We start from the raw sequence: 57,671 nt of genomic DNA on the forward strand, positions 1-57,671 counted from the left end.
GGGAAAAAGATCTTCAACAAGCCGTATCCGCAACAGACTACTACCGAGGAATCGGCTACGATGTAATTGGAACTTTTATAGGAGATTCGGAACTTTTCCCGTTGTTGCAGCCTTATTTGGAAGAGAAGACGACAGTTCTTGCGGGTCAGTCCGGTGTTGGAAAATCGACTTTGCTGAATACGTTGATACCCGAGCTTTCTTTGAAGACCGGCGAGATTTCGGAAGCGCTTGGCAGGGGGCGGCATACAACTCGTCATGTAGAACTTTTAGAATTGGCGGGTGGCCTCGTTGCTGATACACCTGGGTTCAGCTCACTCGATTTCGATCATATCGAGAAAGAGGAATTACGGGATTATTTTGTTGAAATGGAAAATGTAGCAAATGAATGTAAATTCAGAGGCTGTTTGCATCTGAAGGAGCCAGGTTGTGCAGTAAAACAGAAAGTCGAGACGGGGGACATACTGCAGTCCCGTTACAATAATTATTTACAATTTCTTCAAGAGATTACTGACCGAAAGCCGAGGTATTGACAATGATTAAAATAGCACCTTCCATTTTGGCAGCTGATTTTTCAAAGTTGGCAGATGAAGTGATAGAAGTGGAAAAAGCGGGAGCGGAGCTGATCCATATCGACGTAATGGATGGCCATTTCGTTCCGAATATTACGATGGGACCGATTGTTGTGGAGGCATTACGTCCTGTAACGAATCTTCCATTGGATGTTCATCTCATGATTGAGAACCCCGATGCATATATTGAACAGTTCGCAAAAGCGGGAGCGGATTATATTACTGTTCATGTGGAAGCGTGCAGGCATTTGCATCGCACCATCCAACTCATCCGTTCATTCGGGGTGAAGCCGGGCGTCGTGTTAAATCCGCATACGCCTGTAGAGCATATCTTCCACATCCTTGAAGATATCGACATGGTCTTATTCATGACGGTCAATCCTGGATTCGGAGGGCAGAAGTTCATTCATACGGTACTTCCGAAAGTGAAGCAATTATCCGATCTGATTAAGGAAAAAGGACTGTCCATTGAAATTGAAATCGATGGAGGTGTCAATGAGGAGACGATCATTCCTTGCGTAGAGGCAGGCGCCACGGTATTAGTCGCTGGATCGGCCATTTACAACGAGGAGAACCGGACGGAAGCATTGCAGCGGATTAAAGCGGCAGGGGAAAGCGTGTTGAATTGATGGAAAAGGTCATCATTTGTGCCGGTGGGCCGGTCGGAGAATTGCCTGACTTAGCTGCTTACGAGTCAGATGAATCGATTTTTATCGGTGTGGATCGTGGGGCAATTCATTTATTGGATAAAGGAATTGTCCCTGTTGAGGCGGTTGGAGATTTTGATTCTGTGAGTGAAGCGGAGTTCAGTAGAATAAAAGAATCAGTGGAACGAGTCGACTCTTTCCAGTCTGAAAAAGACGAAACGGATACGGAACTGGCGATGGCACGTGCTATCGCTTATCATCCGAAGGAAGTCATTTTAACCGGCGTCACGGGTGGAAGATTAGATCATTTTGAATCGGCATTGCATTTATTGTACCGGATACAAAGTGAACATAAAGACGTTGCATTTCTCATCCGCAATGCTACTAATGAGCTTTCATTATTTTACCCGGGCGTCCATCGTGTTAAAAGAAATGCACAGCTTCCTTATGTATCATTTTTCCCCTTCGGCAGCATAGTGGAAGGTCTGACGTTGACCGGCTTCAAGTATGAGACGGTTAACGAAAGGATGGAATTGGGCATGACAAGATTCACAAGCAATGAACCAATTACAGAAGTTTGTACTATCTCATTCCGGCAAGGCATATGCTTAATGGTAAGAAGTTCAGATTCCTGAAAGGAGAAGGGAATTGCGAGTTTATACATTTACGATGCCGAAGTTTCTAAGTAGCTTTGTTCGAAAATGCATGGTGGTTTTCCAAAAAGAAGATAAGGCGAAAACTCAAGCTACTGCAAGCCAACGAAACAGAAAACGGAAAAAAGAAAAAACGTCAGGCTGAACTAATCGGCCTGGCGTTTTATTTCTTTTTGTCGTATTGTTGGAACGCGATAAAATCTATTGTCTAGCTTCAACGACCTGCCCCGCAGGTCTAGCCATATTGGCTGTGTGGCAAAAAGCGCCACTTCGCCAATCCGTCTTATGCCTGTCGGGCCAAAACGGCCGTTTCCGCAATTCGATTAAACGCGTTGCACTTTACCTGATTTAAGTGCTCTTGCAGATACCCAAACACGCTTTGGTTTACCGTTAACAAGAATACGGACTTTTTGAAGGTTAGCCCCCCAAGTACGTCTGTTAGCGTTCATTGCGTGTGAACGGGCATTTCCCGTACGAGCTTTGCGTCCAGTAATAACACATTCTTTAGCCATTTTTATGACCTCCTCGCTAATAATGATTAAGCGATTCACTATCTAATTCGCATACCATAATACTTTATCACAGGAAATAAAGGCATGCAACCTTTTTTCACGATGCTTTCAAGTGAAATTCCTTTACATCGGTTTCTACGCTTTTCTTCTGCTTTTCTATTGATATGGTGTATAGTACAATGGGGATAGTTATTATGGATGCAGGAGGGGAAGCTTTCATGTCAATCGAGATGAAGAACGATTACGGTACGATAGATATTACGAATGACGTCATTGCCCAAGTGGTGGGAGAGGCGGCAATCGAATGCTACGGAATTGTCGGCATGGCTTCACGTCATCAGATCCGGGATGGACTTACGGACATCCTTGGGAAAGAGAACTATGCAAAAGGAGTCATCGTCAGGAATATTGGAGATGAGACGCATATCGATATGTATGTCATTATCGGATATGGAACAAAAATCTCTGAGGTCGCATACCAAGTGCAATCCAAAGTCATCTATACATTGAAAAAGACATTATCGTTAACAGTGGATTCAGTGAATATATTTGTTCAAGGAGTTCGGGTGACGACCTGATAGAAGGAGGAAAACAGTTCAATGAATTTTATTGATGGTGTGAAATTTGCCGACATGGTGAGGATGGGTGCGCATCACCTTCATCAGAATGCAGACTATGTCGATTCACTTAACGTGTTTCCCGTGCCTGATGGGGACACAGGGACAAATATGAATTTATCCATGACATCCGGTGCCAAAGAGACCGAAGCGAATGTGTCTGCGCATTTGGGCAAGACCGCCCAAGCTTTGTCCAAAGGGCTATTGATGGGTGCACGAGGGAACTCCGGCGTTATCCTATCCCAATTGTTCCGCGGATTTGGCAAAGCGGTGGAAGAGGAAGCGAAGCTTGATAGCGTGAAGTTCGCGAATGCGTTGGAGTATGGGGTGCAGACGGCATACAAAGCGGTCATGAAACCTGTTGAAGGAACAATTCTAACTGTCGCCAAAGATGCAGCGAATAAAGGTGTAGAAGTGGCGAAATCGACTACGGATATTATTGAAGTGATGGAAGCAATCGTTGAAGAGTCGAAAGCTTCATTGAAACGGACCCCTGATCTTCTTCCTGTGCTGAAAGAAGTCGGTGTCGTTGATAGTGGTGGACAGGGCCTTGTCTATGTATATGAAGGCTTTTTGGCATGTCTGAAAGGCGAAGGGCTTCCTGAACGGACGAATATGGACCTGATGGAAGATCTAGTTAACGCTGAGCACCATCGAGGAGTTCAAGGATTCATGAATACCGAGGATATCGTATACGGATATTGTACGGAATTCATGGTGAAATTCGAAGATGAAAAAGTAAAGAAGCATCCTTTCGAGGAAAGCGATTTCCGTCAGGACCTCAGCAAATTCGGGGATTCTTTGCTAGTCATTTCAGATGAGGAAATTGCGAAAGTACATATCCATACCGAAGAACCGGGAGACGCGTTGAATTACGCGCAGCAATATGGTTCCCTCATCAACATTAAAATTGAAAATATGCGTCAACAGCATATCGATATCGTCGGTGAAAGCCATTCTGTGAAAAAAACGGAGGCTGCTTCACATCCTTATGCGATTGTGACGGTTGCAATGGGGGCAGGAATTGCAGACTTGCTGAAGAGCATCGGCGCATCTGCTGTCATTGAAGGCGGACAGACAATGAATCCGTCAACCGAAGACATCGTCAAGGCAATCAAAGATGTTGGCGCTGAGCGTGTCATCATTTTACCAAATAATAAAAACATCATCATGGCAGCAAAGCAGGCGGCGGAAGTGATCGGCATTGAAGCGGCCGTCGTCGAAACAAAATCCGTTCCTGAAGGATTGGCAGCAATTCTTGCATTCAATCCCGAAGCTGGAGTAGCGGAAAATGAACAAGTCATGTCAAGAGCTGCTGCCGGTGTGAAGACAGGACAAGTCACGTATTCAATCCGAGATACATCCATCGATGGCATCGACATTAAAAAAGATGATTTCATGGGACTTGCAGGCAGTAAAATCGTAATTTCCAACCCGTCTTTGGATGATGTGATGAAGACATTGCTTGAATCGCTCATCGATGAAGATGATGAAATTGTAACAATCATCTATGGAGAAGACGTAACGGAAGAAGAAGCAACTGCGATTGCAGATTACGTGGAATCCACATTCGATCATACTGAAGTGGAGTTGTATAACGGGAAACAACCTTTATATCCTTATATCCTTTCCGTGGAATAATACAAAAAACGACGGCATCCTACAATGATAGGGGTGCCGTTTTTCTATTTTGTCTTTATACGAAAATTACTGTAAAATGAGAGTAAGCGTTTGCTTTCTTTTTAAGAATGGGGGTATTTTGTATGAAATACAGATCGGTTTTTGAAATTATCGGTCCCGTCATGATCGGGCCTTCATCGTCACATACCGCAGGAGCTGCCCGTATCGGCAGGGTCGCTCGCGATTTATTCGGGCGTCAGCCGGAATGGGCGAGAATCCATCTCTATGGTTCTTTTGCAGAAACCTATAAAGGACATGGGACAGATGTTGCGATTATCGGGGGATTATTGGATTACGATACATTTGATGAAAGAATAAAAACAGCGTTTGAAGATGCTGCAGCACTAGGCATGACGTTCGAGTTTATTCCTGAAGAGGAAGAAGCAGATCATCCGAATACAGCAAAAATTGTTATCGGCGACAAACAAGGTGAAATGGAGCTCGTCGGCATTTCAATCGGTGGCGGAACGATGGAAGTCACGGAGTTGAATGGTTTTCCACTACGCTTGTCCGGACATTTTCCAGCGTTGCTCGTTGTACATGACGATCGTGCGGGTGTCATTGCGAATGTTTCTAACGCCATCGCTTCACAAGGGATGAATATTGCCCATATGGAAGTCGGCAGGAAAGAAAAAGGGAAAATGGCACTTATGGTCATCGAAGTCGATCAGATGTTTGATGAAACACTTCTAAATGAATTGAAAGCATTGCCGAATGTCACGCAAGTTTCGACATTGGCGAACTGAGGAGGGGAATAGATATGGAAGTACTATTCGGTACAGTGAAGGAATTAGTAGCTCTTGCAGAAGAGCAAAAAAAGCCAATTTCAGAAATTATGATTGAACAGGAAATGCTTATTACAAAACGTTCTCGTGAAGACATTGTCGCACAAATGGAGAACAACTTGACTGTCATGGAAAGTGCAGTCGAACAAGGGTTGCAAGGTGTAAAATCGACCTCAGGCTTGACGGGAGGAGACGCCGTTCTTCTTCAAAATTATATCAAGTCTGGGAAATCGCTGTCAGGCGATCTCTTATTAGATGCGGTCAGTAAAGCGGTTGCGACAAATGAAGTGAATGCGGCAATGGGGATGATTTGCGCCACTCCAACAGCAGGAGCTGCCGGAATTGTGCCCGGAACGCTTTTCGCTGTGAAAGATAAATTGAACCCGACGAGGGAACAAATGGTGAATTACTTATTCACGTCAGGTGCATTTGGATTTGTCGTAGCAAATAACGCCTCCATTTCGGGAGCGGCAGGAGGATGTCAGGCGGAGACGGGATCAGCTGCTTCGATGGCTGCCGCCGCGATTGTTGAAATGGCGGGAGGAACGCCTCAGCAAAGCGCAGAAGCTTTTTCAATCGTCATGAAAAACATGCTCGGTCTCGTCTGCGATCCAGTAGCAGGCCTTGTAGAAGTGCCGTGTGTGAAGCGGAATGCGATGGGAGCCGCGAAAGCGCTTGTCGGTGCAGATATGGCACTTGCAGGAGTCGTCAGCAGGATTCCAACGGATGAAGTGATTGAAGCGATGCATAGAATCGGACAGTCCATGCCTTCTGCACTAAGGGAAACCGCCAAAGGAGGCTTGGCTGCCACACCTACTGGAAAGGCGCTGGAAGCTGAGATTTTTGGAAAGGACAAGCCAGCACGTGACACTGTCAATTCTTGACCCGGTCACAAGCCTGAAAGGAGTAGGGAAGGCATCTGCTGAACAACTTCAAAAACTGGGCATTGAAACAATTGAAGAGTTGATTAATACTTTTCCATACCGCCATGAAGATTTCAGATTGAAAAATTTGGCTGAAACGCCGCATAATGAACGGGTCACTATTGAAGGAAGGGTCGAAAGTGAGCCTTCCGTTCTTTTTTTAGGGAGAAATAAGTCACGACTTCAAATCCGGCTACTAGCCGGTAATCATCTCGTCAAAGCGGTCTTCTTCAATCAGCATTACTTGAAAGATCGACTTGGAATCGGGATGACCGTGACGGTGACAGGTAAATGGGATCGTGGCAGGCAAGTGATCAATGTGAGCAATTTCAGTGAAGGGCCGAAAACAGATCATGCTGATTTTGAACCTGTCTATAGTTTGAAAAACGTTATGCACCAGAAGACGTTCCGAAAATATATGAGGCAGGCCCTGGATCTTTGCAGCAATGAAATCGAAGAAGTCCTCCCGCTTTCATTGCGGGAAGCCTATATGTTGCCGTCGGTTGGAGAAGCACTCGAAATGGTTCACTTTCCAAAATCGCCGAATGATGTAAAACAGGCACGAAGGCGTTTCATATACGAGGAATTATTGAAATTCCAGCTGAAAATGAACGGCATGAAGAAAATCCGCAAGGAAATGGAAAAAGGAATTCCGATTCACTATGATCTTGAGCGATTAAAGGAGTTCATTGCCTCACTGCCTTTTGAATTAACGAATGCGCAGAAAAAAGTAGTGAACGAGCTTTGTGCTGAATTGAAGAGTCCGACAAGAATGAACCGTCTCTTGCAAGGTGACGTAGGTTCCGGTAAGACGGTCGTAGCAGCAATCGCTCTGTTTGCAGCGATTACAGGAGGATTCCAAGGAGCGCTTATGGCGCCGACAGAAATTCTTGCTGAGCAGCATGCCGACTCCCTATCTTCTTGGCTTGAGCCGTTCGGGGTGAAAGTCGCTTTCCTATCAGGGTCCACGAAAGGCAAAGCGAGAAGGATCATCATTGAGAAATTGCAGAGCGGAGAAATCGATCTGCTGATCGGAACACATGCATTAATTCAACCGGATGTCGGTTTCGCAAATTTAGGTCTCGTCATTACGGATGAACAGCATCGGTTCGGCGTGGAACAACGCCGCGTATTACGGGAAAAAGGACTGAATCCTGACGTCCTTTTCATGACAGCCACTCCGATTCCAAGGACTTTGGCAATCACTGCATTCGGAGAAATGGATGTTTCCATCCTTGATGAAATGCCAGCAGGACGTAAGAAAGTCGAAACATACTGGTTAAAAGAAGATTCCCTATTGCCTGTGCTACGGAAAATGGAGAAGGAGCTGCAGGCTGGAAGACAGTCATATGTCATTTGTCCACTAATCGAGGAATCGGACAAGCTGGATGTGCAAAATGCGGTTGACGTCCATTCCCAGCTCACCCATCATTTTGTTGGGCGGTACACAGTCGGCCTTATGCATGGAAGACTTCATCCTGATGAGAAAGATGCCATCATGAGGGACTTCAGTGAAGGGAAAATCGATTGCCTTGTTTCGACGACCGTCGTCGAAGTGGGTGTGAATGTACCGAACGCAACATTCATGCTCATCTATGACGCCACCCGTTTTGGACTTGCCCAGCTCCATCAGTTAAGGGGCAGGGTCGGCAGGGGGGCGGACCAATCGTATTGCGTCCTTCTTGCCGATCCGAAAAACGAGGAAGGGAAAGAACGGATGCAGTCGATGACAGAGACGAATGACGGATTCCTCTTAGCGGAAAAAGACCTTGAGCTGAGAGGTGCAGGCGACTTCTTCGGCAAAAAGCAAAGCGGAATGCCCGAATTCAAAATGGCTGACCTTGTACACGATTATCGTGCGTTGGAAACGGCACGTCAAGATGCCGAGAAAATGCTTTTGTCGGACGATTTTTGGACCTCTCCAGACTATAAATTCCTAAGAGAAGACTTGGAACAATCCGGCGCACTTTCACATGAGCGAATGGATTAAGATTATCATTATCACCTTTATCATTAGCGGAGGCATTCAACTTCAGGCGAGCGTTTTCCAAAAGAAACGGATGTAGCCTGTTCGCAATGCAACGAGGCTGTCGCAGAAAGTCGAAAGATTGACTTTCTGTGACAGTTTTTTTGTAATTTTGATATTGCCGAACCAAAAAGCATGCAGCCCTCGTGGTGTGATATTATTCCTTATCTGCATACTTTAGTCGCAATAAGGGAAAGTATTTAAAGACAATACGTAAACGTGAACACGGCCATTTTTAAAAGCATATTAGGTTTTTACGATAGTCCCAAAAAATATAGAAGTGGTGATGATTAGGATGGGTGTACATCAATATTTTAAAAGCTTATCTGATTTGGAACAAATTATTCGTTGCCCAGGAAAGTTCAAATATCAGGAGCATTCCGTTGCCAGTCATTCATTTAAGGTGACAAAAATTGCTCAATTTCTTGGAACGGTTGAAGAGGAATCTGGTCAGAAAGTGGATTGGAGAGTCTTGTATGAAAAGGCATTGAACCATGATTACGCGGAACTTTTTACAGGAGATATTAAGACGCCTGTAAAATATGCTTCGAAAGAGTTGAAGCAACTATTCAGTGAAGTGGAGGAAGAAATGACAAGGAAGTTTGTAGAAAAGGAATTACCATCTGAGTTTCAAGCGATTTATTTGGAGCGATTTAAGGAAGGTAAAGATGAGACATTGGAGGGGCGCATTTTATCTGTTGCTGATAAAATCGATTTGCTTTATGAAGCATTTGGAGAGATCCAAAAGGATAATCCAGAGCCATTGTTTTTAGAGATATACGAAGAAGCACTAAGGACAATACTGCTATTTCAAGATATGAAGTGTGTAAAATACTTCCTAGAACACATTCTTACGGATATGCTCAGCGAACGATTTACTGAACATGATGAGTTAACGGGCATTGCCATGCGGATAATTGAAGAACATGGAGGTTAAGAGATTTATACAACAGTTCTACTTCGGACGACTTTTTCATTTTAGTCTATCGGCATCTTTTGCTGATAGGTTTTTTATTTCAAAGAAATATTGAATTTGCATAAGATGCGGATTTTAAGCATTGCCTAATTTTTGTAGAAATCCATCATGAACTATGATAATATACTGGTATTAGTACCAAGTGCTAATCCGGAAGGGTGAAACGATTGAGAGTGCCAAAAAGGGAGAGGCAGCGCCAGCTTGAAATGAGCCTCGAACAAAATCCTTTTCTGACAGATGAAGAATTGTCCAAGCAATTTAAAGTTAGCGTCCAGACGATTCGATTGGACCGACTGGAATGTGGAATTCCGGAATTGCGTGAACGATTGAAAACAGTTGCTGCACGAACGATGGATGCAGAAGTGAAATCGCTCCAGTCAGATGAAGTGATTGGTGATATCATTGATATTGAGTTGGATAAAAGGGCAGTTTCCATTTTTGACGTAAGCGATGATCATGTTTTCCAGAGGAATGGAATTGCTCGTGGCCACCATTTATTCGCACAGGCGAATTCATTGGCCGTTGCTGTTCTCGATGATGATCTTGCCTTGACGGTAACATCTACATTAAATTTCCTGAAGCCTGTCAAATCGGGCGATCGGGTTATTGCTCGTGCCACTGTGGATAAGAGTCGTTCAAATGACAAAAGAACATATGTCGAAGTCATCTCAACTGTCGAAAACGAGACGGTTTTTACTGGTGAATTCCAGATGTATCAGACTACGGACCACAGTAGGAGGGAAATATAATGATCATTGCATTAGATGGAATGGGCGGAGATCATGCACCAGGTGAAATTATTGAAGGCGCACTTCTGAGCCTATCGGAATTTGAAGATATACATATACATATTTATGGAAATGAAGAAAAGATGAAGCCCTATTTGAAAGGCCATGACCGCTTGAAAATGTTTCACTGCACGGAACAGATTGAAGCCGATGATGAGCCCGTTCGTGCGATCAGAAGGAAGAAAGATGCCTCCATGGTAAGGATGGCACAAGCTGTGAAAGATGGTACAGCAGACGCGTGTGTTTCTGCAGGCAACACAGGCGCGCTGATGTCAGCAGGCCTTTTCATCGTCGGACGGATTGATGGCATCGATCGCCCGGCGTTATCACCAACATTGCCGACAATCGATGGTCAAGGCTTCGTCTTCTTGGATGTCGGAGCAAATTCAGACGCAAAGCCTGCTCATTTGCAGCAATATGCAATCATGGGCAGTATTTATGCGGAAAAGGTTCGTGGTATTCAAAAGCCACGCGTTGGACTTTTGAATATCGGTACCGAAGAAGGAAAAGGGAATGAATTGACGAAAGCGGCTTACGATCTCTTATCGGAAGCACCTATTCATTTTGTCGGCAATGTCGAATCGAGGGATATTTTAAGCGGAGCGGCAGATGTCATTGTAACGGACGGGTTTACAGGGAATATGGTTTTAAAGACGATTGAAGGGACAGCTTCCGGATTCTTTTCGATGTTGAAAGAAGTATATGGGGCCTCTTTGAAGTCAAAACTATCGGCGGCAATGGTGAAAGATGGCCTTCGTGGTTTGAAAAAGAAAATGGATTATACAGAGTATGGAGGGGCGGGATTGTTTGGATTGAATTCTCCCGTCATCAAGGCACACGGCTCCTCTAATGCCAATGCGATATTAAATGCGATTAGACAAGCGAGGACAATGGTCGAATTCGATGTGTGCGGAACGATCAGGAAGACAGTTCGAAAGGTGGATGCGGAATGACAAAAGTGGCGTTTATATTCCCGGGACAAGGCTCGCAAACCGTTGGGATGGGTGTGGAATTATTTAATGGAGGCGGGGGATTTCTTGAACGGGCGGATGAAGTTTTGCAGTACGATTTAAGTCGTTTAATTACGGAAGGTCCTCAAGAGGAGCTGACATTGACATACAATGCACAGCCCGCACTTTTGACAGTCGGCGCCATGATCGCTTCAAGACTCGTCGAAGAAGGCATCACACCTGATTACACTGCCGGACATAGTCTTGGTGAGTATACGGCACTTGTTGCTTCGGGTGTCCTTTCTTTCGAGGACGGGGTGTCAGTCGTCCATAAGCGCGGCTTATTCATGAATGATGCAGTTCCTGCAGGAGAAGGAGCGATGGCGGCTATTCTTGGTCTGGATGGCGAAAAGCTTCAAGAGGTGACAGAATCTATTACAGCAAATGGAGATCCTGTTCAACCAGCCAATTTAAACTGTCCGGGACAAATTGTCATATCAGGCACGAAAGCAGGCGTCGAAAGAGCTTGCGTGGAGCTTAAGGAAGCAGGGGCGAAAAGAGCGATTCCCCTCGATGTGAGCGGGCCATTCCATTCATCCCTCATGAAGCCTGCAGCGGAACGTCTGAGAAAAGCATTGGATGAAGTGGAAATGAAAGACGCCTCGATACCTGTTGTAGCGAATGTAAATGCGGAAACAGTTTCCGACCGTGAGGATATCAAGCAGCTACTTGTCGAACAATTATATTCTCCGGTCCGTTGGGAAGATTCTGTCCGTGAGTTGATCAACCTGGGAGTAACACATTTCATCGAATGTGGCCCTGGAAAAGTGCTCAGTGGTCTTGTAAAGAAAATTGATAGATCTGTTACTGTGCTTTCTGTCTATGACGAAGAGACGTTACAAACGGTCATCGATGCAGCGAAAGGGTGGGAATAATATGGGTAGATTTGATGGGAAAACGGCGATTGTCACAGGTGCTTCAAGAGGAATCGGTCGCGAGATTGCGATACTGCTAGGTAAAGAAGGCGCCCGCGTAGCAGTCAACTATAGCGGCAGCAAAGAAAAGGCGGAAGAAGTCGTTGAATTGATCAAGCAATCCGGCGGCGATGCTTTTGCCATTCAAGCGAATGTTTCAGATGCCGAACAAGTGAAACAGATGATCGACGAGACGTTGAAAACGTTCGGTTCAATTGATATGCTCGTAAATAACGCTGGGATAACGCGTGATAATCTATTGATGCGCATGAAGGAAGACGAATGGGATGATGTTATTAACATCAATTTAAAAGGAGTCTTCCTCTGTACGAAAGCTGTCACGCGACAAATGATGAAACAGCGTGCTGGGAAGATTGTCAACCTTGCATCGATCGTCGGCGTCATCGGTAATCCGGGGCAAGCGAATTATGTCGCTGCAAAAGCCGGAGTGATCGGCTTGACGAAGACAACCGCAAGAGAACTTGCTTCAAGGAATATTACCGTGAACGCAGTCGCTCCAGGCTTCATCACAACCGACATGACCGATGCCCTTCCCGAAGATGTGAAAGAGCAAATGTTGGGTTCCATTCCTTTAGGCAAATTAGGATCAGCAGAAGACGTAGCAGGTGCAGTTGCATTCCTATTGTCAAACGATGCAAATTATATAACAGGACAAACAATTCATGTTGATGGTGGCATGGTAATGTAATTTTTTCTGCAACACTAGTGTCCAGCTTCGGGTGGCAGCTGCTCGGGTCATAAGCCAGTCATGCTGTGCGGCAAAGAGCGCCGCTTCGCATGCCTATCTTATGCCTGTCGCAACTAACCGCCACCCTACGCTTTTCTTTGAGAGGAGGTGACTATGTTGTCAGTACTTGAACGTGTAACGAAAGTGGTTGTCGACCGTCTTGGCGTCGATGAAAGCGAAGTGAAACCTGAAGCTTCTTTCAAAGATGATCTCGGCGCAGACTCTTTGGATGTCGTTGAGCTAGTTATGGAATTGGAAGATGAATTCGATATGGAAATTTCCGATGACGATGCCGAAAAGATCGGAACTGTTGGAGATGCAGTAAAATATATCGAAGAAAAAGTGAACTGATTTTAGTAGGTATCCGAAAAAATGTGCGCATTCTACATGCCGCACTTCCAATGAGATGCTTTCATCCTTTCTTACGAAACGAAAGGATTGAAAGTATCTCTTTTCGGTTTTGCATGTACGGCAGGAACAATGTAAAATTAAATGGACTACGAACTGAAAGGCAGAATCTTGATGACTAATAAACGGAACGTAAAAAGTAAATATCCAACAGTTCCACTTCCAAGCGAAGTACGGAAAAAATTTGAAGACTTGCAACGGCATCTCAACATCCATTTCAAAGATGAATCACTTCTTTATAATGCATTTACGCATTCGTCTTATGTCAATGAACACCGTCGTAAAAACTTCACGGATAACGAAAGGCTCGAATTTCTAGGAGATGCCGTATTGGAACTCGGCGTTTCACGCTTCCTTTATGCGACTGAACCAAACATGAGCGAAGGGGAGTTGACAAAATTGCGGGCGGCCATCGTATGTGAACCTTCTCTCGTCAAGTTCTCGAATGAACTTCATTTCGGTGAATTCATTTTGCTCGGCAAAGGGGAAGAGCAGACTGGTGGCAGATTACGGCCTGCATTGCTTGCGGATGTATTTGAAGCGTATATCGGCGCATTGTTTTTGGACCAAGGAATGGAACCGGTTACCCAATTTCTTGAAAAGGTTGTATTCCCGAAAATCGGGGACGGTGCTTTTTCGCATGTGATGGATTATAAAAGCCGCTTGCAGGAAATCGTTCAACAGACGAACAGCGGCAGTTTGAACTATGAAATTGTCGAAGAAAAAGGTCCTGCGCATGCGAAAAAGTTTGTCACCGTCGTTAGATTGGAAAATCGTGAACTCGGTACCGGAATTGGTAGATCGAAAAAAGAAGCCGAGCAGGAAGCGGCCCGTCAAGCCATCCAAGTATTAAGAGGAAATGAGGCCGAAGGAGAGAACTGATTGTGTTTCTGAAAAGAGTTGAAATTATCGGGTTCAAATCATTTGCCGAACGGATCGGCATTGATTTCGTTCCGGGCGTGACAGCCATTGTAGGTCCGAATGGCAGTGGAAAAAGCAATATTACCGATGCGATCCGTTGGGTGCTCGGTGAACAATCGGCCAAATCCCTCCGTGGTGCGAAGATGGAAGATGTCATTTTTGCAGGCAGTGATTCCCGAAAGCCGTTGAATTACGCGGAAGTGACGTTGATTCTAGATAACACGAATGGGCTGTTCCCGCTTGATTATACGGAAATTAGCGTTAGCCGCCGGGTTTTCCGTTCGGGGGAGAGCAATTATTTATTGAACGGCCAACAATGCCGGTTGAAGGATATTAATGACGTTTTCATGGATTCGGGGTTAGGGAAAGAAGCTTTTTCAATCATTTCCCAAGGGCGTGTCGACGAAATCCTGAACAGCAGGCCGGAAGATAGAAGAAGTATTTTTGATGAAGCTGCAGGTGTGTTGAAATATAAAACACGCAAACGGAAAGCGGAGCATAAGCTTTTCGAAACGGAGGACAACTTAGATCGCGTCCTCGATATTCTTAAAGAATTGGACACGAGGATCGGCCCGCTTGAAAAGAACGCAGAGACCGCTAAAAGACATCAGCTGCTGTCTTCGGAAATAAGGGAAGCCGATGTCCGACTTCTGAATTACGATGGTTCGAAACTGCGTGATGAGATTATCGCGAAAACTGGACTGATCGAGGAAAAACGATTGCAACGTGAACAATTGGTGTCGGAGATTGGCCAAGCTGAACAGCAATCCAATGCGTATAAGATGCGTTTGGCGCATACTGACCAAACGATTGAAACGCTCCAAAAGCAATTGGTGGAAATTAGCGCTGAAGCGGAGAAATGGGAAGGCCGCCGTCTCTTGTCGCTTGAAAAACAAAAGAATACAGAGCAGCAACTCAATAGGATTCAGCAAGAATTGGCGGATGCTCAAAAGGATAAAGAAGAGCTAGTCGTCAAACTGGCAGCTATGAAAGAGAAATTGGCCATCACACGATCTTCTTTGGAAAAAATCAATTCTGAAATGAATGAAATTGCTCAAATCCTGAAAAGGTCGGTTAAAGAGACCGAAGAGGAAATTGATGAATTGAAGTCATCCTATATCGAAATGCTGAACGAAGAAGCGACGATCCGAAATGATTTGAAACATATTGAGGAACGGATGCAAGGGGAAAAAACTTCCACAGTCCGTATTTCGGAACAAACTTCCGTTTTGAAAAGCAAGCTTAAAGGTTTGCAAGAAAAAAGGTCGATCCAAACTACTGAGCTGGCTTCCTTGCAGGAAAAAAAGGATAAAGCGGATGCGGCTTTTCAGCGATCTGAAAAGCTTTACCGTGAAGCTGAAGAGGAACTGTCTATCCAGCAGCAATTCATGAATAATGCGATGAACAAACAGTCGGAGATGCAAGGGAGGCTGCGTGCACTTCAAAGTTTGGAGGCGGAGTTTTCCGGGTTTTATTCCGGTGTCAGAGCTGTCCTCATTGCGGCGAAAGAAGGGAAATTGCGTGGTGTGGATGGGGCTGTAGCAGAACTCATCACCGTAGAAGACCCACATATAAAGGCGATTGAAACGGCTTTGGGCGGCGCGATGCAGCATATGGTCACATCGACAGAGGCGGAGGCACGGAATGCAATCGGTTATTTGAAGCAGAAGAATGCGGGCCGTGCGACTTTTTTGCCGCGAGACGTCATAAGGTCTAGGAAACTTCCAATCGGGCCACTGCGTACAGTTGAACAACATCCAGAATTCATCGGAACTGCCGATCAGCTTGTAAAGACAGATTCCGCCTATTCAACCATCATCGAAAATCTTCTTGGAATGACTATCGTCGCGAAAACATTGGCTGGAGCTTCCGCCATTGCCAAATTGCTAGGATATAAATTCAAGATCGTCACACTCGACGGTGATATCGTGAATGCAGGCGGTTCTCTTACCGGGGGGGGAGCGAAAGGGCAGTCGACCGTGTTTTCAAGAAAAGCGGAATTGGAGACGCTGAATGCTCAACTCTCAAAAATGACTGCTTCGATCAAAACGGCAACAAGCAAAATTGGCGATTCGAAAATGTCAGTTGCCCAACATATGCATGATACAGAAAAATATCGGCAATTGATGGATTCCTTAAGGCAGGAAATGGTTTCTGCGGACTCTGTCTTACGGGAACTCGACATGGAAATTAGGGCGATTGAATCGGAAATCTCATTAGCAGAAAGAGGGATCGCCGGCGCGGAAAACGTTGGCGCAGAACTGCAAAACAAGAAAAAGGATTTACTTGAACGACACGAGTTAATTAAATCATCGCTCGACTCCACTCAAAAAGAAGTTGAAACGCTTGAACGATTGGCAGCGAATCGACGGAACGAGGAAGCGGCATTGATGGCTCAAAATAGTGAACTTCGAGAGCAGGCAGCCAGCCTTCGTGAACAAAAAGGACATCAACAGTCCTTGATTACGGAAATGGAGCAATCGCTTCACCAGCTGGCGCAGAAAATAGCTACTTTGGAAGTCGATCGGGATCTTTATGCTGAGCATGAAATGGGTATCGACCTAACACCGGAAGAAATCGCGACCCATATAGATCGATCTGCGAATGAAAAGTCCACGATAGAACAGTCCTTATCTTTTGAACGGGGCAATAGGAATCAAATTGCAACAGCGCTGGAAAAACAGGAAGATCTATTGAAGGGTCTTCGTTCAGATGAAGGGAAAGCCGTCTCTTCATTGAATGAAATAAATGTTGCAGTTTCACGTCTTGAAGTGAAATATGAAGCTATCACAAATCGCTTATTGGATGAATATGGCCTCTATCCTGATTTTGAAGCGGAAGATGACTTTGATGTGGACACAACAAGGAATCGGGTCGACCAACTGAAAAATGAAATCGAGTCGCTCGGTTCCGTCAATCCGAGCGCAATCCAGGAATTCAAAGAAGTGTCCGAGCGTCATGCATTTTTGACCGAACAGCGGAACGATCTGCTTGAAGCGAAAAGCACACTCAACGAAGCGATGTCTGAAATGGACCGGGAAATGGAAATGCGATTCGGTACGACTTTCAATGCGGTAAGAAATCGGTTCCATGTCGTCTTCAAAGAAATGTTCGGTGGCGGAGATGCAGATTTGATTCTCACCGATCCTACTAACCTACTGGAAACAGGAGTTGAAATCGTCGCGAGGCCACCTGGCAAAAAGCTGCAGAACCTGAGTCTGTTATCCGGCGGGGAAAGGGCGCTCACAGCGATTACCTTGCTGTTTTCGATCATTGAAGTGCGTCCTGTCCCATTCTGCATTTTGGATGAGGTTGAAGCTGCGCTCGACGAAGCGAATGTCATCCGGTACAGTAAGTATTTGAAGAAGTTCTCGAACAACACCCAATTCATTGTCATCACCCACCGGAAAGGGACGATGGAAGGGGCGGATGTCCTGTATGGAATTACCATGCAGGAATCGGGAGTCTCGAAGTTGATTTCCGTGAAGCTTTCCGAAGTTCCCGCCGAAGTGTTAGGGTAAAGATGGACAGTAATAGAAAAAGGAGAGAGTCTGATTGGCTTTTTTTAAAAAACTGAAAGAGAAAATTACGGGTACAAATGAATCGGTAACCGAAAAATTCAAGGATGGTCTTTCGAAGACCCGAAATTCATTCACTTCAAAAGTGAATGACCTCGTAGCACGTTTCCGTGAAGTCGACGAGGAGTTTTTCGAAGAGCTCGAGGAACTGTTATTGCAAGCGGATGTCGGCGTCGAAACAGTGATGGAACTAGTCGATCAATTACGATGGGAAGTCCAAAGGAAAAACATCAAAAACACCGAAGGCATCCAATCGGTCATCTCCGAGAAACTGGTGGAAATCTATAAAGATGGCGAAGAATTAGACACCGAATTGAATATGCAGGATGACTTGACTGTGATTTTGATGGTTGGAGTCAATGGAGTAGGAAAAACGACGACAATCGGAAAGCTTGCGGCGCGTCTTAAAGAGGAAGGGAAGACCGTCATGCTCGCGGCAGGGGACACGTTCCGGGCGGGAGCAATCGATCAATTAGTCGTTTGGGGCGAACGCGTTGGTGTCGAAGTGATCAGGCAATCGGAAGGATCCGATCCGGCTGCTGTCATGTATGACGCCATTCGTGCTGCAAAAAGCCGTAAAGTCGACGTATTGATTTGCGATACCGCGGGCAGATTGCAAAACAAAGTGAACTTGATGAATGAACTTGAAAAAGTGCATCGTGTAATCGGCAAGGAAATCGAGGGAGCGCCACATGAAGTTCTTCTCGCACTTGATGCGACGACCGGTCAAAATGCATTGATCCAGGCGCAGACATTCAAAGAAGCGACGAATGTAACTGGAATCGTACTTACGAAGCTAGATGGGACCGCAAAAGGAGGAATTGTTCTAGCGATCCGCAATAAGCTCAACATCCCGGTCAAATTTGTCGGTTTGGGCGAAGGGATGGACGACCTCCAACCATTCGATCCTGAAAAATACGTCTACGGACTTTTCGCGGAAGGATTGGAGAAAGAAGCTGAGGAATAAACTCCTCAGCTGCCTCATCAAGTAAATTTACTTGACAGTTCATTCCTTGCATACTAAGATTGACAGAGGGGGCGAAGCGCTATGCTTGAAAAAACGACACGCGTCAACTTCCTCTATGATTTCTATCAGACGCTGTTGACCGAAAAACAACGGGTGTACATGCAACTTTATTATCTCGATGACCTCTCTCTCGGCGAAATAGCCGAAGAATATGGAGTGTCGAGACAGGCTGTCTATGACAATGTCCGAAGAACGGAAGCTATGCTGGAAGATTATGAAGAAAAACTGAATCTTTTCTCCAAATTCCGGAAACGGATGGAGATTATTGATAAGCTTGAACAGCTTGTGCTCGGAAATGATGAAGCATCTGAAGAAATGCGGATGCTGATGAATGCACTGAAAGATCATGAATAGGGGATTTAACACTGGGCGTTACGAGACTATGGAGTTTTCGATCCATCTCACGTTACAAAACGATAATAGATATTTCTCTCATGAAAAACTCTATCACTTCTTGGTATTAAAGGTAAAGTATGACTAAATTAAATTGATAAAGCTAAGAAGTTGATTAAGGAGTTGTTAGAGAATGATTCTATCGAGGAAAGTTAGACTCCGGCCGACTAAGGATCAAGAACAACAGCTATGGAAGTCTGCGGGGACTGCAAGATGGGCGTATAATTGGGTTTTAAACAGACAACAAGAAAACTACAAACAAGGTGTGAAGTTTATTTCCGACCGTGATTTACGGAAAGAGCTAACTCAACTAAAGAAAACCGAAGAATTGAAATGGCTGAATGATGTATCAAACAATATTACTAAACAAGCTATTAAGGATGCTTGTCTCGCTTTCCGGCGGTTTTTTAAAGGGCAAGCAAAGTTCCCGAAATTCAAAAGTAAAAGAAAGTCAAAAGCATCTTTTTACAACGATACTGACAAATTGAAAATAAAAAACGAACTTGTTTTGTTTGAAAAAGTAGGTTGGGTAAAAGTAAGTGAACAGCTTCCTATGGGCGTTAAGTACACCAATCCGAGAATTAGTTTTGACAATAAATATTGGTATATTTCCGTAGGGATTGAAGAAAGAATTGAACAACCTCAATTAACAGATGAAGTTGTAGGGATTGACTTAGGTATTAAAGAATTAGCGGTTTGTTCCAATGGCCAAGTATTCAAAAACATCAACAGAATGGAAGAGATAAGAAAGACCGAGAAACGCTTGCGTAGGTTGCAACGAAGCGTATCCCGCAAATACGAAATGAATAGGGAGGGAAGCCGTTTCGTCAAAACAAGCAACATTATAAAATCCGAAAAGCAAATACAACTCCTACACAGACGATTAACAAATATCCGAAACAATCATATTCACCAAACGACGAACGCTATCGTGAAAACCAAGCCAAGCAAAGTTGTCATGGAAGATTTGAATGTTCAGGGTATGATGAAGAATCGTCATCTTTCAAGAGCTATAGCTAATCAAAAGTTCCATGAATTCACTCGTCAAATGAAATACAAGTGCGAAAAATATGGGATTGGATTCATGCAAGCTGATCGTTTTTACCCTTCATCTAAAACGTGTTCATCATGTGGAACAATAAAGAAAGACATAAAACTTTCTGACCGTGTTTATTCATGTGAATGTGGATTGATTTTAGATAGGGATGTAAATGCATCATTGAATTTAGCGAGCTATGGAAAATTAACAGCTTAGTCCCTTTAAGGGTACTGTTAATGTGTAGGGTTCGTTGTACCCGAATTTACGCTTGTGGACTGTTAGACCAAACGAAAGTAGCTTCGGCAAAATCGGACAGGATGAAGCAAGAAATAAACATGACTTTATTGGATTTTATAAGGTTTTGGCAACGGGTCTATGCATGGCATTTGAAGGTTTAGCCCAGCGCCTGCAAGGGACGCTTCAGAAAATAAAGGGCAAAGGCAAGATCAGTGAGGCAGACGTCAAGGAAATGATGCGAGACGTGAGATTTGCACTTATCGAAGCCGACGTCAACTTGAAAGTCGTAAAGGAGTTCGTCAAGACAGTCAGTGAGCGGGCTGTTGGCCAAGACGTCATGAAGAGTCTGACACCCGGCCAGCAAGTCGTAAAAATCGTCAAAGATGAACTGACGGAATTGATGGGCGGGGAGCAGAATCCGATCCAATTTGCAAGAAAAGCACCGACAGTCATTATGATGGTCGGCTTGCAAGGGGCCGGGAAAACGACGACGTCGGGTAAGCTTGCGACAGTGCTTCGCAAACGCCATAATAAAAAGCCGCTTCTTGTTGCGGCGGATGTTTATCGTCCAGCTGCAATCCAGCAATTGGAGACGCTTGGGAAACAATTAACGATGCCCGTCTTTTCATTGGGTACCGATGTCTCCCCGGTTGAAATTGCGCGGCAAGCACTTGCGGAAGCTGAAAAAGAACACCATGACGTGGTCATCATCGATACGGCCGGACGTTTGCATGTCGATGAAAACCTGATGCAGGAATTGAAGGATATCCGTGAACTGAGCAAACCCGACGAAGTATTCCTCGTCGTCGATGCGATGACGGGGCAGGATGCCGTCAATGTAGCAAAATCATTTGACGAAGCAATCGGCATCACGGGAGTCGTCTTGACTAAACTAGACGGAGACACTCGTGGCGGTGCTGCATTATCCATCCGCTCCGTTACCCAGAAACCGATTAAATTTGTCGGTATGGGTGAAAAGATGGACGCTTTGGAACCTTTCCATCCAGAACGTATGGCCTCCCGGATTTTAGGGATGGGCGACGTCATGTCTTTAATCGAAAAGGCGCAGGAAAATGTCGACGAGGAGAAAGCGAAGGAGCTTGAACAGAAGTTCCGCACGCAAACATTCACGCTCGACGACTTTTTGGATCAGCTTCAGCAAGTGAAGAAGATGGGTCCTTTGGATGAAATTTTGAAGATGATGCCTGGAATGAATAAAATCAAAGGGCTTGAAAACGCCCAAGTCGATGAAAGCCAGATGGGGCGTGTCGAAGCGGTCATCCGCTCGATGACAATTGCAGAACGCACAACACCTGAAATCATCAATGCGAACAGACGTAAGCGGATTGCGAAAGGATCGGGGACTTCCATCCAAGAAGTGAACCGTCTATTGAAGCAATTCGAAGATATGAAGAAGATGGTCAAGCAAATGACCAACATGCAGCAAAAGGGTAAAAAGAAAATGAAAATGCCCGGTTTCGACTCTTTATTCAGATGAAAACGGGGAATTCTAGCGGAATTTTAAGGTGTTAAGAAAAAACACTTTACAAACATGAAAAACCTTGATAATATACTATCTTGTGTGAAACTATTCGGAGGTGCAAGAAAAAATGTCAGTAAAAATTCGTCTTAAACGTATGGGAGCAAAGAAAACTCCTTTCTATCGTATTGTTGTAGCAGATTCACGTTCACCACGTGACGGTCGTCAAATCGAAACAGTAGGTACGTACAACCCACTTACAAAACCTGCTGAAGTAAAAATCGACGAAGAATTGGCTCTTAAATGGCTTCAAAACGGTGCTAAACCTTCTGATACAGTACGTAACCTGTTCTCAGAACAAGGCATCATGGAGAAATTCCACAACGCTAAATACGGTAAATAATCAGGTAATCAGGAGGGGTGGACATGAAGCAGCTGATTGAAACGATTGTCAAACCTTTGGTCGATCATCCCGGAGACGTTCAGGTCGACAAAGATGAGCAACATCATCGTGTCACTTATAAACTTTCCGTAAATCCCGAGGACATGGGGAAAGTGATCGGAAAGCAGGGGCGTGTCGCAAAAGCGATACGAACTATTGTTTATTCAGCAGCAGGAAGTCACCACGGTAAGAAAGTTTACCTTGATATTGTTGATTGACATTCGTCATGAACAACAGGTTTCTCAAATGAGCTCAATGCTTGCCTAGGAGACCAACACAAAAAAGGAGGGAGCTCAGGTTCCTTCCTTTTTTGTCTACTTAAAGAAGTAAATTCATGTCCCGAATGAAAAGGAAGGTGTATTGTATGCAATGGTTCAACGTTGGAAAAATTGTCAACACACATGGAATACACGGTGAAGTGCGTGTTATCTCACGCACGGATTTCCCCGATGAAAGATATGCAGTCGGAAATGAACTCTCTCTATTCATGCCAAATGAAAAAAAGCCGATTAAGTTGATTGTAGCAAGTCATCGTCGCCATAAGAACTTCGACCTTCTTACCTTTGAAGGGCATATCAATATCAATGATGTCGAAAAGTACAGGGACGGCATATTGAAAGTTTCTGAAAAGCAGCTCGGCGATTTAGATGAAGGCGAATTCTACTATCATGAAATCATCGGTTGCACCGTCAATACAAATACGGGCGAGGAAATAGGAGAAGTGACGGAAATAATCGAAACAGGGGCCAATGATGTTTGGACTGTGACGCCGAAATCCGGAAAACCGCATTATATCCCTTATATCGATGATGTTGTTAAAGAAATCGATATCGAGAAGAAACAAATTATCATCGAGCCGATGGAAGGGCTTCTTTCATGATGAAGATAGATGTCCTCTCGCTGTTTCCTGAAATGTTCGAAGGGGTTCTCCACTCTTCTATCATGAAGAAAGCACAGGAAAACGAAGCGGTTTCATTCAACGTGACCGATTTCCGGGAATTTTCCGGCAATAAGCACCATAAAGTGGATGACTATCCATACGGTGGCGGAGCAGGGATGGTTTTGAAACCGGAACCGCTCTTTGCAGCAGTCGAATCGCTCGCCCTCGAAGAGTCAAAGAAGCCCCGCGTCATCCTCATGTGTCCACAAGGCGCAAGATTCGACCAGCAAAAGGCTGAGGAGCTTGTAAAGGAGGAACATCTTGTCTTCCTTTGCGGACATTATGAAGGCTATGACGAGCGTATACGCGAGCATCTTATCACAGATGAAATATCACTCGGGGACTTCGTTCTGACAGGTGGGGAGATCGCATCCATGGCAATCATCGACAGCGTCGTCAGGCTACTGCCAAATGTCTTGGGAAATACAGATTCACCAGTCCATGATTCATTCTCAACAGGGCTCCTCGAGCATCCCCAATACACGAGACCCGCTGATTTCAGAGGCATGAAAGTTCCCGACGTGCTCCTATCAGGAAACCACGCCGAAATCGAAAAATGGCGCCAAGAACAATCACTAAGACGCACATTCGAACGCAGAAGAGACCTATTAGATAGCGCTCCATTGACTGAACATCAAAAGAAAGTATTTAAGCGTCTTATTGAAGAAGAACCTGATTGTTAGGCAACCCCGTTGATTGTAGCGAAAGCCGGCGACTCCTGCGGGAACAGTGTCAGCTGAAAGCCCCGCAGGAACGTAGTGACGAGGAGATTGAAGCCGTGCCCGCGGAAAGCGTCCGGCTGAAGCCGAAATCAACTTTTTTGTCTTGCACATAACGTCCCATTATGATAATATCTACTATGTACTTCTATGAGAAGTGCATACTGACTGGTGTTCCGCTGCAAAGGCAAAAAGTGCAAGAGCATCTGTGGATAAGGAGAGAATAACATGCAAAACATTATTGCAGAAGTAACAAAAGACCAACTTCGTACAGATCATCCTAATTTCCGTCCTGGGGACACTGTCCGCTTGCACGTGAAAATTGTTGAGGGCACGCGCGAGCGTATCCAATTGTTCGAAGGTGTCGTTATCAAGCGTCGTGGTGGCGGAATCAGTGAAACATTCACAGTCCGTAAAATCTCCAACGGTGTAGGTGTTGAACGTACATTCCCTGTACACACACCGAAAATCGCTAAACTTGAAGTTACTCGTCGCGGTAAAGTACGTCGTGCGAAATTGTACTACCTTCGCAGCCTTCGCGGAAAAGCAGCACGTATCAAAGAAATCCGATAAAATTCAAACAGCGGGGATTGCATCTCCGCTGTTTCCTATTCAACAGAAGGAGACCAGAAAAAATGGTCTCCTTTCTTTTTCATCTAACTGTGGATGCCGGAAGGATGCCTTCATTTCTGCAAAAACCACAGAAATACTCTTTTCGAGTGCACTGCGCTTTTGTTCTTTGCCTCAATAATGAATAGACTGTACAATAAGGATAGTGACTTGGCGGGAGGCTTTGTGATGAATGAAGAGAAAAAGAAAAATGAAACTTGGGAATGGATCAAAGCGCTTTTAATAGCGTTTGGATTGGCGGCAATCATTCGGATATTTTTATTCACACCGATTGTGGTGGACGGCATTTCAATGATGCCTACACTTGAACACGGCGATAAAATGATTGTCAATAAAATCGGTTATACACTCGGGAAACCGGACCGTTTCGATATTGTTGTCTTCCATGCACCTGAAAAGAAGGATTACATCAAGAGGGTCATTGGACTTCCAGGTGATAAAGTGGAATATAAGGACGACGTTCTATACATTAACGATCAACCTTATGACGAACCATATCTTGATCAATATAAAGCTGAGATTACTGAAGGAACGTTGACCGAGGACTTTACGCTAGAAGAAAAAATAGGAATGCAGACCGTTCCTGAAGGTCATGTGTTTGTAATGGGTGACAATCGTCGAAAAAGTAAAGATTCAAGACATATCGGTGCTGTACCGATTGAAGAAATGATAGGAAGCACAAAATTCATATTCTGGCCAATCAAAGATTTTGGCACGGTGAACTAAGAAAGGGATGAAGTCATGACCATTCAATGGTTTCCGGGCCATATGGCCAAAGCAAGACGAGAAGTGACTGAACAATTGAAGCTTGTCGACATCGTATTCGAGTTGATAGACGCCCGCTTGCCCCTTTCATCGAGAAACCCGATGATTGATGAAGTCATCCAGCAAAAACCGAGATTGCTCATTTTAAATAAGATGGATCTCGCGGATGAGAAAGAGACGGAGCGTTGGATTAAACACTTCGAGTCGGAAGGTATTCGGGCGGTCGCCATAAATTCCTTTGAAGGGAAAGGGTTGCAGACTGTCACAAAGGCGGCAAAGGAAATATTAGCTCCGAAAATCGAGCGTTTGAAAAAGAGAGGCATTCGGCCGGGGGCAATCCGCGCTATGATTGTCGGAATCCCCAATGTAGGAAAATCGACATTGATCAACCGTTTGGCGAGGAAGAATATTGCGAAGACTGGCAATAAGCCGGGTGTCACGAAGGCGCAGCAATGGATCAAATTCGAGAAAGAACTGGAATTGCTCGATACGCCGGGAATCCTTTGGCCGAAATTTGAAGACCAAGCTGTGGGGTATAAGCTTGCATTGACTGGAGCGATCAAGGACACCATCGTGAATATGGAAAGCCTTGCAGTCTATGGGCTCCGCTTTCTGGAGGAACATTATCCGGATCGGCTCGAAAAGCGTTACGGCATCCCTACTGTAGGTGAAGATATACAAAAGGTTTTCGATTGCATAGGTGAGTCCAGAAAGGCATATACGCAAGGCGGTGAAATCGATTACGACAAGGTAGCTGAATTGATTATCCAAGACATCCGCAGTGAGCTGCTTGGCAAGCTGACTTTCGATTTCACGTCTGACCTATCCAAACAGGCCGATGACGTTACGGAATAAAACCGTGGCGATCGGCCTTTTCTTATGGAAACAATCACAATCCGAAATATTGACCGATATAAAAAGAAAACCGTTATTCGGATATATACATAATAGAAGGTGAAATAATGAAAACGATCAAAGAAATTTCTGAACAACTGCAACAAACATCCAATCCTGAACCATGGATGAGAACTCTTGAAGATGACCATCGTGCAGGCGTCAAAAAAGAATTGCAAAAATGGTATCGGAATTACGAAAAGAAACGGCAACTTGAACAAATGCTACAAGAAAAAATCAATTTCGACAACAGATATAGAACAGACGGAGGGGCACTTGTGGCAGGAGTCGACGAAGCTGGAAGAGGTCCGTTAGCAGGCCCTGTCGTCTGTGCCGCCGTCATACTGCCCGATGAAGCGCCGCAATTACTCGGGCTCAATGATTCAAAAAAGCTGCCCGTACAAGAAAGAAATCGATTATCCACTATTATTAAAGAAGTGGCTATCAGCTATTCAGTACATATTCAATCAGCAGAAAGAATCGATGAAATGAACATTTATGCCGCGACCCGAGAATCAATGGAAAAAGCAGTGAGCACTTTGGCGGCGTGCCCGGATATCGTCTTGGCGGACGCCATGAAGCTTCAAGTCGGCTGCAAATCGGAGTCAATCATCAAAGGGGATGCCCAAAGTCTCGCAATAGCCGCTGCGTCCATCCTGGCCAAAACGACGAGGGATCAATTGATGAACCGGCTTCATGAAGAGTTCCCGATGTACAACTTCAAGAAGAACGCCGGATACGGCACGGAGGAGCACGTGGAGGCCCTCCATCTCCACGGACCGTGTGCACACCATAGAAAGACGTTTGAGCCTGTCAAATCGATCTTAGAAGGAAGGTGATCCTGAATGAACAATCCATCAATTTCCCGCTTGAGTAACCAGTCCGTATCGTCTGTATCACAACAGCCATTGATTATGAGGGAAGGCCAAATGTTCCATGGACAGATAAAACAGCTTTTCCCTGGACAGATGGCCGAAGTACAAATCGGCGGCCAAAAATTGATGGCTAAACTGGAAGTCCCGATGAAAGCGGGCGACGCCTATTATTTCCAAGTGAAATCGGTCACTCCGGAACTGCAAATCAAAGTCGTTTCTGGTCCATTGCAAGCAACCGAAGGACAAGCAAGGCAAATGTCGAATTTGATGGACTCGATGCAACTTCCAAAATCCCCGGAAATGGTTGCTGTCCTGAATCATTTTTTGAAAGAGAGACTTCCTGTTTCCAAAGAAATCTTGCTGAATGCGGTTGATCTATTGAAAACTGTACAACCATCTTTGCGCCACGAAGCGCTTGTCGCTATACAGAAGTTGGTGGAATTAAAACTTCCATTAAATGAGATTAATTTCAATTCCCTTTTAGGGGTGGAGAAAAAGGATGGCCTACACGCAGTCTTGCATGCATTAAGGAATGCATTGGTCACGGATACAGGCATACAAACGCAGACAAAGGAAAGAATCCTTGCAGCGTTAGGTGACGCGGGCCGAATAACAGCTACTGCTGCAGAAAGGGCATTGTTTAGCGGGGCGATGCTAAAGTTGCTAGATGAAACCGTTCCTAGGGAGGAACGATTCCAAATATTACAGCTGCTGAAAAGTTCAGGAGTGATGGCATCCAATACTACGCTTGCCAATTTACAATCTGTCCTTCATTCCGCCTTAATTGACAGTGCAGCAGGCAACACGAATCAAACAATGCTTTCGGGCGGTCAACCAATGGAGTCCCGTACTATCCATTCACCAGGACAGATACAAACGCCGTCTTCGCTGCTTGTCGAAGCATGGAAATCCGTTTTGAAAGCAGATTTCTCCCTATCTTCAAGTGGTGTGGATGCCTTGCTTGGACAGTTTAAAGAAATGGTGAAAAATACAGCTGTCCTGCAACAGCCTTTCCGGTCGCAACTGACTGGCCTTGTAGAGGATTTGGCCAGCAAACCTCCCGTCGAAATGAGAAACTCTCCAATCGGCGAGCAAGTAAGTAAAATGTTGCTCCGGATGACTCTGGATGAAAACCGTGCACTGCCGTTTAATGCAAACGTTCCATCTACTCACATGAAAGCCTTGCTTCAGGAAAACGTTGCCGTCAAGCTGCCTGATCTTTTTCGTGCAATGGAGCAATCACCGCTGCCGTTCACGAAGGAACTGGTGCAAGGGGCGCAAGCTGCGGTTGAACAAGCAGTTGACGGCAAGGTGATGAGGGATGTGATGCAAAGACTTTTCAAATCACTTGGGTTCAATTACGAAGCTGGGCTGCTAAACGGAAATCAGGATATTGCAAAGAAGATGGATATGTTGAAACCTCAATTGGTTGCGCTGTTGCATGACAGTGCAGTATCTCCAGCTTTGCGCGATGCGGCGGAGACAATGATCGCGAGGATGAATGGTTCAATTTTACAGTCTAGCGACTCGGGTATGAACCAGCAAATTGTTATGCAGCTACCCCTGGAATTCCTCGGAAAACGGATTGATGCAACAATCCAATGGAGCGGAAGGAAGAAAGAGGATGGCAAAATCGATGCGGATTTCGCCAGAATCCTATTTTACTTGGAATTGGAATCGATCGACAAGACAGTTGTCGATATGCAAGTTCAAAATCGGGTAGTCGCGATAACTGTTTTCAACGAAAATCATCAATTGAGGGAAATTGGCGCTCTCTTGCAAATGAAATTGAGGGAAGGACTCGAATCGGTGGATTATAGACTATCGGGGGTCACTTTTAAACCTTTCGAAGAAGAAGGAAAAAGGGAAGCGAAGAGGCAGAATGAGATGATGTCGGAACAAGGTGGAGTTGACTTCCGGATATGACCGAACAAAAACATACCCGCAAAGAAGCGATTGCGCTTTCATATGATCCGAATGCAGAAAATGCTCCAAAGGTTGTCGCAAAAGGAAAAGGGGAAATTGCGGAAAATATTTTGACCAAGGCCAAAGAACATCAAGTTCCGATACAGGAAGATCCAACACTAGTCGAATTGTTGGGGCAGCTCGAAGTGGATGAAACGATTCCGGAACAGCTATATCAAGCGGTGGCAGAGGTGTTTGCATACATCTACCAAGTGGACCGAGAGCATGGTTCACGGGAGAATAATAGTGGAAAATGACAGGGACTATCTAAAAACATCTAAAAATGCTTATATGGCAACAACAATTGTGGACATTATTTGACATGTTTACTACAATAGATACGGCAGTAAATTATGAGCTACAAGTTCGAATGGAGGATGTAAGATGAATATCCATGAATATCAAGGAAAGCAGCTGCTCAGAGATTATGGCGTTGCTGTTTCAAATGGTCGGGTAGCTTTCTCACCTGATGAAGCTGTAAAAGCGGCAAAAGAACTCGGAACTGACGTTATCGTTGTCAAGGCGCAGATCCATGCCGGCGGGCGTGGAAAGGCTGGCGGTGTTAAAATCGCTAAAAATCTTGACGAGGTGCGCGAGTATGCAAAAGAGCTTCTTGGCAAAACCCTTGTAACCCATCAAACAGGCCCTGAAGGAAAAGAAGTGAAACGACTTCTTGTCGAAGAAGGATCAGATATCAAAAAGGAATATTATTTAGGACTTGTTGTCGACCGTGCTACAGATCGAGTAACTCTTATGGGGTCTGAAGAAGGCGGAATGGACATTGAGGAAGTCGCTGAAGAGACTCCGGAAAAGATCTTTAAAGAAATCATTGATCCGATCGTTGGTCTTACAGGGTTCCAAGCGCGCCGTATGGCTTTCAACATGAACATCCCTACACACCTTGTGAACAAAGCTGCAAAATTCATGCTAGGACTCTATCAAGTATTTGTCGAAAAAGATGCATCAATCGTTGAAATCAATCCGCTTGTCGTTACAGGCGATGACAATGTATTGGCATTGGACGCGAAATTCAATTTTGATGACAACGCATTATTCCGTCATAAAGATATTGTCGAATTGCGCGATTTCGATGAAGAAGATCCAAAAGAAATAGAAGCTTCCAAGTACGACCTTAGCTACATATCCCTTGATGGCAATATCGGCTGCATGGTTAACGGTGCCGGTCTTGCAATGGCAACGATGGATACAATCAATTACTACGGCGGATCACCGGCTAACTTCCTTGACGTTGGGGGCGGCGCTACCGCTGAAAAAGTTACAGAAGCATTCAAAATCATTCTGTCCGACGAACACGTCAAAGGAATCTTTGTCAATATTTTCGGAGGCATCATGAAATGCGACGTTATCGCAGAAGGTGTCATTGTGGCTGCGAAAGAAGTTGGTCTTGAAGTGCCGCTTGTTGTGCGTTTGGAAGGTACAAACGTAGACAAAGGTAAAGCGCTATTGAACGAATCAGGATTAAACATCATCGCTGCTGATACAATGGCGGACGGTGCACAAAAGATTGTTGAACTCGTAGGCTAAGAAAGGCAGGGACAAACGATGGCAATTTATATTAATAAAGATACAAAAGTGATTGTACAAGGTATTACAGGCTCAACAGCACTTTTCCATACGAAGCAAATGCTTGAGTATGGTACGAAAATCGTCGGCGGTGTAACACCAGGTAAAGGTGGAACAGAAGTTGAAGGTGTACCTGTCTTCAATACGGTTGAAGAAGCTGTAAAAGCTACAGGTGCGAATGTTTCAGTAATTTACGTTCCGGCTCCATTTGCAGCAGATGCAATCTTGGAAGCAGTCGATGCTGAATTGGATATGGCCATCTGTATTACAGAACATATCCCAGTTCTTGACATGGTAAAAGTGAAACGTTACATGGAAGGTAAGAAAACTCGCCTTGTCGGACCGAACTGTCCAGGTGTCATTACATCTGATGAGTGTAAAATCGGCATCATGCCTGGCTACATTCACACAAAAGGCCATGTAGGCGTCGTATCACGTTCAGGAACATTGACATATGAAGCTGTTCACCAGCTTTCACAAGCGGGCATTGGCCAGACGACAGCTGTCGGTATCGGTGGAGACCCTGTAAACGGCACAAACTTCATCGACGTACTAAAAGAGTTCAACGAAGACCCGGAAACGTACGCGGTCGTCATGATCGGTGAAATTGGCGGTACAGCTGAAGAAGAAGCTGCCGAGTGGGTGAAAGCGAACATGACGAAACCTGTCGTCGGCTTCATCGGTGGTCAAACTGCACCTCCAGGAAAACGAATGGGCCACGCTGGTGCAATCATTTCTGGCGGTAAAGGTACAGCTGCAGAAAAAATCAAGGCGATGAACGCTGCTGGAATCGAAGTGGCTGACACGCCATCTGTTATCGGTGAAACACTTATCAAAGTTCTAAAAGATCAAGGTCTTTACGAAAAATGTAAAACCCATTGATGAACTGTACGGCATGCAGGGTAAACTGCATGCTGTACTTTTGCACTAAAAGCGGAATGCGCTTGTTTAGTAGTAGTTCGCAGTCTAGGGCGCGACATCCTGTCGCAACGACTGCATGACCAGCTTCCTGCTGGCCTCAGGCATAGGGCGTAGATGTGAAGTGGCGGTCTTTGCCACGTAGCATCTTTGACTTATTACCCGAGCATCTAGCGCACGAAGCTAGATACATATCGGGAATTGAAGGAGGAATCGCGTGAAACTGACCGACGTCGACCGAAGGCTCATTGCCTTGCATTATGTCTATCCTGTCCCTTTTAACAAAATAGCTGAAATTTTGCAGATGGACCCCAATCTTCAACTTCTGTACCATTATCGCACCGACGATTTGGCGAGACTGCTCCAAATCCCCAAAGCAAAAGCAGTCCGGCTGAATGAACAGTTGAAACGGCATGAACAAACTCCTTTTCCCCTTCTTTATCATCGAGAGAAAATCATCCCTATTCCAATTACGAATCCAGCCTATCCAAAGCCGTTGAAGTGGCTGATTGACCCACCGGCAGTTCTCTATGTGAAAGGCGATCTAACAATATTGGACACTTCTTTGAAAGTGGCAATCATCGGTTCCCGAAAAGCGACCGACTACTCAAGGAAAGCGCTTTCATACATTGTTCCTCCGCTCGTCGATAGTGGCGCGGTCATCGTTTCCGGTCTCGCAAAAGGGGCGGATACGATGGCGCACGAGTCCGCGATTCACTATGGCGGAAAAACGGTAGCGGTACTTGGACATGGACTATTCCACTTGTATCCCAAAGAAAACAAATTGCTTGCAGAACAAATGGCTGAACATCATTTACTGCTGACTGAATATCCTCCGTATATGCGACCTGCCAAATGGACATTTCCGATGAGAAATAGAATTATTAGCGGTCTGTCGGAGTCTATTATCATCACTGAATCGGAGGAGAAGAGTGGCACGATGAGCACAGTCGATCACGCGCTTGAGCATGGAAAGGTGATTTGCGCGGTCCCAGGTCCGATTACGTCCACTTTATCGCTCGGGCCGAATAAATTGATTGAGCAAGGTGCAAAGCCTATCTGGAGCGGCTTTCAAGCGCTTGAAAACCGCTCATTTCTATAAAGGGAAAACATGCCTTTTATTGAAAAGGTTGATTTTAAATCAAATCTGTTATACATTTTGCAACAGATATTCTTTTACATCCGGATTCATCGGGAAACTGAATGGGCAAGACTAAAAGACAGCCCTGCGGAAATGTAAAGGAGAACCTCTATGAGGAGGAACATGAAAATGGCAGATTACTTAGTAATTGTTGAATCGCCCGCAAAGGCGAAAACAATTGAACGTTATTTAGGGAAGAAGTATAAGGTTCGGGCTTCCATCGGGCACTTGCGGGATTTGCCCCGCAGTCAGATGGGCGTCGATACAGAAAATAATTATGAACCAAAATACATCACAATACGCGGAAAAGGCCCTATATTGCAAGAGTTGAAAAAAGACGCTAAAAAAGCGAAGAAAATTTTTCTCGCGGCTGACCCCGACAGAGAAGGGGAAGCGATTGCATGGCATTTGGCACACCAATTGGGTGTGGATATCAATTCGGATTGCCGCGTCGTTTTCAATGAAATTACAAAAGATGCGATAAAGGAATCTTTTAAAAACCCGCGGCCTATCGATATGAATCGTGTGGATGCCCAACAGGCAAGAAGGATATTGGATAGACTTGTAGGCTATAATATTAGCCCGATCCTTTGGAAGAAAGTGAAGAAGGGATTATCCGCCGGGCGTGTACAATCTGTCGCTTTGAGATTGATCATCGACAGGGAAAATGAAATTAAGGCATTCATCCCTGAAGAATATTGGAGCATCAGCGGAAAGTTCATCAAGGCAGGAAAATCATTTGAGGCATCCTTCTATGGGGATGCATCGAAGAAAATGAAGCTTGAAAATAAAAAGCAGGTCGATGAAGTCCTTTCTAAAATGTCTGGCGATGAATTTGAAATCGTCAATGTCGTTAAAAAGGAGAGGAAAAGGAACCCGGCTCCTCCATTTACAACGTCTTCCCTGCAACAGGAAGCGGCACGAAAATTGAATTTCAGAGCAAGGAAAACAATGATGCTTGCCCAGCAGTTGTACGAAGGAATCAATACCGGCAAAGAAGGTATCGTTGGTCTTATTACGTATATGAGAACCGATTCCACGCGAATTTCAGAAACTGCAAAAGGCGAAGCGGTCTCTTTCGTCGAAACGATGTACGGCAAGGAGTTCGTCGCCACTTCCAAGGCGAAGGCAAAGGAATCGGCCAACACGCAAGATGCGCATGAAGCAGTAAGGCCGACTTCGGTCATGAGGCCGCCTGAAGCGATGAAAGCGTTTTTATCGCGCGACCAGCACAGGCTCTATAAATTGATATGGGAACGATTCGTTGCAAGTCAGATGGCTCCTGCTGTACTTGACACGGTCACTGCGGATCTGATGAATGGCGATGTTAAATTCAGGGCAACCGGTTCTGAAGTGAAATTCCCGGGCTTTATGAAAGTTTATATCGAAGGGGAAGACGATCGGGAAGAAGAGAAGGATGGCATTCTGCCGCCGCTTGAGAAAGGCGAAAGCGTGAAAGGGAGCGACATCGATCCGAAGCAGCACTTCACACAGCCGCCGCCGAGGTATTCGGAAGCACGGCTCGTAAAGACGCTTGAGGAGCTTGGAATCGGCCGGCCGTCGACTTATGCGCCGACACTCGATACAATCCAAAAACGGGGCTACGTCACATTGGATGCCAAACGGTTCGTTCCGACGGAGCTTGGAGAAATTGTTCATTCAGCGGTGAACCAATATTTTCCTGACATTATAAACATTGAGTTCACAGCCGAAATGGAAAAGAACCTTGACGATGTCGAAGATGGGGAGATTGCATGGAAACAGGTCATCGATGAGTTTTATAGAGAATTTGAAAAGCATGTCCAAGTTGCTGATGAAGAAATGGAGAAAATTGAAATCAAAGACGAGCCGGCTGGGGAGGATTGCGAGAAATGTGGTTCTCCAATGGTATTTAAAATGGGCCGATACGGAAAGTTCATGGCTTGCTCGAATTTCCCTGATTGCAGAAACACGAAAGCGATCATCAAGCCGATCGGAGTCACATGTCCATCATGTAAAGAAGGGCAAGTCGTCGAGAGAAAAAGCAAAACGAAAAGGATTTTCTTCGGCTGCGACAGATATCCTGAATGCGAATATGTATCTTGGGATAAACCGATTGCAAGGCCTTGTCCGAAATGTCAAAGCACTTTAGTTGAAAAAAGATTGAAAAAAGGTGTTCAGATTCAATGTACCGAATGTGACTATAAAGAGGACGCACAAGAATAAGAAGCGGGCACATTTGAAGGAATTTGAATTCCGAACGTCCATTAGACGAATTCAAATTAGCAGTAAAGGTGTGAATCGCAAGCTGCACATGACGGAGAAATCCTGCATCGTGCAGCTTTTTAATGTATGCATACCATAAAAATTGAACAAACTGTGTCCAAAAACACAGTAGATGTCAGACAACCTAAGACGATATTGTTGCCGGAACAATACAGTTTACGTTATAGTGAATCGTGGATGACTTTTGAATTTCCGAATTAGTCCTCCTTTTCGATTAACGGCAAAAAAACAAGTGGGTCAAAAAAAGAAAAAATAACCACTATTCAAACATGTTCCAATTTTGTTATAATTGTTAGAGTGATTCATATGGGGGTGAAGCACTTGCAACGAAATGGTCCAGAGGCTGTTCTTGACGAATACATATCTTATATCCGCCTTGAAAAGAACTATTCATCCCGGACGGTTTCGGAATATAGCAATGATATTCACGAGTTCCTCTCTTTTTTATCCCAAGAAGGAATTGCTGATCTGAATGATGTCGACTATCCTGAAGCAAGATTGTATATAACAACATTGTACGACAAAGGATTGGCAAGGAAGACAATTTCAAGAAAGATTTCATCGATTCGTTCTTTTTATAAGTTTGGCAATGCTCGATTCGGGATAAATGATAATGCATTCCGTTTATTGCACCATCCAAAGAAGGAAGAACGGCTTCCGGCTTTTTTTTATGAAAAGGAATTGGAATCGCTCTTTGAAGTATGTAGTAGCGGGGACCCAAAATCAATGCGCAATCGCGCGCTTCTTGAACTGCTTTACGCCACTGGAATCCGGGTAAGTGAGCTGACATCCATTACATTGGCCGATATCGATAATTCGCTCGGCATCGTCAAAGTGATGGGGAAGGGCAGGAAAGAGCGTTACGTCCCATTCGGAAGCTTCGCCCAGGATGCACTTGAATCCTATATGGAAAAAAGTCGTCCTATACTAATGAAGAAGAAAAGTCATCAATCATTGTTTGTCAATTTGCGCGGTGACAGAATCACGGACAGAGGCGTACGACATGTGCTGAATGCAATGATGGAAGAGGCGTCCATTCACGGAAAGATTTATCCGCATATGATCCGCCATTCCTTTGCGACTCATCTACTGTCAAATGGCGCAGATATGAGAACTGTTCAGGAATTGCTGGGTCATAGTCATCTATCTTCGACGCAAGTTTATACGCATATCACGAAAGAGCATCTGCGGAAAACGTATATGAAAACACATCCGCGGGCTTAGGAGGATGAGCTGATGGAATTTCATTCTACAACGATCTTTGCCATCCGGCACAAAGGTGTTTGTGCAATGTCGGGTGACGGGCAAGTGACAATGGGAGAATCCGTTGTTATGAAACATACCGCTAAAAAAGTAAGAAGGCTGTTTGGCGGTAAAATAATTGCAGGATTTGCAGGATCTGTCGCTGATGCTTTTACCCTCTTCGAATTATTCGAAGGCAAGCTTGGTGAATTCAATGGCAATTTGGAACGCGCCTCCGTTGAACTGGCGAAAGAATGGCGGGGCGACCGGATATTGAGGAAGTTGGAGGCGATGCTGCTCGTCGCCGACAAAGAAAGGCTTCTACTCGTTTCGGGGACCGGAGAAGTGATTGAACCCGATGATGGCGTACTTGCGATCGGATCGGGAGGGAATTATGCACTTGCGGCTGGACGCGCGCTGAAGAAGTATAGCGGGGATACACTTGACGCTGAGCAGATTGCGAAGGCTGCGCTTGAGACGGCTGCAGAAATATGTGTCTACACAAACGACCGGATAATTGTGGAGGTACTCGAATGAATAAAAAACAGGAATTGACCCCTCGGGAGCTGACTGCTTACCTGGATCGATACATTGTTGGACAGGATGCTGCAAAAAAGGCGGTATCCGTCGCCATCCGGAACAGGTACAGAAGAAGCCTTTTGTCTGATGAAGAAAAAAGGGAGATCATCCCTAAAAACATTTTAATGATCGGACCGACAGGCGTCGGAAAGACGGAAATCGCGCGAAGGATTGCGAGGCTCGTCAATGCCCCTTTCGTTAAAGTGGAAGCGACGAAGTTCACGGAAGTCGGATATGTCGGTAGAGATGTCGAATCGATGGTAAGGGATTTAACAGAGTCGGCGGTCCGCATCGTACGGGAGGAAATGCGGGAAGCTGTTAAAGGTCAGGCAGAGAAGCTTGCAGAAGAACGTCTTGTCGAATTGCTCGTTCCTGAAAAAAAGCGCAAAGCCAATATGCAGAATCCGTTTGAAATGCTTTTTGGACAGAAGGCTGATGAGGATGATAAAAGTCCTGAGGAAGTAGATGACATTAGCCGGAAACGGTCGGAAATCGCCCGTCGTCTCGCAGCCGGTGAGATGGAGGATGAATCGATTACTGTCGAAGTATCCTCCCAACAGCCTTCCATGTTTGACGCCCTGCAAGGTTCGGGAATGGAACAAATGGGTGCGAGCATGCAGGATGCATTATCTTCTTTAATGCCGAAAAAAATGACGAAACGTAAAATGAAGGTAAAAGATGCAAGAAAGATTCTTCAAGCCGAAGAAGCGGACAAATTAATCGATCATGATGAAATTGCTAGAAAATCGGTTGAGCTGACTGAGCAGTCCGGCATCATTTTCATCGACGAAATGGATAAGATCGCAAGTAGAGGCAATAGCGGCGGGTCATCTGCAGACGTTTCGCGGGAAGGTGTTCAAAGAGACATACTGCCCATTGTGGAAGGCTCGACAGTGACAACGAAGTATGGCCCTGTGAAAACGGATTTCATCCTTTTTATTGCGGCGGGTGCTTTCCATATGTCAAAGCCGTCAGATATCATTCCGGAGCTGCAAGGCCGTTTTCCGATAAGAGTGGAACTTGAAAAGCTTACGAAGGAAGATTTCGTACGGATCTTGAAGGAACCTGACTTTTCATTGATCAAGCAATACGAAAAGTTGTTGGCGACAGAAAACGTTGAAATCGACTTTTCGGAAGAAGCTGTCGAGAGAGTTGCTGAAATTGCTTTCGATGTGAACGATAACACCGAAAACATTGGGGCAAGGCGTCTGCATACGATTTTAGAGAAATTGCTTGAAGAGTTATCGTATGAAGCTGCCGAGATTGGGCCATCATCTATTACGATAACAGTCGCATATGTCGATGAAAAGTTGAAAAACATCGTAAAAAACAAAGATTTGTCACATTTCATCTTATAATGAGACGTTTTAGTTTATTTAATGATTGAAAAGCTTTAGAATATTCGTAAATACAAAAGGAACTATTAGGAGGAAATTATTATGTCTTTATTAACAAAAACAAGAAACATCAACGCAATGTTGCAAGAAACAGCTGGAAAGCCTGTAAACTTCAAAGAAATGGCTGAAAAATTAAGTGTAGTCATTGAATGTAATGCATTCATCGTCAGCAGAAAAGGTAAGTTGCTCGGTTTGGAAATTCATCATCAAATCGACAATGAGCGTATGAAGCAAATGTTCCAAGAACGTAAATTCCCTGAAGAGTATACGCAAAAGCTTTTCGAAGTGAATGAAACATCTTCAAACATCGATGTGTACAGCGATTATTCTGTATTCCCTGAAGAGGAACGTGAATTATTCAAAGATGGTTTGACAACTGTTGTACCGATTATCGGCGGTGGCGAGCGTCTGGGGACACTTGTTCTTGCGCGCTTGGCAGAAAAATTCACTGAAGACGACCTAATTCTTGCTGAATACGGTGCAACTGTAGTCGGCATGGAAATCCTTCGTGAGAAATCCGAAGAAATCGAAATGGAAGCGCGTAGCAAAGCAGTAGTTCAAATGGCTATCAACTCATTGTCCTACAGTGAACACGAAGCGATTGAACATATCTTTAAAGAGCTTGATGGCAATGAAGGCCTTCTTGTCGCTTCCAAAATTGCTGACCGTGTTGGAATTACACGTTCAGTTATCGTCAATGCTTTGCGTAAGCTTGAAAGTGCGGGTGTCATCGAGTCCCGTTCACTTGGTATGAAAGGCACATACATTAAAGTATTGAACAGCAAGTTCCTCGAAGAACTTGAAAACCAAAAAAACTAACCAATATGGCACTTCGGCTGAGCAACTGCCGGAGTGTTATTTTTATGTAAGAAATTTTAGGTGGGATAAATAGGGAGTAATACTAAATCGCTAGATTGTGAAAATAGTCCTAAGAACTATAAACTCGAGGTTTTTAATGTTTTAAAAGGGTTGTTTTGACCTAATCTATTTTGATTAATATGATGGACAAAGTTCGCCAAAATCCGCTACAATAGGATATGTGTTTTATATGAAAGTTTTATAGAAAAGCTTATTTCCATAGATAAACTATTAAAAAACCAGAGGTGAAATAGACTATGAACATTTATGGATCAACGATTTCACTGTTGGAGCAAGGTTTGAATTTCTCTTCTGCAAAGGGAAAAGTTATTTCGCAAAATATAGCAAATATCGACACGCCGAATTATAAGTCGAAGCATGTCGACTTCAAGCAAATGATGCATGAAGCCCAAAGTAAACCGATCAGTGCGTATCGGACAAATGAACTGCATATTGATTTTTCTTCAAAAGTATCAAAACCGGGTATAGCCAAATATGCCGATTTTAATTACAGGCAAGACGGCAATGGCGTGGATATGGACAAAGAGCAGGCCGACCTTGCGGCAAACCAGATTTACTATAATGCATTGGTCGACCGTCTCAGCAGTAAATTCAACTCACTTCAAAATGTCATTAAAGGAGGTCGTTAAGCATGTCTATATTCCATAGTCTTAATACCTCAGCCTCAGCTCTAACAGCCCAGAGACTTAGAATGGACGTCATTTCTTCTAATATGGCTAACATTGAGACAACCCGTGGGAAGATGGTGGATGGTGAGTGGCAGCCGTATCGCAGGAAAATGGTCAGTTTCCAACCGATGGAAGGAAGGTTCTCTTCGATGCTGCAAGCGGCGATGGGTAGCCAAGATAGAGGTGCTTCCGGTTATGGAGTGACAATTTCCCGCATACAGGAAGATACAGAAACACCGTTCAAGCTTGTCTACGAGCCAACCCATCCCGATGCCAATGAAGAAGGGTATGTCCAAATGCCGAACGTGGATCCGTTAAGGGAAATGATCGACCTCATGTCCGCCACAAGATCTTATGAAGCGAATGTCACAGTGTTGAATGCCAACAAATCGATGCTAATGAAAGCACTTGAAATAGGAAAATGATGATCGGAAAGGAAGGTAACGACTAATGCCGATAAATTCTATACAAGGCGCAGGCAATGTACCAGGTTTCATGAAAATAAACCAAGGTATTCAGCCAACGCCATACGAAGCGCAAAAAAACTTCGGGGCGTATTTAAAAGACGCCATTCAAGAAGTGAATGTCAAACAGATCGAATCGGATAAAATGACCCAGAAACTTATTCTTGGAGAAGATGTTGATTTACATAACGTCATGATCTCCGCACAAAAAGCATCTATCGCATTGAGTGCAACGATGGAAGTGCGGAATAAGGTCATCGAGGCTTATCAGGAAATTATTAGAATGCCAGTGTAAAAGCGAAGGTGACCATTTCGCCTCAACAAGCAGGGCAATGATATGCTCGCAACGCTTCGCTTTTGCTCGCAAACGCCGTTCTTCGTAACGGCAGGGCGAAGATGTGCTCGCAACGCTTCGCTTTTGCTCGCAAACGCCGTTCTTCGTAACGGCAGGGCGAAGATGTGCTCGCAACGCTTCGCTTTTACTCGCAAACGCCGTTCTTCGTAACGGCAGGGCGAAGATGTGCTCGCAACGCTTCGCTTTTGCTCGCAAACGCCGTTCTTCTAACGGCAGGGCGAAGATGTGCTCGTAACGCTTCGCTTTTACTCGCAAACGCCGTTCTTCGTAACGGCGTTGACTATGTAAGCAGACCGGGGGATCAGAATGAAAGAAAGATTGACGAAAATTGGGACTGACTTGAAACAGTTCTGGTCGAGTCGCACGAAACGACAAAAAACAACATATATTGGATCCGCGGCTGCTGTCATTATTTTTGCTGCATTTTTAACGTACTTCTTATCGAGGACGGAATTTGTCCCTTTATATAGTGACGTTTCGCGTGCAGAAATAGGACGTATCAAGGAGGAGCTGGATGCGCAAGGCGTTCCTAGCCAAATTGCACCTGGAGGTACGTCCATACTCGTTCCAAAAGAACGGGTTGATGACCTTCTTGTCTCCCTTGCTGCGGTAGGGTATCCGAATACGGGAACAATCGATTATTCGTTCTTCTCTCAGAACGCTGGTTTTGGCACAACGGATAATGAATTCAATATGATCAAGCTCGCTTCAATGCAAACCGAGTTGGCGAATTTAATCAAAGGTATCCAAGGTGTGCAGGATGCGAATGTAATGATTACATTGCCGACACAAAGCGTCTTTTTAAACGAAGCTGTTCAAAATGCAAGTGCTGCAATCATGCTGAAGACGGAACCTGGGCATCAGTTTACGGATTCTCAAATTACTGCCTTATATAATTTAGTGTCTAAAAGTTTACCGAATTTATCTACAGACGATATTGTCATCATGAATCAGTACTCCGAATACTTCGACCTGAAATCACCTGATCAATCAATTGGCATGAATGTTGTCAATCAAATGGATTTGAAAAAGACGATTGAACGCGATCTCCAGCGAAAAGTGCAAATGATGCTTGGCACAATGTTGGGACAGGACAAAGTTGTTGTCTCCGTAACGACAGACATCGATTTCAAACAGGAGAACAGACAAGAAAACCTAGTGGATCGAGTAGATGAGGATCTGGATAGCTTGGCAATCAGTGTACAAAGGATCACAGAATCTTTTTCCGGGAACGGCGCAGTTGCAGGGGGCGTGCCTGAAGGCGAAGATCCAACAGACAACCGGACGAATTTTGTAGAAGGGAATAACGCAAACGGGGATTATGAACGATTGGAAGAGACAATCAACAATGAAGTGAACCGGATTCGAAAGGATATTGTTGAAAGTCCATATAAAATTCGTGATATCGGAATTCAAGTGATGGTTGAACCGCCGGATGTGAATGACATCTCCTCGTTATCGGAGGATGTTAAAGGTGATATCCGGACGATATTAGAAACGATTATTAGCACTTCAATCGATAAAACCTACTTACCAGCGGATGTCAGTGAGGAGTATTGGCAAAACAAGATTGCAATATCCACTCAAATATTCAATGGGAAAGTGGAAATGGATCCTCAACCCTCAAAAGGTGTAATCCCATGGTGGGTATATGCGATTGGAGCAGCTTTACTACCTGTCATAGTCATCCTGATCGTCGCCTATTTCCGCAAACGCAGGCAAGAAAGCGAATTGGAAGAAGCGATGATACTCGAAGAACAGCGTGAAGCATTGCAAGTAGAAGATATTAATATGGAACATAACGAAACGGAAGCGACCCTTCGCAAAAAGCAACTTGAAAAGATGGCGAAGGATAAGCCTGAAGAATTTGCCAAGCTGCTAAGAACATGGATTGCCGAGGAATGACGGAGGGATGAACTGTGGTAAAGAAAGATAAAGGAATGACGGGTAAGCAAAAGGCGGCACTCCTGCTCATATCACTCGGTCCGGAAGTTTCGGCAGCCGTTTATAAGCATCTGACGGAAGAGGAGATTGAACGGTTGACGCTTGAAATTTCAGGTGTGAAGAAAGTCGATTCCGCCGTCAAAGAAGAAATCATCGAGGAGTTCCATAACATTGCACTTGCCCAAGATTATATATCTCAAGGTGGTATCGGTTATGCGAAAACCGTATTGGAAAAAGCATTGGGGAAAGAACATGCTCAAGCCATCATCAATCGGTTGACTTCATCTTTACAGGTGCGTCCGTTCGATTTTGCAAGAAGGGCGGATCCCGGTCAAATCTTGAATTTCATTCAAAATGAGCATCCGCAGACAATTGCATTGATATTGTCGTATCTTGAAGCGGAGCAGGCGGGGATGATCCTTTCATCTCTTCCACAAGAAATGCAAGCGGATATCGCAAAAAGGATAGCGACGATGGACTCCACTTCCCCCGAAGTCATCAGTGAAATCGAAGCCGTATTGGAAAGGAAGCTATCTTCCACCGTTACGCAAGATTTCTCAGAGACTGGCGGAGTCGATGCGGTTGTCCAAGTGTTGAATGGGGTTGACAGAGCTACTGAAAAAACCATTTTGGATGCGCTTGAAATCCAAGATCCCGAGCTTGCGGAGGAAATCCGTAAAAGAATGTTCGTTTTCGAAGACATTGTCACATTGGACAATCGTTCCATTCAGCGAATTGTGCGTGAGTGTGAAAACGAGGATCTCATCTTGTCGATGAAAGTGTCCAGTGAAGAAGTGAGGGAGATCCTCTTTAAAAACATGTCTCAGAGGATGGCCGAATCATTCCAAGAAGAAATGGAAGTAATGGGTCCTGTGAGACTGCGGGATGTTGAAGAGGCACAGGCCAGAATCGTATCCATCATCAGACGATTGGAAGATTCAGGTGAGATCATCATAGCCCGTGGTGGAGGGGATGACATCATTGTCTAACATTTTTCGTTCTTCCCGTACGATTTCTGAGGAAGGAAACGTGAAGGAAATCGCAATCAGGAATTTGAATATGCCGACGATTGATGATTCAGCGGAAGTGCTTTCTAAGGAAGTCCTCTTTGTTGAACGGGACCGGATGTTGAAAGACGCAAGAACACAAATCGAAATGGAACGGGGTGCTGTAGAGCAAATGAGGCAAACCGCCCAAGAAGATATCGCCGCCATGCAAGCTGCATGGGAGCAGGAGAAGACGGCGTTGCAGCAACAGGCTTATGATGAAGGTTTCCAAGTTGGATACGAAGAAGGACGAAGCAAGTCGATATCTGATATGAGTGAGTCCGTGAAAATTGCAAATGAAGTCACTATCCAATCGAAGGAAAACGCACTGAAATATTTGGATGAACAAGAACGAAACATATTGGAAATCGCGATGAGAACGGCGGAACGTATTCTCGGGAAGACGCTTGAAGAGAATGAGGAAGCTTTCCTATCAATCGTGAAAAGAGGATTGAAGGAAGCGCGGGAAATGAAGGAAATCAAACTCTATATTTCAGTCTCCCAATTTGAATTAGTCTCATCGAACCGTGCAGAACTCGCCTCCATATTTCCACCGGATGTTCCATTCCTGATCTTTGCAAATGATGATTTCGACACGAATGAATGTATTATTGAAACGAATCAGGGCCGGATAGTTGTCAGTGTCGATGAACAATTGAACGAGCTCAAAGAGAAACTCGTTGAAATGTTGGAAAGTGGTGACTGACGATGAAGAAAGCGAAGGATCTGTTGAATGTCATTCTAAAATTGAATACCTTTCCGAAATTCGGCCGCGTTGTCCGAGTAGTTGGTCTCATGATCGAGTCGCAAGGGCCGGAAAGTTCGGTCGGTGATGTGTGCCATATCCATCTAAATAATGGAGGCAGAGAAGACGCTGTCATATTGGCGGAAGTCGTTGGGTTCAGGGAGGAAATTGTTATCTTGATGCCTTACTCGAACATCACAGACATTTCAAGCGGCTGTCTAGTCGAATGTACAGGAAAGCCGCTTGAGGTGAAGGTCGGGATGAACTTGATTGGAAAGGTGTTAGATTCAATGGGAAATCCAATCGATGACAGTCCACTTCCGAAAGGATTATCGACAGTGAGGACAGAACAGGATCCTCCGAATGTCATGACGAGAAAGCCAATCAGTGAAAAATTGGCTGTCGGCGTCAAGGCGATCGATGGAATGTTGACTGTCGGTAATGGCCAAAGGGTAGGGATTTTCGCAGGATCTGGCGTCGGGAAAAGTACTTTGCTCGGGATGATTGCAAGAAATACGACAGCTGATTTGAATGTTATCGGATTGATCGGAGAACGTGGTCGCGAAGTCCGTGAGTTCATCGAGCGGGATTTAGGACCTGAAGGATTGAGCAAGACAATCGTCGTCGCTGCTACATCCGACCAGCCGGCACTCATGAGGATCAAAGGTGCATTCACAGCGACTGCAATCGCAGAATACTTCAGGGACAAAGGGATGAACGTCATGCTCATGATGGATTCCGTCACGCGTGTCGCGATGGCGCAAAGGGAAATCGGACTTGCAGTCGGAGAACCACCTGCAACACGGGGCTACACGCCATCCGTATTCTCGATATTACCGAAGCTCCTCGAGAGGACCGGCACAAATGACGTCGGTGCGATTACAGCGTTCTATACAGTTCTCGTCGACGGTGATGATATGAACGAACCAATTGCAGATGCGGTACGGGGCATACTTGACGGTCATATCGTCTTGGACAGGACGCTCGCAAACAAAGGGCAATATCCGGCAATTAACGTTCTGAAAAGTGTGAGCCGTCTCATGAATCATATCGCCAGTTCGGAACATGTCAAAGCCGCTGAAAAGCTCCGTGAATTGTATTACACGTACGACAAGTCCGAAGATCTTATCAATATTGGAGCGTATAAGCGCGGCACTTCAAGGGAAATTGATGAAGCCATCGAGTACGAACCGCATATCACCAACTTTTTGAAGCAGAGCTATCAAGCGAACGTGAAGATGGAAGACAGCATCGAAGAATTGATATCACTTGCTCCAGGAGGAGGTACACGATGAAACCATATGAATATCGATTTGAAAAAGTGCTCACATACCGGGAACAGGAAAAAACTGAAACTGAAGTAGAATTCAAGAAAGCAGTCGAGTCTTTCGAAACGGTCGCAACTGAATTATATGAACTGTTAAAGCGCAAAGAAGATGTCATTGCCGATCATCAGGAAAAAATGAAAACAGGCTTCTCCATCAATGAAATCCATCACTATGCCCGGTTTATCGATAGTCTTGATAAGCGGATTGAAGTACTTCAGCATACTGTCATTAAAGCACGATCTAAAATGAACTGGTTCGAAGAGAAGTTGTTGGAAAAGACGATTGAAGTGAAAAAGTTCGAAAAGATGAAGGAAAAAGATAAAGAACATTATCGTACTGAAATGGAACAGGCGGAAGCAAGTTTGTTGGATGAATTATCAACATTGAAGTTCCATAGAAGAGAAACAGGGTGGTAATTTGGCAAGGAACTCAAAACTGCAAACTGACGAGAAAATCGTTGAAAAGAAAAAAGGCGCCCGCCTCTTTCAAGAAGTTTTGCTATGGACCCTCATACCGCTTTTGTTCACAACAATGGTTCTCTTGATCATCGCATATGTCGCAGATGTGAACGTCTTTGATAAAGCAAAGGAATGGACGCAATCCCTTCCGTTTACTAAAGAGGAGAAACCCGACGACGAAAAGGGAAGCGATTTGATCATTGAAGAGCGTGTCGTTGAATTGCAGGCGGAAATCCAAGAGAAGGAAGTCCAATTAGGTAAACTCCAAGAAGAGCTTACGAAATCAGCAGATGAAAAAAAGACCCTGCTGGACGAACAAGCGAACCTTTTAGCTCAAATAGAAGCGTTGAAGATGGAGAAAGAAGACTATAAACGGGACATGAAAGAAATCATTTCAACGTTCGAGAAAATGTCAGCTAAATCGGCAGCGCCCGTCATTACAAAAATGAGTGATGCGGAAGCAATTGAAATCCTTACAAGTCTAAAACCTGAAGTTCTCGCGCCGATATTAGAGAAGATGTCGCCCGAAGATGCCGCTAAGTATACAAGTCTTATGACAAAATAGGTGGAATCTAAAGGTGTTATTTACATGAAGGGAGGTGGAAAAAGAGTGAATATCGGTGCGTTGCAATCCTTGATGGGAATGAACCAAATTTCAACAGGCAACATGCAAAACGGTGGCCCAAACACTTCTAAGTTCGGGGCGATATTTGCAGGCATTTCGCAAAACACTTCAGAAATGGAGATTCCTACTGACGGAGAGGTACCAATCCCGATTGAATTGATTCCAAATCTATTCAGTGCTTCGACTGCTGAAGAATTGGAGAATGCTGTACAAGCGATTCAAGGAATCGAGAAGATGGAGATACCAGATACTATTTTTACTCCTGACAAGAACAACCGGAGCTTGGAAGAAATAGCGGAAATGTTGTCAATCGATCCTGAAGAAGTTCTTGTAAACCTTCAACAATTATTGGAGAAAGCCGGAATACCCAAAGCTGAAACAGAGGAATTGACGATCACCTCTGAAATGTGGACATTGCTGAACATGATAGAGGAGGCGGGAATCCGTTTTTTTGAAAATTTAACTGAGTCGCTTCAACAGCCTGAAACAAGAAATGAAGCTGCACAACTCCTAACATTTATAAAAACGATAGAAATGATAGCACCTAAAACCGATATGCTCTTATCGATGGAGCAGAAGGTTGACAATTTCCGTCATATGATGGCTGGAGCTGCAGGACAATTCGAACAGCGGATTATGGCACCCATAGCAAAACAGGAGCCATTGCCGTTCATCAATCAAAAAAACGAATTCAGAATCGTCCTTGAAACGAATTCTGCAACATCAACAAACGCAGACGGATCCGGACAGAAACATACAGATACAACTTCAAATTCAGGTTCCGTACATGCAACGACGACTACGATAGTCAGAGCAGATATTCCTGTGAAACAGGTGGAATCAAGCACAACGAATCGGAGCGAAGCATTCCTTAGAGATATGCAGGCGTTAATGAAACGGTCAAACTTCGGCCAGGTAGGCGGAACCAATCGGATGCTTATTAAGCTATATCCGGAGCATCTCGGTCAGATCCGAATCGAACTACTCGAAACGAACGGTGTAATGACGGCGAGAATCCTCGCATCAACCGCTTTTGCAAAAGGACTGCTTGATAGTCAGTTGCACCAACTGAAACATGCGTTCAATCAGCAAAATCTGCAAGTCGACCGTGTTGACATTACACAGACCATCCAAGAATCGCAAAGAAATGAACGTGAACAATCATTTAATGAACAGTTCAAGCGTGAGCAGCAGACGGATGATAACAAGCAGAAGAAATCATCGGACGAAGAACTTTCATTTGAGGAATATATGATCGAATTGGAGGTGTAATGAATGATAGAGGGACAATCACCAATAACAGACTCAATGTTTCTAATAAATAAACAGCGGGATCAACGGCAAACTGGGCCAGATACAATGGGCAAGGATGCATTCATGAAAATCCTCATTGCACAGCTGCAAAACCAGGATCCGACGAACCCGATGAAAGATAACGAATTCATAGCACAGATGGCGCAGTTTTCATCTTTGGAACAAACGATGAACTTGGCCAATGCATTTGAAAAATTCGCCGAGGCGCAAAACCAATCTCAATTGATTCAATATAATCAATTCGTTGGAAAAAATGTCCGTTGGCATGAATTAACGGATGAGAAAGACGAGGCAGGCAAACCAATCGTCAACGAAGGGACAGGCATCATCCAATCTGCAAAATTTGTAAATGGATCCGTCGTCTTCACGATGGCAGACGGGAAGGAACTGACACCGGGCAATATTTCTGAAGTGCTAGCAGGCTCGGGAAATGCTAATAGTTTGGTAGAGGCCAGCCTTTTGATCGGCAAAACAGTCGGGTATATGGATGGAGAAGAAGAAAAGTCGGGTCTAGTCGTATCCGTTTCCAATAAGGAAGGAAAGCTTCAATATATTTTGGACGACGGTACACGAATCGACGGCGATTCATTCACATCCATCAGTCAACAAGCATAAAAGGAGCGAGTGTATGGACAAGTTGAACATTCACCACGTTCCATCGCAGCCGCTAATCCGCCATGGCCAACCGTTGAAAGCACCGCAACAGTCGAAACAATCGTTTCTTGAAGAGCTGAACAAAGCAATCCAGCCGCAAGAATTGAAAATCAGCAAACACGCTACGGACAGGCTGAAGGAGCGGAACATTCATATTACAGAAACTGAATGGGCACACATCACAGACAAGGTGAATGAAGCAAAAGTGAAGGGAATCAAAGAATCGCTTGTACTGATGGATCAAGCAGCACTCATCATCAGCGCAAAAAATTCCACCGTCATTACAGCGATGGATCGCAAGGAAGCGATAGATCAATTATTTACAAACATCGACGGCACAATCGTGCTCAGCTAACACCGGCAGGACCTCAGAACGAGGATGCCGACGTACTGCCGACTGACAGAGGCGGTTACAAATTTTATACAGCGGAAAACCGTCGCTGTATAAAATACTAGCCTCCGGCGGATGTCACAGATTTTTAATTGAATTTACCGAGCTTGCTCGATAAAAATCTGGACGCAATTCCGCCAAGGCGTAATTGATTAACTATCCGAGAGGGGAAAAACCAACATGTTACGATCAATGTACTCAGGAATTTCAGGCTTGAAAAACTTCCAAACGAAGTTAGACGTTATCGGTAATAATATTGCGAATGTGAATACTTATGGATTTAAAAAAGGACGCACAATTTTTAAAGATCTCGTCTCCCAAACTACAGCAGGCGCTTCTGCACCAAGTGATAATCGTGGTGGAGTAAACGCAAAACAAATTGGACTCGGTTCACAAATTGCTGCTATTGACACACTACACACACAAGGATCCAGCCAGTTTACAGGGAACACACTAGACTTGGCAATTACGGGTGATGGATTTTTCCAAGTAATGGATGGAGGAGAGGTTTCATATACAAGAGCTGGAAACTTTTATATGGATAAGAATGGTGATCTGGTAGATGGTGATGGTAGATATGTTGTAGGTACAGATGGGATTATTAATATTCCAATTACAGCTTCGTCAATGTCAATTGGACAAGATGGCACAGTATTTTTTGTGGATTTACCAGAAGGCGCTGAAGCTGCCATAGCCGCTGCTGAGGCAATATTTAGACCGATTGAAAAAACATTTAAAGAAGCAGAGGAAGCCTTAAATAAAGCTAAAGATGAAGTTAAGACAGCAAATGCAGATATTAAAGCAGCAGAAAAAGCATTAGAAAAAGCGGAAGCAGATTTGGAAAGAGCTAACAATTTACCCGCGGGTGCAGCAGGGAAGCAAGAAGCTATAAACGCTGCTACAGCAGCTAAAACGGCAGCGGAGAATGCAAAAACGGCAGCCGAGGCTGCAAAAACGACAGCTGAAGCTGCTGAAACAGCTGCGATAGGTCCATACAACACAGCTAAAGGGGCATATGATCCAGCCAAAACAACTTTTGATAAAGTCATGTCTGATAATAAAGCGATACTTCAAGAAGCTGGAAGAATCGAAATGACTAAGTTCTCGAATCCAGGAGGCCTTGAAAAAGTAGGTGGAAACTTGTATCGAGCATCTGCAAACTCTGGTGATATAGAAACAGGCTTTGCACTCGATCAAGGTTTCGGAACAATCGAATCCGGCTTCCTCGAAATGTCCAACGTCGACCTATCAGAAGAGTTCACTGAAATGATCGTCGCACAACGTGGTTTCCAAGCAAATACTCGTATAATTACAACTTCTGATGAGATTCTGCAAGAACTTGTCAACTTGAAGCGATAATTATAGATTTTAATTAACATTTTAAAAATGTATATCTTTTATGTTGCACTAGTTTCTTGGAGTGCAAGCGCGAGACTCCTGCGAACGTCGTTTCGAAGAACGGCGTTTGTGAGCACAAGCGCAGCGTTGCGAGCAGGATATTGCAGGATGCCTTAATTTCTGCATAGGACGCAGAAATACGGCAAATCGAACCCTTCGCTGTTCGATTGGCTCAAGCCATGCTCGCGGAAAGCGAGTGCTGGAACGGAAAGCAACGTTCTAAGTTATAGGTTTATGCGCTTTTAAAAGTATTTATGTTTCATAACACGCATTTATGAGCTTTTCAAGAGAATTATACGCGTTTCTAGCGATTTATGCGCATTTCAGCGAATTTATGCGTGTTTCAACAATTTTATGCGTTACTAGCAAAGGAGGGTCGGGCCGGCCCTGTGCCCGGCCCCTTACATATGATCAAAGTTACACGCCTTAACGGCAAAGCGTTCATGTTGAACGCCCTATACATAGAAACCGTCGAATCGTTTCCCGATACGACGATCACATTGACGACTGGCACCAAATATGTCGTCCTGGACCCGATCGACGAAGTCAATCGACGCATCATTGAATTCTATCAGTCAGTCCAACTATTATCGAATCCGCATATCCGGGGTGAAGAAAATGAAGAATAAAGCATTGACAATCACATTAATCATTGTTGTTACCCTAACGCTCGTCGGTATCATCGGTCTAATCCTCACCTTGCAATTAAAAGGGGATTCGGCAGCCAAAGAGCCGACAATCGATGACATTCTCGAAGCTTCTGTTGACGTCCCGGAAATCATGACAAATCTATCCGGCCGCCAGTTTATCAGGATTTCATTGAAGATCCAGACAACAGATAAAAAAGCAGCTGCAGAGCTCGCGAAACGAGATTTCCAGGTTCAAAACATCGTCATTCAAGAATTATCTGAAATGACCTCAAAAGATTTTGAAGGAAAAGCTGGGAAGCAAGCATTCGAGGATTCCATCAAGTCTCAATTGAATCCACTCATGCAAGAGGGTGAAATCGAAAAAGTGTACATCGTTTCTTATATAATCCAATAAAAATGGTGGACATATACTATGCCGGGAGGTGGCCTTATGTCGGGAGATATTTTATCCCAAAATGAAATTGATGCCTTGTTATCGGCATTATCGACAGGTGAAATGTCGGCGGAAGAGATGAAGAAGGAAGATGAGACCCGGAAGGTCAAAGTATATGATTTCAAACGAGCCCTCCGTTTCTCAAAAGATCAGATCCGTAGCCTGACACGGATCCATGAAAACTTTGCAAGATTATTGACGACTTACTTTTCCGCTCAATTACGGACGTATATTCAAATAAATGTCGCTTCGGTTGATCAGATACCGTTTGAAGAGTTCATCCGATCCATTCCCAATATGACATTGCTCAATATTTTCGAAGTGCCGCCACTTGAAGGGAATATCATCATGGAAGTCAATCCGAACGTCGCCTATTCCATGCTTGACCGTTTGATGGGCGGAATAGGCGAAGGTCCCGGAAAAGTGGACAATATGACTGAAATCGAAACGAAGATATTGACGAACCTTTTCGAAAGATCATTTGATAATTTACGTGAAGCGTGGTCGGGTATCATTGAAATAGATCCGTTCCTATCTGAAATGGAAGTGAATCCTCAATTTCTTCAAATGATTTCACCGAACGAAACAGTTGTCGTCATTTCGTTCAATATTGTGATCGGAGAATCAAGTGGCATGATCAATATTTGTATTCCACATGTCGTCCTTGAGCCGATCGTTCCGAATTTATCGGTGCGTTATTGGATGCAATCGAATAAAAAAGAACCGTCGCCTGAACAGAGCATCATTTTGGAAAAGAGGCTTCGACAAGCAAGTTTGCCGCTCACTACCGAATTAGGAAAAGGGGCTATGTCGGTCGAGGATTTCTTATATCTCCAAGTAGGAGATGTCATCTCTCTTGATCGGAAAATTGAAGACCCATTGATTGTCAAAGTGGGAGATATACCAAAATTCACAGCGCAGCCTGGACATCTTCGAAACAGGATGGCTGTACAAATAATCGATATATTGAACGGAGGGGATGAAGATGATGAGTGATAATGTGCTTTCTCAGGAAGAAATCGAAGCATTGTTGCGCGGAGAACCGATTCGTGCAGAAGAAGCAGCGACATCGTCCTCTGAACATCGGGATTTTGAAGACCAATTAAGCGAAATGGAGAAAGATGCCTTAGGGGAAGTCGGGAACATTTCTTTCGGCAGTTCCGCAACAGCCCTCTCCTCGTTGCTAGGACAAAAAGTGGAAATCACCACTCCTGCAATCTCTGTAGTGGATCGTAGTATGCTTGAAACTGAATTCATACATCCATATGTAGCGGTCCAAGTGGAATATACAGAAGGCTTGAACGGCACGAACCTTCTTGTCATTAAACAAAGTGATGCTGCAATCATCGCTGATCTTATGTTGGGCGGAGATGGACTGGCCCCGAATGAAGAATTGAATGAAATCCATCTAAGTGCTGTACAGGAAGCGATGAATCAAATGATGGGATCGGCGGCTACGTCGATGTCCACTGTTTTCAATAAGAAAGTTGATATCTCCCCTCCATCCATCGACCTGATGAATATGCAAAATGAGGAAGGGATTGAGAAAATTCCGAAGGATGAAATGCTGATCAAAGTCTCCTTCGAGTTAAAAGTCGGGAGTTTGATCGATTCAAATATTATGCAGTTATTCCCGTTGCAATTCGGGAAAAACCTTGTTGCATCGCTTATGGGGATGGGTGCAGAAGAGGAAGCCGCAGTTACATTGGAAGCGCCGAGACCGGCTCCAGCCAACGAACCGAATCAACAGGAGTTTCCGCAAGCGGACCATTCTGATTTCGGCAACATGCAAAATTCCTCTCAACCAATCGAGCATCCTGCGTATGAGACGCCAATTCAGCAACAAATTCCACAAAGACAGCAACAGCCACCTGTCCATGTACAGCAAGCACGTTTCGCAAGCTTTGATAGCCCTTCATTGAACCAAGGTGAGACCAACAACTTGAATATGTTGTTGGATATTCCTTTGCAAGTGACTGTGGAACTTGGAAGAACGAAGCGGTCGGTAAAAGAAATCCTTGAAATGTCTAGTGGTTCCATCATAGAATTGGATAAACTGGCAGGAGAACCTGTTGATATATTAGTGAATAACCGTCATATCGCCAAAGGAGAAGTCGTTGTTATCGACGAAAACTTCGGTGTGCGGATTACTGATATATTGAGTCAGACAGAACGTTTAAATAATTTACGATAAGATTCGGGAGGTCTAGAGAATGGGTAAACGTATTTTAATAGTAGATGACGCGGCTTTCATGCGTATGATGATCAAGGATATTTTGACAAAGAACAACTTTGAAGTGGTTGGTGAAGCTGCCGATGGTGCGCAAGCCGTTGAAAAATATATGGAATTGAAGCCGGATCTTGTAACGATGGATATTACAATGCCCGAAATGGATGGTATTGCAGCGTTGAAATCCATTAAAGAAAAGGACCCGTCAGCTACAATCATCATGTGTTCCGCTATGGGACAGCAAGCGATGGTCATCGATGCAATTCAAGCAGGGGCAAAAGACTTCATTGTGAAGCCGTTCCAAGCTGACCGCGTGGTTGAAGCGATCCAAAAAGCAATAGGTTAACTTATGGATCTATCAGTCTTGCAAAAGTATTCAACGATTTTCCTGCTGGCAATCTTCCTAGTCGTTTCATTGCCTATCGTGACCTATGCAGATGGCGAAACGGACAAATCAGTATCTGATTGGTTCCAAAAGGACCAGGACCAGGATAAAGAAAAGGACAATGGACAAGACGAGATAAAGGTGATCGATGAAGAAGAGCCAGCTGCCGACCGCAATCAAGACGGGGCAGCTGTCGGCTTGTCTTGGTGGGATTATACGAAAACACTATTGGCATTGTTTTTTGTAGTCGGTCTTCTCCTTGCGCTATTGAAGTTTATTAACCGAAAGAATCGAAAGTTTGACCAGCATAAATTGATGAAAAACGTCGGAGGTCTTTCGTTAGGACAACAGAAATCCATTCAATTGGTCGTCATTGGTGATTCCTATTACCTGATTGGTGTAGGCGACGAAGTAAGGTTGTTGAAAGAGATTACCGATCCGGAAGAGATCAGTGCATTGGAAAGCTATTTCGTTGAAGATGAACTTCAATCTCCGCCAGGCCTGGGGAATAAATTGCTCACGATGTTTCCGCTCGGAAAAGGGGATGCAGTGGATGAAAGCGATCAACCCGCCGATTTCAAAAAAGTGTTCACTTCCAGGCTAGACGAATTGAAAGCGGAGAGGAAAAAGCATTTGAACCGATTAGCAGAAAAGGAGAGCAGAAAAGATGAATGATTTCGTCCAGTTTTTTTCGGACAGCAACCCGACAAATGTATCGACATCCATCAAAATGCTTCTCCTTCTTACTGTCTTATCACTAGCGCCGGCAATCCTCATTCTGATGACGTCGTTTGCACGGATCGTCATTGTTTTGTCTTTTGTTAGAACTGCTCTGGCGACGCAGCAGATGCCGCCTAACCAAGTGATTGTGGGGCTGGCTCTGTTTTTAACATTCTTTGTCATGGCACCTACTTTCCAACAAGTGAACGAAACAGCTCTTTCACCTTTATTCGCTGAAGAAATCACTTTGGAGGAAGCTTACGAACAGGCAAGCCTGCCATTCAAGGAGTTCATGAGTAAACATACACGGCAGAAAGATCTGGAATTGTTTTTACGATACAACCAAGCAGAGCGACCCGAAACATTGGAAGACATTCCATTGACGATGTTAGTGCCCGCATTCGCATTAAGTGAAATAAAGACCGCGTTTCAAATGGGGTTCATGATTTTTATCCCATTTCTAGTCATTGACATGATTGTTGCAAGTGTTCTTATGTCCATGGGGATGATGATGTTGCCGCCGGTCATGATTTCCTTGCCATTTAAGATCTTGTTATTTGTCCTTGTCGACGGATGGTATCTCATCGTCAAGTCATTATTGCAAAGTTTTTAGATGCAAAGATAATAAATGCAACTACCTGTCATATTTATTCGGGAAATCGGCAAGTTAACAGTTAGGAGTGGTAAGTAATGACAGGCGAATTAGTCATAGCGATAGCTGAGCGGGCGGTTTGGGTCATTTTATTAACTTCCGGTCCGCTGTTGATTGTTGCGTTGGTTTCCGGTCTGGTCGTCAGTATATTTCAGGCGACGACACAAATCCAGGAGCAAACGTTGGCGTTTGTGCCAAAGATTATTGCAGTACTTGTCGCCATCGTCTTTTTCGGTCCTTGGATGTTGGCCAGAGTCACAGCGTTCGCGACAGATATTTTTGATAATCTAGTCCGGTATATTGGGTGATGGAATGGAAGAGTTGATTCCTTCTTTAGCTGTTTACTTACTTATTTTAACAAGAGTGACTGCCTTTATAGTAACCGTCCCTTTGTTTTCATACCGTGCAATTCCGACGACGCAACGGATTATCTTTGCAGCATTATTGTCTTGGATGATGGTGTATACGATTGACGCCCCCAATCTTGAGATCGATGGTACATACATACTTCTTGTGATCAAGGAAGCCGCCACTGGGCTATTCATCGGTGTTATCGCCTATATCGTCATGTCGGCAATCCAGATTGCTGGTGGTTTTATCGATTTTCAAATGGGCTTTGCCATTGCGAACGTCATTGACCCGCAAACAGGCGCTCAGTCGCCGCTGCTTGGTCAATTTTTCAATGCGCTTGCCATTTTGCTGTTGCTGACGTTGAATGGTCATCATATGCTCCTTGACGGGATCTTTTACAGTTATCGCTTCATATCGATCGACATGCTTTGGCCTGCCTTCGGAGAAGAACGGCTAATTGAATTCGTCATACGAACATTTGCCTTAACGTTCGCAATCGCTTTTCAAATGTCCGTACCTATCGTCGCCACTTTGTTTCTCGTCGACTTAGCGTTGGGCATAACAGCGAGGACAGTTCCTCAATTGAATATCTTCGTTGTCGGATTTCCTATTAAAATTGGTGTCAGTTTCCTCGTTCTTGTGACGATGTTTACTGTAATGATTGCTATGATGCAAAAATTGTTCGAAGTGATGATGTCAGCGATGAGGGACTTGATGATCATCTTAGGAGGTGGCTGACGGATGATTCGTTTGGACTTACAGTTCTTTGCCGGCGAAAAGACGGAAAAGGCCACACCAAAAAAACGACTCGACTCTCGGAAGAAAGGACAGGTATTAAAGAGCCAGGATGTAACGACAGCTATTGTCCTTCTCTTCGTATTCCTGTTCCTTTTTTTCGCTGCCGGCTTCATGAAGGATCGATTTTTTGTTTTCTTTACGCATTCATTTACGGAATCCATTTCCATTAAAGCGTTGGATATCGACCAAACGATGATTCTTTACGTAGAGATGATCGTCCAGATGGCGTATATCCTACTGCCGATTATGGCGATTGCAGTCATTGCCGGCATCGTGGGGAACTTGATGCAATTCGGATTGCTGTTTACAGCAGAACCTCTGAAATTCGATTTGAAAAAAATAGATCCGATCAAAGGATTGAAACGGATATTTTCCATTCGGGCACTCGTTGAATTATTGAAATCCTTATTGAAAATATCCTTTATCGGTTCAGTCACGACGTTCCTTCTGATGACGAACATCGAAAAAGTGTTAGGTCTAGCATTCAAGACGCCGCATGACACGTTGGCGACTGTCGGGCAATTGGTCGCTTTAATGGGTATTGTCGCCTCCTTTGTTCTCTTATTCATTTCAATATTAGATTATTTTTATCAAAAATTTGATTATGAGAAAAACCTGCGGATGTCCAAACAGGATATAAAGGATGAATATAAAAATACGGAAGGCGATCCGATCATCAAGTCGCGGATCAAACAGCGCCAAAGGGAAATGGCAATGCGGAGGATGATGCAGGAAGTGCCTCAAGCGGATGTTGTCATCACGAATCCAACACATTTTGCTATCGCTTTGAAATATGACGATGAAAAGATGGACGCGCCCGTCGTTATTGCGAAAGGTGCTGACTTTATCGCTCAAAAGATCAAGCTGATTGCGAAAGAGCATAATATTGTCATGGT

At 44.4% G+C, this 57,671-nt stretch carries 63 protein-coding genes (1 of these 63 running past the window's edge); 62 read left to right on the forward strand and 1 reads right to left on the reverse strand.

Going from position 1 to position 57,671, the window contains the following annotated elements; genetic code table 11:
• From rsgA to spoVM, 4 genes are all read left to right on the forward strand, one after another.
• The coding region (rsgA, locus tag AWV70_RS15355; protein ID WP_153010009.1) for a ribosome small subunit-dependent GTPase A at positions 1-530 on the forward strand (530 nt) is incomplete at its 5' end.
• Between the two features lie 2 nt (positions 531-532).
• Complete coding sequence (gene rpe / locus AWV70_RS15360) at positions 533-1,198, forward strand: ribulose-phosphate 3-epimerase (protein ID WP_060209034.1); 666 nt, start codon at positions 533-535, stop codon at positions 1,196-1,198.
• Positions 1,198-1,851 carry a thiamine diphosphokinase gene (locus tag AWV70_RS15365; RefSeq protein ID WP_060209179.1) on the forward strand — a complete coding sequence of 218 codons (654 nt, stop codon included), beginning with the start codon at positions 1,198-1,200 and terminating at the stop codon, positions 1,849-1,851. The genes rpe and AWV70_RS15365 overlap by 1 nt, the downstream gene beginning before the upstream one ends.
• A 13-nt stretch (positions 1,852-1,864) precedes the next feature.
• Positions 1,865-2,014, forward strand: a complete 150-nt coding sequence (spoVM, locus tag AWV70_RS23500) for a stage V sporulation protein SpoVM (RefSeq protein ID WP_153010010.1) — start codon at positions 1,865-1,867, stop codon at positions 2,012-2,014.
• Between the two features lie 178 nt (positions 2,015-2,192).
• Here spoVM and rpmB read toward each other — a convergent pair whose 3' ends face one another.
• Positions 2,193-2,381, reverse strand: coding sequence for a 50S ribosomal protein L28 (rpmB, locus tag AWV70_RS15370; protein WP_060209036.1), 189 nt, complete (start codon positions 2,379-2,381; stop codon positions 2,193-2,195).
• 218 nt (positions 2,382-2,599) lie between these two features.
• Between rpmB and AWV70_RS15375 the strand changes: the two genes are divergently transcribed.
• From AWV70_RS15375 to flhB, 58 genes are all read left to right on the forward strand, one after another.
• A complete protein-coding gene (locus AWV70_RS15375) occupies positions 2,600-2,959 on the forward strand; it encodes an Asp23/Gls24 family envelope stress response protein (protein ID WP_060209181.1) in 360 nt (119 codons plus the stop codon).
• Between the two features lie 21 nt (positions 2,960-2,980).
• Positions 2,981-4,639: a DAK2 domain-containing protein gene (locus tag AWV70_RS15380; protein WP_060209039.1), complete on the forward strand. Its 1,659-nt coding sequence runs from the start codon at positions 2,981-2,983 to the stop codon at positions 4,637-4,639.
• A gap of 122 nt (positions 4,640-4,761) precedes the next feature.
• Positions 4,762-5,424: an L-serine ammonia-lyase, iron-sulfur-dependent subunit beta gene (gene sdaAB, locus AWV70_RS15385; protein ID WP_060209041.1), complete on the forward strand. Its 663-nt coding sequence runs from the start codon at positions 4,762-4,764 to the stop codon at positions 5,422-5,424.
• Positions 5,425-5,438: 14 nt separating this feature from the next.
• The gene (gene sdaAA, locus AWV70_RS15390) at positions 5,439-6,347 is read left to right on the forward strand and encodes an L-serine ammonia-lyase, iron-sulfur-dependent, subunit alpha (RefSeq protein WP_060209043.1); all 909 of its coding nucleotides are present in this window, start codon (positions 5,439-5,441) and stop codon (positions 6,345-6,347) included.
• Positions 6,334-8,376 carry an ATP-dependent DNA helicase RecG gene (gene recG, locus AWV70_RS15395; RefSeq protein WP_060209183.1) on the forward strand — a complete coding sequence of 681 codons (2,043 nt, stop codon included), beginning with the start codon at positions 6,334-6,336 and terminating at the stop codon, positions 8,374-8,376. The genes sdaAA and recG overlap by 14 nt, the downstream gene beginning before the upstream one ends.
• A gap of 331 nt (positions 8,377-8,707) precedes the next feature.
• Complete coding sequence (locus tag AWV70_RS15400) at positions 8,708-9,349, forward strand: HD domain-containing protein (RefSeq protein WP_060209045.1); 642 nt, start codon at positions 8,708-8,710, stop codon at positions 9,347-9,349.
• A 206-nt stretch (positions 9,350-9,555) separates the two neighbouring features.
• Positions 9,556-10,137, forward strand: a complete 582-nt coding sequence (fapR, locus tag AWV70_RS15405; RefSeq protein WP_060209047.1) for a transcription factor FapR — start codon at positions 9,556-9,558, stop codon at positions 10,135-10,137.
• Positions 10,137-11,129, forward strand: a complete 993-nt coding sequence (gene plsX, locus AWV70_RS15410; protein WP_060209050.1) for a phosphate acyltransferase PlsX — start codon at positions 10,137-10,139, stop codon at positions 11,127-11,129. Before fapR ends, plsX begins: the two co-directional genes overlap by 1 nt.
• Positions 11,126-12,061, forward strand: coding sequence for an ACP S-malonyltransferase (gene fabD, locus AWV70_RS15415; RefSeq protein WP_060209052.1), 936 nt, complete (start codon positions 11,126-11,128; stop codon positions 12,059-12,061). Before plsX ends, fabD begins: the two co-directional genes overlap by 4 nt.
• A gap of 1 nt (position 12,062) precedes the next feature.
• Entirely contained in the window at positions 12,063-12,809 is a 747-nt protein-coding gene (gene fabG / locus AWV70_RS15420) for a 3-oxoacyl-[acyl-carrier-protein] reductase (protein WP_060209055.1), read from the forward strand.
• Positions 12,810-12,962: 153 nt separating this feature from the next.
• Positions 12,963-13,199, forward strand: a complete 237-nt coding sequence (locus AWV70_RS15425; protein ID WP_060209057.1) for an acyl carrier protein — start codon at positions 12,963-12,965, stop codon at positions 13,197-13,199.
• A 171-nt stretch (positions 13,200-13,370) separates the two neighbouring features.
• Complete coding sequence (gene rnc / locus AWV70_RS15430) at positions 13,371-14,138, forward strand: ribonuclease III (protein ID WP_060209185.1); 768 nt, start codon at positions 13,371-13,373, stop codon at positions 14,136-14,138.
• A gap of 2 nt (positions 14,139-14,140) precedes the next feature.
• A complete protein-coding gene (gene smc / locus AWV70_RS15435) occupies positions 14,141-17,698 on the forward strand; it encodes a chromosome segregation protein SMC (RefSeq protein WP_060209059.1) in 3,558 nt (1,185 codons plus the stop codon).
• Between the two features lie 34 nt (positions 17,699-17,732).
• Entirely contained in the window at positions 17,733-18,722 is a 990-nt protein-coding gene (gene ftsY / locus AWV70_RS15440) for a signal recognition particle-docking protein FtsY (protein ID WP_060209061.1), read from the forward strand.
• An 81-nt stretch (positions 18,723-18,803) separates the two neighbouring features.
• A complete protein-coding gene (locus AWV70_RS15445) occupies positions 18,804-19,136 on the forward strand; it encodes a putative DNA-binding protein (protein WP_060209064.1) in 333 nt (110 codons plus the stop codon).
• Between the two features lie 172 nt (positions 19,137-19,308).
• On the forward strand, positions 19,309-20,430 hold the full coding sequence (locus AWV70_RS15450; RefSeq protein WP_060209066.1) for an RNA-guided endonuclease InsQ/TnpB family protein: 1,122 nt from the start codon (positions 19,309-19,311) through the stop codon (positions 20,428-20,430).
• 163 nt (positions 20,431-20,593) lie between these two features.
• Positions 20,594-21,949, forward strand: coding sequence for a signal recognition particle protein (gene ffh / locus AWV70_RS15455; protein ID WP_060209187.1), 1,356 nt, complete (start codon positions 20,594-20,596; stop codon positions 21,947-21,949).
• Positions 21,950-22,061: 112 nt separating this feature from the next.
• Positions 22,062-22,334 (forward strand): 30S ribosomal protein S16, encoded by a 273-nt coding sequence (rpsP, locus tag AWV70_RS15460; RefSeq protein WP_060209070.1) that lies wholly within the window; start codon positions 22,062-22,064, stop codon positions 22,332-22,334.
• Positions 22,335-22,357: 23 nt separating this feature from the next.
• Positions 22,358-22,591, forward strand: a complete 234-nt coding sequence (locus AWV70_RS15465) for a KH domain-containing protein (protein WP_060209072.1) — start codon at positions 22,358-22,360, stop codon at positions 22,589-22,591.
• 146 nt (positions 22,592-22,737) lie between these two features.
• Entirely contained in the window at positions 22,738-23,253 is a 516-nt protein-coding gene (gene rimM, locus AWV70_RS15470) for a ribosome maturation factor RimM (RefSeq protein WP_060209074.1), read from the forward strand.
• The gene (gene trmD, locus AWV70_RS15475) at positions 23,253-23,996 is read left to right on the forward strand and encodes a tRNA (guanosine(37)-N1)-methyltransferase TrmD (RefSeq protein ID WP_060209189.1); all 744 of its coding nucleotides are present in this window, start codon (positions 23,253-23,255) and stop codon (positions 23,994-23,996) included. The genes rimM and trmD overlap by 1 nt, the downstream gene beginning before the upstream one ends.
• A gap of 264 nt (positions 23,997-24,260) precedes the next feature.
• On the forward strand, positions 24,261-24,605 hold the full coding sequence (gene rplS / locus AWV70_RS15480; RefSeq protein WP_060209076.1) for a 50S ribosomal protein L19: 345 nt from the start codon (positions 24,261-24,263) through the stop codon (positions 24,603-24,605).
• A 225-nt stretch (positions 24,606-24,830) separates the two neighbouring features.
• Entirely contained in the window at positions 24,831-25,388 is a 558-nt protein-coding gene (lepB, locus tag AWV70_RS15485; protein ID WP_060209078.1) for a signal peptidase I, read from the forward strand.
• A 15-nt stretch (positions 25,389-25,403) separates the two neighbouring features.
• Positions 25,404-26,282, forward strand: coding sequence for a ribosome biogenesis GTPase YlqF (gene ylqF, locus AWV70_RS15490; RefSeq protein WP_060209080.1), 879 nt, complete (start codon positions 25,404-25,406; stop codon positions 26,280-26,282).
• A gap of 107 nt (positions 26,283-26,389) precedes the next feature.
• Entirely contained in the window at positions 26,390-27,160 is a 771-nt protein-coding gene (locus AWV70_RS15495; RefSeq protein ID WP_060209081.1) for a ribonuclease HII, read from the forward strand.
• Between the two features lie 6 nt (positions 27,161-27,166).
• Positions 27,167-29,122, forward strand: coding sequence for a hypothetical protein (locus AWV70_RS15500; protein WP_060209083.1), 1,956 nt, complete (start codon positions 27,167-27,169; stop codon positions 29,120-29,122).
• Positions 29,119-29,418: an EscU/YscU/HrcU family type III secretion system export apparatus switch protein gene (locus AWV70_RS15505; RefSeq protein ID WP_060209085.1), complete on the forward strand. Its 300-nt coding sequence runs from the start codon at positions 29,119-29,121 to the stop codon at positions 29,416-29,418. The genes AWV70_RS15500 and AWV70_RS15505 overlap by 4 nt, the downstream gene beginning before the upstream one ends.
• A 127-nt stretch (positions 29,419-29,545) precedes the next feature.
• Positions 29,546-30,706, forward strand: coding sequence for an ADP-forming succinate--CoA ligase subunit beta (sucC, locus tag AWV70_RS15510; protein WP_060209087.1), 1,161 nt, complete (start codon positions 29,546-29,548; stop codon positions 30,704-30,706).
• Between the two features lie 18 nt (positions 30,707-30,724).
• Positions 30,725-31,627 carry a succinate--CoA ligase subunit alpha gene (gene sucD, locus AWV70_RS15515; protein ID WP_060209089.1) on the forward strand — a complete coding sequence of 301 codons (903 nt, stop codon included), beginning with the start codon at positions 30,725-30,727 and terminating at the stop codon, positions 31,625-31,627.
• A gap of 253 nt (positions 31,628-31,880) precedes the next feature.
• Entirely contained in the window at positions 31,881-32,765 is an 885-nt protein-coding gene (gene dprA, locus AWV70_RS15520; RefSeq protein ID WP_235588697.1) for a DNA-processing protein DprA, read from the forward strand.
• Positions 32,766-32,933: 168 nt separating this feature from the next.
• Positions 32,934-35,009, forward strand: a complete 2,076-nt coding sequence (topA, locus tag AWV70_RS15525) for a type I DNA topoisomerase (protein WP_060209091.1) — start codon at positions 32,934-32,936, stop codon at positions 35,007-35,009.
• Between the two features lie 366 nt (positions 35,010-35,375).
• Complete coding sequence (gene xerC / locus AWV70_RS15530) at positions 35,376-36,293, forward strand: tyrosine recombinase XerC (protein WP_060209093.1); 918 nt, start codon at positions 35,376-35,378, stop codon at positions 36,291-36,293.
• Positions 36,294-36,302: 9 nt separating this feature from the next.
• The gene (hslV, locus tag AWV70_RS15535) at positions 36,303-36,848 is read left to right on the forward strand and encodes an ATP-dependent protease subunit HslV (RefSeq protein ID WP_153010012.1); all 546 of its coding nucleotides are present in this window, start codon (positions 36,303-36,305) and stop codon (positions 36,846-36,848) included.
• Positions 36,845-38,248 carry an ATP-dependent protease ATPase subunit HslU gene (gene hslU / locus AWV70_RS15540; RefSeq protein ID WP_060209097.1) on the forward strand — a complete coding sequence of 468 codons (1,404 nt, stop codon included), beginning with the start codon at positions 36,845-36,847 and terminating at the stop codon, positions 38,246-38,248. Before hslV ends, hslU begins: the two co-directional genes overlap by 4 nt.
• Positions 38,249-38,329: 81 nt before the next feature.
• Entirely contained in the window at positions 38,330-39,106 is a 777-nt protein-coding gene (gene codY / locus AWV70_RS15545) for a GTP-sensing pleiotropic transcriptional regulator CodY (RefSeq protein ID WP_060209099.1), read from the forward strand.
• 296 nt (positions 39,107-39,402) lie between these two features.
• Entirely contained in the window at positions 39,403-39,795 is a 393-nt protein-coding gene (gene flgB / locus AWV70_RS15550; protein ID WP_060209101.1) for a flagellar basal body rod protein FlgB, read from the forward strand.
• 2 nt (positions 39,796-39,797) lie between these two features.
• Entirely contained in the window at positions 39,798-40,259 is a 462-nt protein-coding gene (gene flgC, locus AWV70_RS15555; RefSeq protein ID WP_060209103.1) for a flagellar basal body rod protein FlgC, read from the forward strand.
• A gap of 70 nt (positions 40,260-40,329) precedes the next feature.
• Entirely contained in the window at positions 40,330-40,593 is a 264-nt protein-coding gene (gene fliE, locus AWV70_RS15560) for a flagellar hook-basal body complex protein FliE (protein WP_235588702.1), read from the forward strand.
• A gap of 366 nt (positions 40,594-40,959) precedes the next feature.
• Positions 40,960-42,558, forward strand: a complete 1,599-nt coding sequence (gene fliF, locus AWV70_RS15565) for a flagellar basal-body MS-ring/collar protein FliF (protein WP_060209110.1) — start codon at positions 40,960-40,962, stop codon at positions 42,556-42,558.
• A gap of 14 nt (positions 42,559-42,572) precedes the next feature.
• On the forward strand, positions 42,573-43,586 hold the full coding sequence (gene fliG / locus AWV70_RS15570) for a flagellar motor switch protein FliG (protein ID WP_060209112.1): 1,014 nt from the start codon (positions 42,573-42,575) through the stop codon (positions 43,584-43,586).
• Complete coding sequence (fliH, locus tag AWV70_RS15575; RefSeq protein WP_082713655.1) at positions 43,570-44,349, forward strand: flagellar assembly protein FliH; 780 nt, start codon at positions 43,570-43,572, stop codon at positions 44,347-44,349. The genes fliG and fliH overlap by 17 nt, the downstream gene beginning before the upstream one ends.
• A 2-nt stretch (positions 44,350-44,351) precedes the next feature.
• Positions 44,352-45,683 carry a flagellar protein export ATPase FliI gene (gene fliI, locus AWV70_RS15580; RefSeq protein ID WP_060209114.1) on the forward strand — a complete coding sequence of 444 codons (1,332 nt, stop codon included), beginning with the start codon at positions 44,352-44,354 and terminating at the stop codon, positions 45,681-45,683.
• Positions 45,680-46,132 carry a flagellar export protein FliJ gene (gene fliJ, locus AWV70_RS15585; RefSeq protein WP_060209116.1) on the forward strand — a complete coding sequence of 151 codons (453 nt, stop codon included), beginning with the start codon at positions 45,680-45,682 and terminating at the stop codon, positions 46,130-46,132. Before fliI ends, fliJ begins: the two co-directional genes overlap by 4 nt.
• A gap of 1 nt (position 46,133) precedes the next feature.
• Positions 46,134-46,739: a MotE family protein gene (locus AWV70_RS15590; protein WP_082713656.1), complete on the forward strand. Its 606-nt coding sequence runs from the start codon at positions 46,134-46,136 to the stop codon at positions 46,737-46,739.
• A gap of 24 nt (positions 46,740-46,763) precedes the next feature.
• Positions 46,764-48,071, forward strand: coding sequence for a flagellar hook-length control protein FliK (locus AWV70_RS15595; RefSeq protein ID WP_060209118.1), 1,308 nt, complete (start codon positions 46,764-46,766; stop codon positions 48,069-48,071).
• Between the two features lie 3 nt (positions 48,072-48,074).
• Positions 48,075-48,728, forward strand: coding sequence for a flagellar hook assembly protein FlgD (flgD, locus tag AWV70_RS15600; RefSeq protein WP_060209120.1), 654 nt, complete (start codon positions 48,075-48,077; stop codon positions 48,726-48,728).
• A 13-nt stretch (positions 48,729-48,741) separates the two neighbouring features.
• Positions 48,742-49,122: a TIGR02530 family flagellar biosynthesis protein gene (locus AWV70_RS15605; RefSeq protein ID WP_060209123.1), complete on the forward strand. Its 381-nt coding sequence runs from the start codon at positions 48,742-48,744 to the stop codon at positions 49,120-49,122.
• Between the two features lie 216 nt (positions 49,123-49,338).
• Positions 49,339-50,517, forward strand: a complete 1,179-nt coding sequence (locus tag AWV70_RS15610; protein ID WP_060209125.1) for a flagellar hook-basal body complex protein — start codon at positions 49,339-49,341, stop codon at positions 50,515-50,517.
• A 446-nt stretch (positions 50,518-50,963) separates the two neighbouring features.
• Positions 50,964-51,185 carry a flagellar FlbD family protein gene (locus tag AWV70_RS15615; RefSeq protein ID WP_060209127.1) on the forward strand — a complete coding sequence of 74 codons (222 nt, stop codon included), beginning with the start codon at positions 50,964-50,966 and terminating at the stop codon, positions 51,183-51,185.
• On the forward strand, positions 51,175-51,600 hold the full coding sequence (gene fliL, locus AWV70_RS15620) for a flagellar basal body-associated protein FliL (RefSeq protein ID WP_060209131.1): 426 nt from the start codon (positions 51,175-51,177) through the stop codon (positions 51,598-51,600). The genes AWV70_RS15615 and fliL overlap by 11 nt, the downstream gene beginning before the upstream one ends.
• Before the next feature lie 36 nt (positions 51,601-51,636).
• Positions 51,637-52,635, forward strand: coding sequence for a flagellar motor switch protein FliM (fliM, locus tag AWV70_RS15625; RefSeq protein WP_060209133.1), 999 nt, complete (start codon positions 51,637-51,639; stop codon positions 52,633-52,635).
• On the forward strand, positions 52,628-53,833 hold the full coding sequence (gene fliY, locus AWV70_RS15630; RefSeq protein ID WP_082713660.1) for a flagellar motor switch phosphatase FliY: 1,206 nt from the start codon (positions 52,628-52,630) through the stop codon (positions 53,831-53,833). The genes fliM and fliY overlap by 8 nt, the downstream gene beginning before the upstream one ends.
• Before the next feature lie 19 nt (positions 53,834-53,852).
• Positions 53,853-54,215, forward strand: coding sequence for a response regulator (locus AWV70_RS15635; protein ID WP_060209136.1), 363 nt, complete (start codon positions 53,853-53,855; stop codon positions 54,213-54,215).
• A gap of 3 nt (positions 54,216-54,218) precedes the next feature.
• Positions 54,219-54,929 carry a flagellar biosynthetic protein FliO gene (locus AWV70_RS15640; RefSeq protein WP_060209138.1) on the forward strand — a complete coding sequence of 237 codons (711 nt, stop codon included), beginning with the start codon at positions 54,219-54,221 and terminating at the stop codon, positions 54,927-54,929.
• The gene (gene fliP / locus AWV70_RS15645; RefSeq protein ID WP_060209140.1) at positions 54,922-55,587 is read left to right on the forward strand and encodes a flagellar type III secretion system pore protein FliP; all 666 of its coding nucleotides are present in this window, start codon (positions 54,922-54,924) and stop codon (positions 55,585-55,587) included. Before AWV70_RS15640 ends, fliP begins: the two co-directional genes overlap by 8 nt.
• Positions 55,588-55,664: 77 nt before the next feature.
• On the forward strand, positions 55,665-55,934 hold the full coding sequence (fliQ, locus tag AWV70_RS15650; RefSeq protein WP_060209142.1) for a flagellar biosynthesis protein FliQ: 270 nt from the start codon (positions 55,665-55,667) through the stop codon (positions 55,932-55,934).
• A 4-nt stretch (positions 55,935-55,938) separates the two neighbouring features.
• A complete protein-coding gene (gene fliR / locus AWV70_RS15655) occupies positions 55,939-56,715 on the forward strand; it encodes a flagellar biosynthetic protein FliR (RefSeq protein ID WP_060209144.1) in 777 nt (258 codons plus the stop codon).
• A 3-nt stretch (positions 56,716-56,718) separates the two neighbouring features.
• Positions 56,719-57,671, forward strand: the 5' portion of a protein-coding gene (gene flhB / locus AWV70_RS15660) for a flagellar biosynthesis protein FlhB (RefSeq protein WP_060209147.1). The gene runs 127 nt beyond the window's last position; only the first 953 of its 1,080 coding nucleotides appear in the window; its start codon is at positions 56,719-56,721; its stop codon lies off the right edge, out of view.

Origin of the sequence: Sporosarcina koreensis (assembly GCF_001531445.1) — a bacterium.
Lineage (GTDB): Bacteria > Bacillota > Bacilli > Bacillales_A > Planococcaceae > Sporosarcina > Sporosarcina koreensis_C.

Excerpts from the sequence above, each read along its gene's own strand:
- flgD (WP_060209120.1), top strand. The coding sequence starts at position 48,075 with ATGATAGAGGGACAATCACCAATAACAGACTCAATGTTTCTAATAAAT.
- AWV70_RS15465 (WP_060209072.1), top strand. The coding sequence starts at position 22,358 with ATGAAGCAGCTGATTGAAACGATTGTCAAACCTTTGGTCGATCATCCC.
- rpsP (WP_060209070.1), top strand. The coding sequence starts at position 22,062 with ATGTCAGTAAAAATTCGTCTTAAACGTATGGGAGCAAAGAAAACTCCT.
- AWV70_RS15595 (WP_060209118.1), top strand. The coding sequence starts at position 46,764 with ATGAAGGGAGGTGGAAAAAGAGTGAATATCGGTGCGTTGCAATCCTTG.
- fliL (WP_060209131.1), top strand. The coding sequence starts at position 51,175 with ATGAAGAATAAAGCATTGACAATCACATTAATCATTGTTGTTACCCTA.
- topA (WP_060209091.1), top strand. The coding sequence starts at position 32,934 with ATGGCAGATTACTTAGTAATTGTTGAATCGCCCGCAAAGGCGAAAACA.
- sdaAB (WP_060209041.1), top strand. The coding sequence starts at position 4,762 with ATGAAATACAGATCGGTTTTTGAAATTATCGGTCCCGTCATGATCGGG.
- AWV70_RS15640 (WP_060209138.1), top strand. The coding sequence starts at position 54,219 with ATGGATCTATCAGTCTTGCAAAAGTATTCAACGATTTTCCTGCTGGCA.
- hslU (WP_060209097.1), top strand. The coding sequence starts at position 36,845 with ATGAATAAAAAACAGGAATTGACCCCTCGGGAGCTGACTGCTTACCTG.
- fliI (WP_060209114.1), top strand. The coding sequence starts at position 44,352 with ATGAAGAAAGCGAAGGATCTGTTGAATGTCATTCTAAAATTGAATACC.
- rnc (WP_060209185.1), top strand. The coding sequence starts at position 13,371 with ATGACTAATAAACGGAACGTAAAAAGTAAATATCCAACAGTTCCACTT.
- AWV70_RS15500 (WP_060209083.1), top strand. The coding sequence starts at position 27,167 with ATGAACAATCCATCAATTTCCCGCTTGAGTAACCAGTCCGTATCGTCT.
- AWV70_RS15505 (WP_060209085.1), top strand. The coding sequence starts at position 29,119 with ATGACCGAACAAAAACATACCCGCAAAGAAGCGATTGCGCTTTCATAT.
- AWV70_RS15400 (WP_060209045.1), top strand. The coding sequence starts at position 8,708 with ATGGGTGTACATCAATATTTTAAAAGCTTATCTGATTTGGAACAAATT.
- flgC (WP_060209103.1), top strand. The coding sequence starts at position 39,798 with ATGTCTATATTCCATAGTCTTAATACCTCAGCCTCAGCTCTAACAGCC.
- fliQ (WP_060209142.1), top strand. The coding sequence starts at position 55,665 with ATGACAGGCGAATTAGTCATAGCGATAGCTGAGCGGGCGGTTTGGGTC.
- fabD (WP_060209052.1), top strand. The coding sequence starts at position 11,126 with ATGACAAAAGTGGCGTTTATATTCCCGGGACAAGGCTCGCAAACCGTT.
- sucC (WP_060209087.1), top strand. The coding sequence starts at position 29,546 with ATGAATATCCATGAATATCAAGGAAAGCAGCTGCTCAGAGATTATGGC.
- lepB (WP_060209078.1), top strand. The coding sequence starts at position 24,831 with ATGAATGAAGAGAAAAAGAAAAATGAAACTTGGGAATGGATCAAAGCG.
- AWV70_RS15610 (WP_060209125.1), top strand. The coding sequence starts at position 49,339 with ATGTTACGATCAATGTACTCAGGAATTTCAGGCTTGAAAAACTTCCAA.
- fliM (WP_060209133.1), top strand. The coding sequence starts at position 51,637 with ATGTCGGGAGATATTTTATCCCAAAATGAAATTGATGCCTTGTTATCG.
- flgB (WP_060209101.1), top strand. The coding sequence starts at position 39,403 with ATGAACATTTATGGATCAACGATTTCACTGTTGGAGCAAGGTTTGAAT.
- rimM (WP_060209074.1), top strand. The coding sequence starts at position 22,738 with ATGCAATGGTTCAACGTTGGAAAAATTGTCAACACACATGGAATACAC.
- AWV70_RS15450 (WP_060209066.1), top strand. The coding sequence starts at position 19,309 with ATGATTCTATCGAGGAAAGTTAGACTCCGGCCGACTAAGGATCAAGAA.
- sdaAA (WP_060209043.1), top strand. The coding sequence starts at position 5,439 with ATGGAAGTACTATTCGGTACAGTGAAGGAATTAGTAGCTCTTGCAGAA.
- AWV70_RS15375 (WP_060209181.1), top strand. The coding sequence starts at position 2,600 with ATGTCAATCGAGATGAAGAACGATTACGGTACGATAGATATTACGAAT.
- AWV70_RS15380 (WP_060209039.1), top strand. The coding sequence starts at position 2,981 with ATGAATTTTATTGATGGTGTGAAATTTGCCGACATGGTGAGGATGGGT.
- fliR (WP_060209144.1), top strand. The coding sequence starts at position 55,939 with ATGGAAGAGTTGATTCCTTCTTTAGCTGTTTACTTACTTATTTTAACA.
- AWV70_RS15445 (WP_060209064.1), top strand. The coding sequence starts at position 18,804 with ATGCTTGAAAAAACGACACGCGTCAACTTCCTCTATGATTTCTATCAG.
- AWV70_RS15605 (WP_060209123.1), top strand. The coding sequence starts at position 48,742 with ATGGACAAGTTGAACATTCACCACGTTCCATCGCAGCCGCTAATCCGC.
- plsX (WP_060209050.1), top strand. The coding sequence starts at position 10,137 with ATGATCATTGCATTAGATGGAATGGGCGGAGATCATGCACCAGGTGAA.
- ffh (WP_060209187.1), top strand. The coding sequence starts at position 20,594 with ATGGCATTTGAAGGTTTAGCCCAGCGCCTGCAAGGGACGCTTCAGAAA.
- AWV70_RS15365 (WP_060209179.1), top strand. The coding sequence starts at position 1,198 with ATGGAAAAGGTCATCATTTGTGCCGGTGGGCCGGTCGGAGAATTGCCT.
- AWV70_RS15615 (WP_060209127.1), top strand. The coding sequence starts at position 50,964 with ATGATCAAAGTTACACGCCTTAACGGCAAAGCGTTCATGTTGAACGCC.
- fabG (WP_060209055.1), top strand. The coding sequence starts at position 12,063 with ATGGGTAGATTTGATGGGAAAACGGCGATTGTCACAGGTGCTTCAAGA.
- fliY (WP_082713660.1), top strand. The coding sequence starts at position 52,628 with ATGAGTGATAATGTGCTTTCTCAGGAAGAAATCGAAGCATTGTTGCGC.
- rpmB (WP_060209036.1), bottom strand. The coding sequence starts at position 2,381 with ATGGCTAAAGAATGTGTTATTACTGGACGCAAAGCTCGTACGGGAAAT.
- sucD (WP_060209089.1), top strand. The coding sequence starts at position 30,725 with ATGGCAATTTATATTAATAAAGATACAAAAGTGATTGTACAAGGTATT.
- AWV70_RS15495 (WP_060209081.1), top strand. The coding sequence starts at position 26,390 with ATGAAAACGATCAAAGAAATTTCTGAACAACTGCAACAAACATCCAAT.
- xerC (WP_060209093.1), top strand. The coding sequence starts at position 35,376 with ATGGGGGTGAAGCACTTGCAACGAAATGGTCCAGAGGCTGTTCTTGAC.
- ylqF (WP_060209080.1), top strand. The coding sequence starts at position 25,404 with ATGACCATTCAATGGTTTCCGGGCCATATGGCCAAAGCAAGACGAGAA.
- codY (WP_060209099.1), top strand. The coding sequence starts at position 38,330 with ATGTCTTTATTAACAAAAACAAGAAACATCAACGCAATGTTGCAAGAA.
- AWV70_RS15635 (WP_060209136.1), top strand. The coding sequence starts at position 53,853 with ATGGGTAAACGTATTTTAATAGTAGATGACGCGGCTTTCATGCGTATG.
- fliE (WP_235588702.1), top strand. The coding sequence starts at position 40,330 with ATGAAAATAAACCAAGGTATTCAGCCAACGCCATACGAAGCGCAAAAA.
- AWV70_RS15425 (WP_060209057.1), top strand. The coding sequence starts at position 12,963 with ATGTTGTCAGTACTTGAACGTGTAACGAAAGTGGTTGTCGACCGTCTT.
- fliP (WP_060209140.1), top strand. The coding sequence starts at position 54,922 with ATGAATGATTTCGTCCAGTTTTTTTCGGACAGCAACCCGACAAATGTA.
- rpe (WP_060209034.1), top strand. The coding sequence starts at position 533 with ATGATTAAAATAGCACCTTCCATTTTGGCAGCTGATTTTTCAAAGTTG.
- fliJ (WP_060209116.1), top strand. The coding sequence starts at position 45,680 with ATGAAACCATATGAATATCGATTTGAAAAAGTGCTCACATACCGGGAA.
- fliH (WP_082713655.1), top strand. The coding sequence starts at position 43,570 with ATGACATCATTGTCTAACATTTTTCGTTCTTCCCGTACGATTTCTGAG.
- trmD (WP_060209189.1), top strand. The coding sequence starts at position 23,253 with ATGAAGATAGATGTCCTCTCGCTGTTTCCTGAAATGTTCGAAGGGGTT.
- rplS (WP_060209076.1), top strand. The coding sequence starts at position 24,261 with ATGCAAAACATTATTGCAGAAGTAACAAAAGACCAACTTCGTACAGAT.
- fliF (WP_060209110.1), top strand. The coding sequence starts at position 40,960 with ATGAAAGAAAGATTGACGAAAATTGGGACTGACTTGAAACAGTTCTGG.